General features: G+C 50.1%; 40 protein-coding genes, 2 tRNA genes and 1 pseudogene (1 of these 43 only partly in view). 14 read left to right on the top strand and 29 right to left on the bottom strand.

What is annotated here, in order from left to right:
* Both radA and serB read right to left on the bottom strand, forming a co-directional pair.
* A protein-coding gene (radA, locus tag GBAG_RS17370) for a DNA repair protein RadA (protein ID WP_034498619.1) crosses the window boundary here: on the bottom strand, window positions 1-141 show its start. It extends 1,242 nt beyond the left edge of the window; the window shows 141 of its 1,383 coding nt (coding positions 1-141); it begins with the start codon at window positions 139-141; its stop codon lies off the left edge, out of view.
* Window positions 141-1,118: a phosphoserine phosphatase gene (serB, locus tag GBAG_RS17375; protein ID WP_034498620.1), complete on the bottom strand. Its 978-nt coding sequence runs from the start codon at window positions 1,116-1,118 to the stop codon at window positions 141-143. Before serB ends, radA begins: the two co-directional genes overlap by 1 nt.
* 107 nt (window positions 1,119-1,225) lie before the next feature.
* Between serB and GBAG_RS17380 the strand changes: the two genes are divergently transcribed.
* Both GBAG_RS17380 and lplA read left to right on the top strand, forming a co-directional pair.
* A complete protein-coding gene (locus GBAG_RS17380) occupies window positions 1,226-1,894 on the top strand; it encodes a YtjB family periplasmic protein (RefSeq protein ID WP_034498622.1) in 669 nt (222 codons plus the stop codon).
* Window positions 1,894-2,910 (top strand): lipoate--protein ligase, encoded by a 1,017-nt coding sequence (gene lplA / locus GBAG_RS17385; protein WP_034498623.1) that lies wholly within the window; start codon window positions 1,894-1,896, stop codon window positions 2,908-2,910. Before GBAG_RS17380 ends, lplA begins: the two co-directional genes overlap by 1 nt.
* On the opposite strand, the gene yjjJ is transcribed toward lplA, so the two are convergent.
* The 14 genes from yjjJ to GBAG_RS17450 all read right to left on the bottom strand — a co-directional run bounded on the left by yjjJ (window position 2,907) and on the right by GBAG_RS17450 (window position 16,768).
* Window positions 2,907-4,235, bottom strand: coding sequence for a type II toxin-antitoxin system HipA family toxin YjjJ (yjjJ, locus tag GBAG_RS17390; protein ID WP_034498625.1), 1,329 nt, complete (start codon window positions 4,233-4,235; stop codon window positions 2,907-2,909). The two genes, lplA and yjjJ, sit on opposite strands and share 4 nt — an antisense overlap.
* Window positions 4,236-4,385: 150 nt before the next feature.
* A complete protein-coding gene (gene deoD / locus GBAG_RS17395) occupies window positions 4,386-5,105 on the bottom strand; it encodes a purine-nucleoside phosphorylase (protein ID WP_034459469.1) in 720 nt (239 codons plus the stop codon).
* 59 nt (window positions 5,106-5,164) lie between these two features.
* Window positions 5,165-6,388 (bottom strand): phosphopentomutase, encoded by a 1,224-nt coding sequence (gene deoB / locus GBAG_RS17400; RefSeq protein WP_034498627.1) that lies wholly within the window; start codon window positions 6,386-6,388, stop codon window positions 5,165-5,167.
* Between the two features lie 73 nt (window positions 6,389-6,461).
* On the bottom strand, window positions 6,462-7,781 hold the full coding sequence (deoA, locus tag GBAG_RS17405; RefSeq protein WP_034498630.1) for a thymidine phosphorylase: 1,320 nt from the start codon (window positions 7,779-7,781) through the stop codon (window positions 6,462-6,464).
* Window positions 7,782-7,840: 59 nt separating this feature from the next.
* Window positions 7,841-8,620 (bottom strand): deoxyribose-phosphate aldolase, encoded by a 780-nt coding sequence (gene deoC / locus GBAG_RS17410; protein WP_034498632.1) that lies wholly within the window; start codon window positions 8,618-8,620, stop codon window positions 7,841-7,843.
* 237 nt (window positions 8,621-8,857) lie between these two features.
* Window positions 8,858-10,135 carry a NupC/NupG family nucleoside CNT transporter gene (locus GBAG_RS17415; RefSeq protein ID WP_034498634.1) on the bottom strand — a complete coding sequence of 426 codons (1,278 nt, stop codon included), beginning with the start codon at window positions 10,133-10,135 and terminating at the stop codon, window positions 8,858-8,860.
* A gap of 166 nt (window positions 10,136-10,301) precedes the next feature.
* Window positions 10,302-11,081, bottom strand: a complete 780-nt coding sequence (locus tag GBAG_RS17420; RefSeq protein WP_034498636.1) for a TatD family hydrolase — start codon at window positions 11,079-11,081, stop codon at window positions 10,302-10,304.
* Window positions 11,078-12,151, bottom strand: coding sequence for a patatin-like phospholipase family protein (locus tag GBAG_RS17425; protein ID WP_034498638.1), 1,074 nt, complete (start codon window positions 12,149-12,151; stop codon window positions 11,078-11,080). The genes GBAG_RS17420 and GBAG_RS17425 overlap by 4 nt, the downstream gene beginning before the upstream one ends.
* 125 nt (window positions 12,152-12,276) lie before the next feature.
* Complete coding sequence (locus GBAG_RS22350) at window positions 12,277-12,438, bottom strand: DUF1328 domain-containing protein (protein WP_064513877.1); 162 nt, start codon at window positions 12,436-12,438, stop codon at window positions 12,277-12,279.
* 141 nt (window positions 12,439-12,579) lie between these two features.
* Window positions 12,580-13,197, bottom strand: a complete 618-nt coding sequence (gene osmY / locus GBAG_RS17430) for a molecular chaperone OsmY (RefSeq protein WP_034498640.1) — start codon at window positions 13,195-13,197, stop codon at window positions 12,580-12,582.
* 342 nt (window positions 13,198-13,539) lie between these two features.
* Entirely contained in the window at window positions 13,540-15,129 is a 1,590-nt protein-coding gene (gene prfC / locus GBAG_RS17435; protein WP_034498707.1) for a peptide chain release factor 3, read from the bottom strand.
* Window positions 15,130-15,240: 111 nt separating this feature from the next.
* Window positions 15,241-15,915: a pyrimidine 5'-nucleotidase gene (yjjG, locus tag GBAG_RS17440; RefSeq protein WP_034498642.1), complete on the bottom strand. Its 675-nt coding sequence runs from the start codon at window positions 15,913-15,915 to the stop codon at window positions 15,241-15,243.
* An 18-nt stretch (window positions 15,916-15,933) separates the two neighbouring features.
* Window positions 15,934-16,377, bottom strand: a complete 444-nt coding sequence (rimI, locus tag GBAG_RS17445) for a ribosomal protein S18-alanine N-acetyltransferase (RefSeq protein WP_034498644.1) — start codon at window positions 16,375-16,377, stop codon at window positions 15,934-15,936.
* Complete coding sequence (locus GBAG_RS17450) at window positions 16,346-16,768, bottom strand: DNA polymerase III subunit psi (RefSeq protein WP_034498646.1); 423 nt, start codon at window positions 16,766-16,768, stop codon at window positions 16,346-16,348. The genes rimI and GBAG_RS17450 overlap by 32 nt, the downstream gene beginning before the upstream one ends.
* Before the next feature lie 107 nt (window positions 16,769-16,875).
* Between GBAG_RS17450 and rsmC the strand changes: the two genes are divergently transcribed.
* The 3 genes from rsmC to GBAG_RS17465 all read left to right on the top strand — a co-directional run bounded on the left by rsmC (window position 16,876) and on the right by GBAG_RS17465 (window position 18,235).
* Window positions 16,876-17,907 (top strand): 16S rRNA (guanine(1207)-N(2))-methyltransferase RsmC, encoded by a 1,032-nt coding sequence (gene rsmC, locus GBAG_RS17455; protein WP_034498648.1) that lies wholly within the window; start codon window positions 16,876-16,878, stop codon window positions 17,905-17,907.
* 120 nt (window positions 17,908-18,027) lie between these two features.
* Window positions 18,028-18,114, top strand: a tRNA-Leu gene (locus GBAG_RS17460).
* 34 nt (window positions 18,115-18,148) lie between these two features.
* Window positions 18,149-18,235 (top strand) — tRNA-Leu (locus GBAG_RS17465).
* 52 nt (window positions 18,236-18,287) lie between these two features.
* Here the strand turns inward: GBAG_RS17465 and GBAG_RS17470 are convergent.
* A complete protein-coding gene (locus tag GBAG_RS17470) occupies window positions 18,288-18,527 on the bottom strand; it encodes a DUF1435 domain-containing protein (RefSeq protein ID WP_168419551.1) in 240 nt (79 codons plus the stop codon).
* 271 nt (window positions 18,528-18,798) lie between these two features.
* On the opposite strand from GBAG_RS17470, the gene GBAG_RS17475 reads away from it, so the two are divergent.
* Together GBAG_RS17475 and fhuF are read left to right on the top strand one after the other, a co-directional pair.
* A complete protein-coding gene (locus GBAG_RS17475; RefSeq protein ID WP_034498652.1) occupies window positions 18,799-19,863 on the top strand; it encodes a GGDEF domain-containing protein in 1,065 nt (354 codons plus the stop codon).
* A gap of 117 nt (window positions 19,864-19,980) precedes the next feature.
* The gene (gene fhuF, locus GBAG_RS17480; protein ID WP_034498656.1) at window positions 19,981-20,772 is read left to right on the top strand and encodes a siderophore-iron reductase FhuF; all 792 of its coding nucleotides are present in this window, start codon (window positions 19,981-19,983) and stop codon (window positions 20,770-20,772) included.
* 50 nt (window positions 20,773-20,822) lie between these two features.
* Here fhuF and GBAG_RS17485 read toward each other — a convergent pair whose 3' ends face one another.
* Window positions 20,823-22,169: a PTS sugar transporter subunit IIC gene (locus GBAG_RS17485; RefSeq protein ID WP_034498658.1), complete on the bottom strand. Its 1,347-nt coding sequence runs from the start codon at window positions 22,167-22,169 to the stop codon at window positions 20,823-20,825.
* A gap of 254 nt (window positions 22,170-22,423) precedes the next feature.
* Here GBAG_RS17485 and GBAG_RS17490 point away from each other — a divergent pair, with 254 nt between their 5' ends.
* Window positions 22,424-22,882 (top strand): YbaK/EbsC family protein, encoded by a 459-nt coding sequence (locus GBAG_RS17490; protein WP_034498661.1) that lies wholly within the window; start codon window positions 22,424-22,426, stop codon window positions 22,880-22,882.
* 182 nt (window positions 22,883-23,064) lie between these two features.
* Here the strand turns inward: GBAG_RS17490 and GBAG_RS17495 are convergent, their stop codons facing one another.
* The 4 genes from GBAG_RS17495 to pobA all read right to left on the bottom strand — a co-directional run bounded on the left by GBAG_RS17495 (window position 23,065) and on the right by pobA (window position 26,595).
* Window positions 23,065-23,637: a response regulator transcription factor gene (locus GBAG_RS17495; RefSeq protein WP_051873748.1), complete on the bottom strand. Its 573-nt coding sequence runs from the start codon at window positions 23,635-23,637 to the stop codon at window positions 23,065-23,067.
* 21 nt (window positions 23,638-23,658) lie between these two features.
* Window positions 23,659-24,309, bottom strand: a complete 651-nt coding sequence (locus GBAG_RS17500) for a LuxR C-terminal-related transcriptional regulator (protein WP_034498664.1) — start codon at window positions 24,307-24,309, stop codon at window positions 23,659-23,661.
* A 183-nt stretch (window positions 24,310-24,492) separates the two neighbouring features.
* Window positions 24,493-25,371 (bottom strand): helix-turn-helix domain-containing protein, encoded by an 879-nt coding sequence (locus GBAG_RS17505; RefSeq protein WP_034498666.1) that lies wholly within the window; start codon window positions 25,369-25,371, stop codon window positions 24,493-24,495.
* A 39-nt stretch (window positions 25,372-25,410) separates the two neighbouring features.
* Window positions 25,411-26,595, bottom strand: a complete 1,185-nt coding sequence (gene pobA / locus GBAG_RS17510; protein WP_034498669.1) for a 4-hydroxybenzoate 3-monooxygenase — start codon at window positions 26,593-26,595, stop codon at window positions 25,411-25,413.
* A 301-nt stretch (window positions 26,596-26,896) separates the two neighbouring features.
* Between pobA and GBAG_RS17515 the strand changes: the two genes are divergently transcribed.
* The 4 genes from GBAG_RS17515 (at window position 26,897) to GBAG_RS17530 (ending at window position 29,503) form a co-directional block, all read left to right on the top strand.
* Entirely contained in the window at window positions 26,897-27,673 is a 777-nt protein-coding gene (locus tag GBAG_RS17515) for a threonine/serine exporter family protein (protein WP_034498672.1), read from the top strand.
* Entirely contained in the window at window positions 27,664-28,137 is a 474-nt protein-coding gene (locus GBAG_RS17520; RefSeq protein ID WP_034498674.1) for a threonine/serine exporter, read from the top strand. The genes GBAG_RS17515 and GBAG_RS17520 overlap by 10 nt, the downstream gene beginning before the upstream one ends.
* Window positions 28,138-28,245: 108 nt before the next feature.
* Entirely contained in the window at window positions 28,246-28,887 is a 642-nt protein-coding gene (locus GBAG_RS17525; RefSeq protein ID WP_081908431.1) for a TetR/AcrR family transcriptional regulator, read from the top strand.
* Between the two features lie 115 nt (window positions 28,888-29,002).
* Window positions 29,003-29,503, top strand: a complete 501-nt coding sequence (locus GBAG_RS17530; RefSeq protein ID WP_034498677.1) for a YjjA family protein — start codon at window positions 29,003-29,005, stop codon at window positions 29,501-29,503.
* Window positions 29,504-29,544: 41 nt separating this feature from the next.
* Here GBAG_RS17530 and GBAG_RS17535 read toward each other — a convergent pair whose 3' ends face one another.
* The 3 genes from GBAG_RS17535 to GBAG_RS17545 all read right to left on the bottom strand — a co-directional run bounded on the left by GBAG_RS17535 (window position 29,545) and on the right by GBAG_RS17545 (window position 33,153).
* The gene (locus tag GBAG_RS17535; protein ID WP_345702279.1) at window positions 29,545-30,516 is read right to left on the bottom strand and encodes a class I SAM-dependent methyltransferase; all 972 of its coding nucleotides are present in this window, start codon (window positions 30,514-30,516) and stop codon (window positions 29,545-29,547) included.
* A gap of 118 nt (window positions 30,517-30,634) precedes the next feature.
* Window positions 30,635-31,804: a M20 aminoacylase family protein gene (locus GBAG_RS17540; protein WP_034498682.1), complete on the bottom strand. Its 1,170-nt coding sequence runs from the start codon at window positions 31,802-31,804 to the stop codon at window positions 30,635-30,637.
* Window positions 31,805-31,818: 14 nt separating this feature from the next.
* Complete coding sequence (locus GBAG_RS17545) at window positions 31,819-33,153, bottom strand: MFS transporter (RefSeq protein ID WP_051873749.1); 1,335 nt, start codon at window positions 33,151-33,153, stop codon at window positions 31,819-31,821.
* A gap of 170 nt (window positions 33,154-33,323) precedes the next feature.
* Between GBAG_RS17545 and GBAG_RS17550 the strand changes: the two genes are divergently transcribed.
* Window positions 33,324-34,259 carry a LysR family transcriptional regulator gene (locus tag GBAG_RS17550; protein WP_034498685.1) on the top strand — a complete coding sequence of 312 codons (936 nt, stop codon included), beginning with the start codon at window positions 33,324-33,326 and terminating at the stop codon, window positions 34,257-34,259.
* 48 nt (window positions 34,260-34,307) lie between these two features.
* Here GBAG_RS17550 and GBAG_RS17555 read toward each other — a convergent pair whose 3' ends face one another.
* Window positions 34,308-35,738 (bottom strand): 6-phospho-beta-glucosidase, encoded by a 1,431-nt coding sequence (locus tag GBAG_RS17555; RefSeq protein ID WP_034498687.1) that lies wholly within the window; start codon window positions 35,736-35,738, stop codon window positions 34,308-34,310.
* Window positions 35,739-35,755: 17 nt separating this feature from the next.
* On the bottom strand, window positions 35,756-37,213 hold the full coding sequence (ascF, locus tag GBAG_RS17560) for a PTS cellobiose/arbutin/salicin transporter subunit IIBC (RefSeq protein ID WP_034498690.1): 1,458 nt from the start codon (window positions 37,211-37,213) through the stop codon (window positions 35,756-35,758).
* A gap of 357 nt (window positions 37,214-37,570) precedes the next feature.
* On the opposite strand from ascF, the gene GBAG_RS17565 reads away from it, so the two are divergent.
* The gene (locus GBAG_RS17565) at window positions 37,571-38,608 is read left to right on the top strand and encodes a LacI family DNA-binding transcriptional regulator (RefSeq protein ID WP_034498692.1); all 1,038 of its coding nucleotides are present in this window, start codon (window positions 37,571-37,573) and stop codon (window positions 38,606-38,608) included.
* A 20-nt stretch (window positions 38,609-38,628) separates the two neighbouring features.
* On the opposite strand, the gene GBAG_RS17570 is transcribed toward GBAG_RS17565, so the two are convergent.
* Both GBAG_RS17570 and GBAG_RS17575 read right to left on the bottom strand, forming a co-directional pair.
* Entirely contained in the window at window positions 38,629-39,660 is a 1,032-nt protein-coding gene (locus GBAG_RS17570) for an NADP-dependent oxidoreductase (RefSeq protein ID WP_034498694.1), read from the bottom strand.
* Window positions 39,661-39,756: 96 nt separating this feature from the next.
* A pseudogene (locus GBAG_RS17575) lies at window positions 39,757-40,522 on the bottom strand (methyl-accepting chemotaxis protein); the annotation flags it as partial.

Consider the following 40,522-nt stretch of genomic DNA (forward strand, 5'->3'; position numbering starts at 1 on the left):
ACGCGCAACGGTTGGAGACGCGGCAATCCGCACCTCAGTGATGGTGTTCCAGGCATGACAGGCGCTGCATTGCCCTTGCCAGCGAGGATAATCTGCACCACATTCGTTACAGACAAATGCGCGTTTCGGAGCTTTCGCCATTAGCGTTCTTCCTGGATAAGACTGCCTGAAAGAATACAGAACACACCCATCAAATCTGCGTGACGGATAGTTATTTCAGTTTTCTCATTCACCTTTGGTTTCGCGTGATAAGCGATGCCCAGGCCAGCAGATTGAATCATCGGTAAATCATTGGCTCCATCGCCAATCGCGACAGTTTGTGCGGCAGGAATTTCATATTTATCCGCCAGACGCTTGAGCGTTTCGGCTTTGAATTGCGCATCAACAATTTGACCAATCACTTCGCCGGTTAGCTTGCCGTCACAAATTTCCAGCTCGTTCGCTACTACCGCATCAAGATGCAGTTTATCGCGCAGGTATTCTGCAAAGAAGGTGAAACCGCCGGAAGCAATCGCGACTTTCCAGCCCAGCGATTCGAGTTTGAGCACCAGCGAAGTCAGTCCCGGCATTAACGGCAGTTCATCACGCACCTGACGCAGAATCGAAGCATTGGCTCCTTTGAGGGTGCCTACGCGCTGCTTCAGACTGGCCGTAAAATCTAACTCGCCACGCATGGCGCGTTCGGTCACTTCGGCGACCATTTCACCGGTTCCCGCCAGTTTGGCGATTTCATCAATGCACTCGATTTGAATGGCGGTTGAGTCCATATCCATCACCAGCAGGCCTGGCGTGCGCAAATGCGGAATCTTACCCAGCGGCGCGACATCCAGCCCGGCGTCGTGCGCAAGTTTGGTCGCTCGCGGTGTTAATGAACCTGCCAGGCGAATAACCTGATAATCTTCAACACACCACGCAGTTACGATAACCATGGCGGCGCCAAGTTTACGCTGGTAGCGGTTCAGGCATTCTTTATCCAGGTTCCGACCATACAGAAGCCAGCCGCTACGGCCAGCACGGTAATCGAGTGGCATAACTTCATCACCACTTAGCGATAGCGGCAACCCTGGCCAAAGAGAAACATCGGTCGGTAGGTCGCACCAGGTCAGACTATTTGGCATCACAGCTCCAGAATAAAGATAAAGGCCAGAGTAAAACAACGCATGAGGCTACCCTGTCCACGCTGCTTCTGGCAACATTAAAGTAAGCAATTTATTGAAGGTGCATTATGGCTCGGGCAAAAATGAAATTCAGGCTGCATCGTGCAGTGATTGTGCTTATCTGCCTCGCACTTTTAGTCGCGCTGATGCAAGGTGCATCGTGGTTTAGCCAGGGGCATCAGCAAGCCCGAAATGTGCAACTCGAGGAGCTGGCAAGAACGCTGGCACGTCAGGTCAGCTACAACCTGACTCCGCTAATGAAATCTGAAAATCCTGATGAGAAAAAGATTTCAGCCGTGTTGAAGTTACTGACTCAGGACAGTCGCATACTGGATGCAGGTGTTTATGACAATAACGGTGATCAAATCGCCCGTGCCGGCGAAGGGATCGGCGTGCGCGACAGACTCGCGCTGGATGGCAAAAAAGCGGGCAGCTATTTTAACCAGCAAATTGTGCAACCCATTGAAGATAAAGACGGGCCAGTCGGTTATCTGCGTATTACGCTCGATACGCATACTCTCGCCACCGAAGCCAAACAGGTGGATAACACCACAAACATTCTGCGCCTGATGATGTTGCTGGCGCTGGCGATTGGCATTGTACTGACACGCACGCTGTTGCAGGGCAAACGCACCCGCTGGCAGCAATCGCCTTTCCTTCTTACCGCGAATACCGAAGTGAAGGAAGATGAAGATGAACAGAGCGCAAATAACCCTGGAAAGAAAGGATCTCTTTGATGACGACACTACGACTGCTTATTTCTGACTCTTATGATCCGTGGTTCAACCTGGCGGTTGAGGAGTGCATTTTCCGCCAGATGCCGGCCACACAACGCGTACTCTTTTTGTGGCGCAACGCAGATACGGTGGTCATTGGCCGGGCGCAAAACCCGTGGAAAGAGTGCAATACCCGCCGCATGGAAGAAGATAACGTCCGGCTGGCAAGGCGCAGCAGCGGCGGTGGCGCGGTATTCCACGATTTAGGCAACACCTGTTTTACGTTTATGGCCGGAAAGCCCGAATACGATAAAAGCATTTCTACCGCCATTGTGGTGAATGCGCTTAATTCTCTCGGGATTAATGCAATGGCTTCCGGGCGCAACGATCTGGAAGTCGCTACCGCTGATGGGGTGCGTAAAGTTTCTGGTTCGGCATATAAAGAAACGCTGGATCGCGGCTTCCATCACGGCACTTTACTGCTCAACGCGGATTTAAGCCGTCTGGCAAATTACCTGAATCCTGATGAGAAGAAACTTCAGGCCAAAGGGATTACGTCGGTTCGGGGGCGAGTGACCAATCTGAGCGATATTCTGCCTGGTATCACGCACCAACAAATTTGCGATGCCGTTCGCGAATCATTCTTTGCTCACTACGGCGAACGCGTAGAAGCGGAACATATCTCTCCAGATGCCCTGCCCGATTTGCCAAACTTTGCCGAAACGTTTGCCCGTCAAAGCAGTTGGGAATGGAATTTCGGCCAGGCTCCGGCATTTAGCCACTTACTTGACCAGCGTTTTACCTGGGGCGGCGTTGAGCTGCACTTCGACGTTGAAAAAGGGCATATCACCCGCACGCAAATATTTACCGACAGCCTGAACCCCGCCCCGCTGGAAGCGCTAGCGGCACGCTTGCAGGGTTGTCTGTATCGTAGCGATATGTTGCAGCAGCAGTGTGAAACGTTGATTGCGGATTTCCCTGAACAGGAAATGGAGCTGCGTGAACTGAGCGCGTGGATTGCGCAGACGGTGCGTTAGGCAAGGCGTTTAACGTTGGCTTCAACCGCATCCAGCTCTGAAGCCATCGCACAACTCAATTCCCGGAAACTTTCGCTAATCCCTTGATTCTGGCTTGCCTCAAGCCAGAACTGGCGAGCATAGGGCAACATTTCCAACCACACCTCCCGCGGGATTACGGGATCAATCTGCGGTTTTACCGGCTCCCTGCGCATATTCCCGGCGCTGTTCGGGGCAAAAGCCATGGGTAGCATGTCGTAGACAGGAGCCAGGCGCAGTGGCATATCAGACAGATAGAACGAAAGATTCCCTGCGTGCATATCGCTGTTAGCTATCAACCGGCCAAACGCCCAGATGCGCTGCGTCAGGCGTAGACTTGCTGGTTCAACCGACTTTTGGGCGAGTAATTTTTCCATCGTGATGGGCCAGGGCTGTGCCCCGCTGGCAAACTCACTCTGCACCGCCTCTAGTGAGACAATTCCTTTGCGGCCCTGCGCACCCATACAGTCAAAACGAATGACTTCAAGGAATGTTTGTCTTTGCGTATTGGTCAGAACTTTTGCCGTCGAGGCAGGGATACCGGCCTGTGCCAGAATGTTGAGCGCTAAAGCTTCGGCATAAAGCAAATCAGACCAGCGCTGACTATTCTCGTTTTGAAGCGGCGGGGTGAATTTAACGATGACATGCGCCGGCCCGGTCGTCGTTTGTGCATAACAGGTAAATTTAGGCTGCTCCCCCCCCGCTGACGACCCCACGATATCGCCCGCGAGTGCGCTACTCGCCAGTTCGCTATAAACCGATAATTTATCAGCATCGGCAATCACCGGCGGCAAAGGCGTATCAAACCAGCGTCGATAACTTTCCTCGCCAACCAGCCAGCCACCAAGGTTTTCCGATACTTGCTGAGACAGCGCCAGGAGAACATCTTCTTCCTGCCACAAGCGGATATCTTCCGGTAGCCCCGCCTGCTGGGCTAATTTGCGACCCCACGTTCTTCCCAAAAAACCCTGTGGGCGGAGGTCGGTCAAATACCATGGGATCCCGTCAAACCACTGCGCGGTACCATTATTTAAAATGACCAGGCAACTCCCCTGCGGCCAAATGGGATACAACTCACCGAAGCGCCATGCCTGCCCAACATCATCAATTTGCCACAACGGGAACTGCTGAATCTGACGAACAGGACGCCGCAGCGCGTAGCGAGTCGCTCTGGCGGCCCCCACTTTAATCACATTGCTCTGAGCATTGACAAGACGTGAAAACGTCGCCTGGCTGACACCCAAACGCTGCCGCAAGGAGTTTGCAGTTTGTGGCCCGTGGAGTAACAAATCAGTCAGCGTGCTCATATGAATAGATTCGTGAATAGATACTTGAATAGATTTATAGCGCTATATATTTGAAAGGTAAAGCAGGTGTGAAGAATGAGGGGGGGTCAGTGAATAGATACTATGAACAATATATGAACGATAAAGGGTGCCGAAGCACCCTTTTGAATCTTACTCTTTGTCGCCCAGTAACACAGATTCAAGAGCAATCTTGATCATGTCGTTAAAGGTAGTCTGGCGCTCTTCAGCAGTCGTCTGCTCGTGAGTACGGATATGGTCAGATACGGTGCAGATGGTCAGTGCTTTCGCACCGAATTCTGCTGCCACGCCGTAGATACCAGCGGCTTCCATTTCCACGCCCAGAATGCCGTACTTTTCCATGACGTCAAACATAGTTGGGTCTGGCGTGTAGAACAGGTCAGCGGAGAAGATGTTACCTACGCGAGCGTCAACGCCCAGCGCTTTAGCTGCATCAACGGCGTTGCGAACCATATCGAAGTCAGCGATAGCCGCGAAATCGTGGTCTTTGAAACGCAGACGGTTCACTTTAGAGTCGGTGCAAGCACCCATGCCGATGACCACATCACGTAGTTTCACATCAGCACGTACTGCGCCGCATGAACCCACACGAATGATTTTCTTCACGCCGAAATCAGTGATCAGCTCTTTGGTGTAGATGGAGCACGATGGGATGCCCATACCGTGACCCATTACAGAGATTTTGCGGCCTTTGTAAGTCCCGGTGAAGCCCAACATGCCACGCACGTTGTTCACTTCACGGACATCTTCGAGGAAAGTTTCTGCAATGTGTTTTGCGCGCAGCGGGTCGCCAGGCATCAGTACGACGTCAGCGAAATCACCCATCTCAGCATTAATATGTGGCGTTGCCATATTTTTATTCCTTGTTAAAAGAGGTTCAACGCGGGCGGTGATTCCACCACCCGTCGAAATCACAGCATGTTCTTGCCGTAGTCCATCGGAGACGTACCGAAATAGCTAGCAACCGTCTGACCGATATCGGCAAACGTTTCACGGTGGCCCAGCGAGCCAGCTTTCACTTTCGGGCCGTAAATCAGGACCGGAATGTGTTCGCGAGTATGGTCTGTGCCTTGCCAGGTTGGGTCACAACCGTGGTCAGCCGTGAGGATCAGAATGTCATCCTCTTTCAGCAGTTCCATCAGTTCTGGCAGGCGGCGGTCAAACAGTTCCAGCGCGGCTGCATAGCCTGCAACATCACGACGGTGGCCGTAAGAAGAGTCGAAATCAACGAAGTTGGTGAACACGATGGTGTCGTCGCCCGCTTCTTTCATCTCTTTGATGGTGGCATCAAACAGCGCATCCAGACCGGTCGCTTTCACTTTTTTGGTGATACCCACTTCAGCATAGATATCCGCAATTTTGCCCACGGAAACAACCTGGCCATTTTTCTCATCAACCAGTTTTTTCAACACGGTCGGCGCTGGCGGTTCAACAGCCAGATCATGACGGTTGCCAGTACGCTGGAAGTTACCTGCTTTGTCGCCGATAAACGGACGCGCGATAACACGACCAATGTTGTAGCCGCCTTCGGTCAACTCTTCACGGGCGATTTCGCACAGCTCGTAGAGTTTATCCAGGCCGTAGGTTTCTTCATGGCAGGCAATCTGGAACACGGAGTCAGCAGAGGTATAGAAAATCGGCTTGCCGGTTTTCATATGCTCTTCGCCCAACTCATCCAGAATTACCGTACCGGATGAGTGGCAGTTACCGAGGTAACCCGGCAGATTTGCACGCTTAACCAGTTTATCCAGCAGTTCTTGCGGGAAGCTGTTTTGAGTGTCCGAGAAGTAGCCCCAGTCAAACAGCACAGGAACACCGGCGATTTCCCAGTGACCAGACGGCGTATCTTTACCTGATGACAGTTCATGCGCCCAACCGTATGCCCCGATAACTTCTGCGTTACCGTCCATACCTGCCGGGATTTTACCGGTAGAACCTTCGGCGGCTTTCACCAGACCCAGACGGGTGAGGTTTGGCAAACTCAGCGGGCCTTTACGGCCTTTGTCTGCTTCGCCTTTGGCACACGCCTGCGCAATGTGCCCGAAAGTATCAGAGCCTACATCGCCAAATTTTGCTGCATCTTCTGTTGCGCCGATACCGAAAGAGTCCAGCACCATAATAAATGCACGTTTCATAATTTCTCCTGCGTCATTGCGCCTGAAACGCCCGTAAGCGTTTCAAAAAGTGATCAGATCAGTATGCCAGCATTTAGCTGATACGGCGATATACAACTGGCGTTTCTGCGGGCTGTGTATCGTTCACTTTGATTGCCGCTTTTACCGCTCGAGCGGCTTCCTGCCATTGGTTTTCGCTGGCGGCGTGAATAATGGCCAACGGGCGAGTGGTGTCAACGCTGTCGCCCAGACGAGCCATATCAGTGAAGCCCACGCTGTAATCAATGGTGTCAGATGCCTGACGACGACCACCGCCCATGGAAACCACCGCCATGCCTAAAGCACGGGTGTCCATTTCGCCCACGAAACCTGCACGATCGGCATAAACAGCTTTGCTCAGTACCGCAGTTGGCAGATATTTCGCATAGTTTTCGACGAAGTCGGCCGGGCCTTTTTGCGCCGCAACCATGCGACCAAAGACTTCAGCCGCTTTACCGTTATCAAGCACCGCTTGCAGTTTCTGACGTGCTTCGGCGTCATCTTTTGCCAGATTGCCGGAAAGCAGCATCTCCACGCACAGCGCCATGGTGACTTCATGCAGACGCGGGTTAACGTATTCACCGGTCAGGAATTGCACCGCTTCGCGAACTTCCACCGCATTACCCGCGCTGGAAGCCAGCACCTGGTTCATGTCAGTCAGCAGCGCTGTGGTTTTCACGCCTGCGCCGTTCGCCACGCCGACAATCGCTTCGGCGAGTAATTCAGAAAGCTCATACGTTGGCATAAATGCGCCGCTGCCGACTTTCACGTCCATCACCAAAGCATCCAGGCCTTCGGCAAGTTTCTTCGCCAGAATCGATGCGGTGATGAGAGGAATGGAATCTACGGTCGCGGTAATGTCACGCGTGGCGTAGAAACGTTTGTCAGCCGGTGCCAACGAATTTGTCTGGCCGATAATCGCCACACCGACATTTTTGATGATGTCGCGGAAACGGTTATCGTCCGGGAAAATATCAAAGCCTGGGATTGCTTCGAGTTTATCAAGCGTACCACCAGTGTGGCCTAAACCACGGCCAGAAATCATTGGGATGTAGCCGCCACATGCCGCCACCATTGGGCCAAGCATTAAGGACGTCACATCACCCACGCCGCCCGTTGAGTGTTTATCAACGATGGGGCCGTTCAGATTAAGGCTCTTCCAGTCCAGCACGGTTCCTGAATCTCGCATCGCCATGGTCAGTGATACGCGTTCTGGCATAGTCATGTCGTGGAAGAAAATGGTCATTGCAAGTGCTGCAATTTGCCCTTCGGAGATGGTGTTATCGCGAATACCATTAATGAAGAAACGAATTTCATCATCACTAAGCGCATGACCATCACGTTTTTTACGAATAATTTCTTGAGCGAGGAACAAGGTAACCCCCTGAGTTCATCAGGTGAAATGCGGCGGGGAAACCGCCGCAAAGGAAGAGATTAGTAGCCGCTAGCGCTTTTGCCGTCGCCGTGACCCAGAGCTTTTAACAGACTCGCGAGCAGGCTGGATGCACCAAAGCGGTAGTGACGGGAATCCGCCCAGTCAGCACCAAACAGATCGTCTGCAATTGACAGGAACAGTGCTGCATCTTCAGCAGTGCGCACGCCGCCCGCAGGTTTGAAACCAACCGTTTTCGCGACGCCCATATCACGAATCACTTCCATCATGATGCGAGCGCTTTCTGGTGTAGCGTTGACAGGCACTTTACCAGTAGAAGTTTTGATGAAATCAGCACCTGCTTTGATAGAGATTTCAGATGCTTTGCGAATCAGTGCTTCTTCTTTCAGCTCACCGGTTTCGATGATCACTTTCAGCAGAACGTTCGCCGCTGCACAAGCTTCTTTGCAGGCTTTCACCAGCTCAAAACCGACTTGCTCGTTACCGGCGATCAACGCAAGGTATGGGAACACAACGTCAACTTCATCCGCACCGTAAGCGATAGCCGCACGAGTTTCCGCCAGGGCGATTTCGATATCATCGTTGCCATGCGGGAAGTTGGTGACGGTCGCAATACGGATATCAGGCGTACCCTGTGCATTCAGAGTTTTACGCGCAATGGGAATGAAGCGCGGATAAATACAAATCGCCGCAGTATTACCCACCGCTGTTTTGGCCTGATGGCAAAGTGCGATCACTTTTTCATTGGTGTCATCGTCATTCAGGGTAGTCAGGTCCATCAATTTCAGGGCGCGTAAGCTGCTTGCAGTTAAATCGGTCATAACACTCTCCAACAAAAGATATAGAATCAGTTGCGATGTTATAATTATAACATTCACAATCCTGATGGTTTTGTGTATAGCATCACAAAAGCCAAAGATGTAATTACATGCTTTCTACAGTATATGTGATTTAACAACGTTGGATAACGTAAAAATGCCGTTCAAAAATAAAAAATGGCCGACGCAAGCGTCAGCCATTGATTTCACAGGGATGTTATAATTTTAACATCGCCGTTTTTATAGTGACAGGAAGACCCCGGCAATGGTTGCACTCATCAGGTTAGACAATGTACCTGCGGCGACCGCTTTCAGACCCAACTGCGCGATTTCATGACGACGGTTTGGCGCCATGCTTCCCAGGCCACCAATCAGAATGGCGATAGAAGAAAGGTTAGCAAAGCCACACAGTGCGAAGGAAATAATTGCTTTGGTGTGATCTGACAGAACTTGCAGGCCAGCTGCCGCAACGGTTGCATCATCTTTCAGGTATTCACCGAAGTTCAGATACGCAACAAATTCGTTGATGATAAGTTTCTGACCGATGAAGGAACCCGCGACATTCGCTTCACTCCATGGCACACCGATAACCCACGCCAGCGGTGAGAACACCCAGCCCAGAATCAATTCCATAGACAGTTGCGGGTAGTTGAACCAGCCGCCAATGCCAGAAAGCATACCGTTGAGCAGGGCAATCAACGCCACAAACGCCAACAACATTGCGCCCACGTTCAGGGCCAGTTGCATACCTGACGCCGCACCTGATGCCGCTGCATCCAGCACGTTTGCCGGGCGATCCGGATCGTTTTTCATTGATTCCAGTTCAGGCGCATCGTTTGGCGTTTCAGTTTCAGGCAGGATGATTTTAGCGAACAGCAAGCCGCCAGGTGCCGCCATGAAGGACGCGGCAATCAGGTATTCCAGTGGAACACCCATTTGCGCGTAACCTGCCAGAACGGAACCAGCAACAGATGCCAGACCACCACACATGACAGCGAACAATTCTGAACGCGTCATGGTCGCGATATAAGGACGAACCACCAGCGGAGCTTCAGTCTGCCCCACAAAGATGTTTGCAGTTGCGGACAGAGATTCGGTGCGAGAGGTTTTCAGAACCTTGCGCAGGCCGCCGCCCAGAATGCGAATAACTAACTGCATGATGCCCAGGTAATACAGCACAGCAATCAGTGAGGAGAAGAAGACGATAATTGGCAGAACGCGCAATGCGAAGACAAAGCCACCGCCGCCAAAGACTTCGAACATTTTGTCCGAAACCAGTCCACCAAACAGGAAAGAGATACCCGCGTTACCGTAACCGATAACGTTCGCCACCCCTTCGGACATGGCCAACAACACTTTACGACCAACCGGAACATAAAGAATTAAGGCACCGATACCGACTTGAATGATCCAGGCGCCAATAACAGTGCGAAGATTAATCGCTTTGCGATTACTGGAAAGTAAAACGGCGATCAGCAGCAGAACGATCATGCCGATCAAACCCATGAGTATTTGCATACAGAATCCCTGTGTATAAGTTGAAAAAGGAAAGTGATCTTAAAGCCCTTAGCGGGCGGGATTATAGCGGCAGGGAGGCCAGGAAATGGAATGGCAATCACGTATTTATAGACATTCACAGAAACGTTTGTCTTATAAAGTGAGCTGCGTCACATTTTGTTACTGACTATTTCCATTTGAATAATTCATCGCAGTTATGAACTATCGCGTTCGCGATAACTTCGGGAGGTTCTGAACGCAATGTACAAAGCGTCTGAAAAACGTCGGCAATTCGTTCCGGGCGATTAGGTTGCCCCTGCCAGCCGTTAAGCGGCATATCGGGTGCATCCGTTTCCAGCACCAGAGCGCTAAGGGGTAAGCGTGCTATAACATCGCGCGTTTTACTGGCGCGTGGGTAAGTGATCGTTCCACCCACACCAATTTTGTAACCCATCGCCACAAAACGCTCGGCCTGTTGCAGGCTGCCCGAGAACCCATGTACCACACCGGTGCGCGGTAAATTATGGCGTTTTAAATGCGCGGCAAGTTTGTCGTGCGTGCGACGAGAGTGAAGAATGACCGGCAAATCATAGCGTTTTGCCAGTTTTAGCTGTGCATCCAGCATTGCTTCTTGTTTATCAAAAAGTGGATTTTCCATATACAGATCAAGCCCAATCTCACCGATAGCGACCAGTTTAGGTGGCCGTTGTTGCAGGTGATGTTCGAGTAAGGCCAGCGACGCATCCTGGTGCTTATGAATCACAATTGGATGCAAACCCACTGCGGCATAGAGCGCCGGGTAGTTGTCTGCCAGCGCCAGCACCGTACTAAACCGATCGGCTTCGATTGCCGGAACAATGATTTTTGTTACGCCCGCTTGCGCGGCAAGTGAGATGCTGTTGGCTTCATCATCGCTAAACGGCGGGAAATCGAAATGACAATGGGTATCGTAAAAGGTCATTGTCACGCCGTATCCTCGTTGTTGAAAGTGGCGTCGTTGGCTTCTGGCGTTTCAATCACCGCTTTAGACAATGGTTCCTGAGCGACCACGGTATGCGGAATGACCACCGGCCCTGGAACCACAATACGTGGAAGGTGACGCTTAATTGGCGGCTTATCCGTGAGCAATTTCCCGACAGTTGCGAGGAAGTAACGTCCGCACAAACGCCCGATTTTATAGTCGGTATTCAGCGCCGGTAATCGGCTGCCCAATGCGGAGCTCATCAACGGTTTCGGCGGGTAAATTTCAAAAATGCGCAGCTTTCCCGGTGGCTTTTCGATGAAATTCTGTATTTCGCGATAGCTGGCTTCATGGTGATGCACCAGGTTGAGCAACGGTTGAAGGCTGCTGTCGCCAAGCCAGCGCTCCATACGTTTAAACCATTCTGGCGTGTAATACATTTGCGAAGGTACGGTACGAATCACCACCAGCGTATCAGCACCTAAACGCACCGCTTCTCTCACAGGGATCGCATCGCTGATTCCGCCATCCTGATAGCCAATGCCATCAATTTCTACGCCCGTGCGGTAAAAGCCAGGAATTGCGCTTGAGGCTTTCAGAAGATTCAGCCACGTGCCGCTGTCTGGCGAAAAATATCCCGGCGAGTAGTCATCGCTGCGGCAAGCACACATGTAGAACGCTTTGCCAGACTCAAACATTTTTTCCGCCGTGCCCATCGAGAGCGGAATTTTTGCTGCGGTCGATTCCACCAGCCAGTCGAGATCGATGAGATGCCCCCCACGCACAAAGCGCAGCGGATCAAAAAATTCGCGCGTGGTTGTAAAACGGGTGATCACTCTTCGGGCGTAACCCGGCTGGTGGCAAACGTAAGCAGAGAGATTTTGTGCACCCGCAGAGGTGCCTAAGAAGAGATCGAACGGGTTGAAGTTGGCGCGCATAAACTCATCCAGCACGCCGGCTGTAAATATCCCACGCTGCCCGCCGCCTTCACAAACAATGGCGAGTTTACCGGGACGAAACGCTTTTGACGCAAGCGGCGCAATGTTGCCGAGCGTTACGGGTATTCTTTGTCCCACCCTGCTTTCCTTAATCTAAAGGATCTTTATTATTGGTTATTTGTTAGTCGCTTAAAAACGCGAGAGCCAGTCTAAATAGACTGGCTCTCTGGTCTGTCTCTAATGGTTATAGCACGTAAATATTGCTATGGGCGTTTTCGACCCATAAACAGGCTAACCAGGAACAGAATAATACCTACCACGAAGACAATTTTTGCTGCACCTGCCGCAGTACCCGCGAGAGTACCAAAACCCAGTGCTGCTGCAATCAACGCAATGACCAGAAAAATAATGCCCCAACGAAACATAAGCTTCTCCTTAACCATATTGAACCCGAATCGCTTCTGGAAGAGTGCCAGATGCGCACTCATTGGCGATATTTGAGTAACGATGTTGCTGACCTACTTCCCCGGTGGTTATCACCGGAGAAGAAAGTTTCTCTCTTTCTATTACTTCACTTTCAGGTCGTTTTTGACGCTTTTCACGCCATCAACAGCTTTAGCGATACTCTCAGCACGTGCAGCCTGTGCATTCGATTCGACAGTACCGGATAGCTGAACAACACCTTCAGTAGTTTCCACTTTCACATGACGTGAAGGGACGATGTCGTCTGCTAAAAGTTTAGCTTTGATTTCACTGGTGGTTGCAGTATCGCCTGCATAACCGCTTACAGATTTGTCAGTGCCATTACGCACATGCAGTTTGTCGCTTACGGAAGACACGCCTTCCACACCTTTTGCAACGGTAACTGCCTGCTCAGCCTGAGCCTGGCTTTCTACAAATCCACTTAACGTCACCACTTTTTTCTCAGTTTTCACAGAGATGTCAGTGCTTTTGATATCTTCGTGATCGACAAGAGCGGCTTTCACTTTGGCAGTGATTGCGCTGTCATCCATGAAATTACCGACGTCTTTTACGGAGCTATCAATTTTTTCGCCTGCTGTGTCCGCTGTCGATTCGGTTTTGTTAAGCATCTTGTCTTCTGCTAAAGCGCTACCGCTTGCCAGCACAGAGCCAAGAACAACAGCTAACAGAGTTTTAGAAATCTTAGTCGTAGTCATAGTCATCGATTAATTCCTATAGTTTTGCTCACAATTTGAGCACAAGCCTTAACGTAACGGCTTTCCTTAAACATCAGGCCAAGTACTACGGCCCAAAAATTTTCCGTTCAGTTTTTAATAACGCCAATAAAAATTAGAGTGGAGGAACCCGCCAGAAAGCTTCGTTTACATGGCATATTCGACCAACCAATTTGTCACTGGTTTGTTAAATATAGACAACAATCACAGATTTGCATGGTGCGAATGGAGGAACGTAAGGAAAATGCAGGAAATTAAGAACAATCCGTAAGGGATTAATAAGACGGGAAAAGTAGCAGGACGCGACGGCTGCCGCGCCCTGAGAGACGATTAGTGCTCGCGAGTTTTACGGAACGTTACTTCTGGGTAACGATCTTGTGTCAGGTTCAGGTTGACCATGGTTGGAGCGATATAAGCAAGGTTATCGCCGCCATCAAGCGCCAACTGCATTTCGTTTTTCCGTTTGAATTCTTCAAACTTCTTCACGTCAGTGCTTTCAACCCAACGCGCCGTCGAAACGTTTACGGACTCGTAAATCGCTTCCACGTTGTATTCGCTTTTCAGGCGCGCCACAACGACGTCAAACTGCAGCACACCGACCGCGCCAACAATCAGATCGTTGTTAGCGATTGGGCGGAACACCTGAACCGCGCCTTCTTCAGAAAGCTGCACCAGACCTTTGAGCAACTGTTTCTGTTTCAACGGATCACGCAGACGAATACGACGGAACAGTTCCGGCGCGAAGTTCGGAATACCGGTGAACTTCATCATCTCGCCCTGGGTGAAGGTGTCGCCGATCTGGATGGTGCCGTGGTTATGCAAGCCGATGATATCGCCAGGGAAGGCTTCTTCAACGTGCGAACGGTCACCGGCCATAAAGGTCAGCGCGTCAGAAATCACCACATCTTTGCCGGTACGAACCTGGCGCAGTTTCATGCCTTTTTCGTATTTACCGGAAACCACACGCATAAACGCAACGCGGTCACGGTGTTTCGGGTCCATGTTGGCCTGAATCTTAAACACAAAACCGGTGAACTTATCTTCCGCCGCTTCCACAACACGCGTATCAGTTTTACGCGGCATTGGCGCAGGCGCCCACTCAACCAGGCCATCGAGCATATGGTCAACACCAAAGTTACCCAATGCAGTACCGAAGAAGACCGGGGTCAGTTCGCCTTCCAGGAACAACTCGCGGTCAAATTCGTGAGAAGCACCCTGAACCAGTTCCAGTTCGTCACGCAATTGCGCCGCCAGGTCTTCACCTACAGCCGCGTCCAGCTCAGGGTTATCTAACCCTTTAACAATGCGCACTTCCTGGATGGTGTGGCCTTTACCGGTCTGGTAGAGATAGGTTTCATCTTTATAAAGGTGATAAACGCCTTTGAACAACTTGCCACAACCGATTGGCCATGTGATCGGTGAACAGGCGATTTTCAGCTCACGTTCAACTTCATCCATCACTTCCATCGGGTCGCGAATATCGCGGTCGAGTTTGTTCATAAAGGTGAGGATCGGCGTATCACGCAGACGGGTAACTTCCATCAGCTTACGGGTACGATCTTCTACACCTTTCGCGGCGTCGATAACCATCAAACAGCAGTCAACCGCAGTCAGAGTACGATAAGTATCTTCGGAGAAGTCTTCGTGCCCTGGGGTATCGAGCAGGTTAACCAGGCTATCGCGATACGGGAATTGCATTACCGAGGTGGTAATCGAAATACCACGCTGCTTTTCCATTTCCATCCAGTCAGATTTTGCATGCTGGCTGGAGCCACGGCCTTTTACCGTACCTGCGGTTTGAATGGCCTGTCCAAACAACAACACTTTTTCAGTGATAGTCGTTTTACCGGCATCGGGGTGAGAAATGATCGCAAAAGTGCGGCGTTTCCCCACTTCTTGTAAAAAAGGAGACAAAGTCATAATAGAATCTTCTGTGAATTGCGCACAGGCAAAGCTGCGCGGCAAATGAACATTACCTGGCGGCTATTTTACCCATCGGGTCAGGTTTAACAATCAGCGTCGATGCATTCATCAATTACACAACAATTGCTCCAGTTCATTTAATGAGGCAACTTCCCAGGTCGGTCGGATGCCTTCCGGCAAGCTTCTTGCGTGGGCATTGAGCCAGCAGGTCGCAATTCCCGCATTCATGCCGCCTAAAATATCGGATTCTGCGGTATCGCCAACCATCAATACGCGATCGCGCGGCGGATGGCCCATTTGCTCAAAGGTATAGTCAAAAATTTTACGATCGGGTTTTGCAACACCTACTTGTTCAGAAATCACCAACAAATCGAAGTAATCCCGCAGGCCGGTACGCTCAAGTCGAATTTGCTGCAACGCCGTAAAGCCGTTGGTGATAATGCCTATTTTTACTTTATCTTTTAGGGCATTAAGTAAAGACACCGCGCCAGGCAATGGCACGCAAATCTCAGCCATCGCGTTGAGGAAAGCGGCATTTAAATCGCCTGCAGGCACCGACAATCTTTCCGACCAACCCTGAAAACGCTGATGCTGCAAATGAAGGGCGCTAATGGCACCGTTCTGATAATCGACCCACAAAGGTTTGTTAACAGCCTGGTAATCCTGGAAATCTTCAGCGGTAAACGTCACGCTATAATCAAGAAACATCCGCTGTAGGCCGCCGAAAGCGTCGAAGGTAAATAACGTTTCGTCAGCATCAAATAAAATCCAGTCCCAGTTCATCAACACACCTTTTTCAAATTAGCCTAACGGTAATGCCATGATGATGGCATCTTCGCGACCCTCTTTTGTGGGGTAGTAGTTACGGCGAATCGTCGCCTCGTTAAACCCCAGGCTCTCATAGAGTGCAATCGCTGCCGTGTTCGACGCGCGCACTTCAAGCCAGAGGGTAAACACATCTCGCTTTTCCAGTTCGCTGATTAAATGCTCCAGCAACTGGCGGCCCAAACCCTGACGTTGAAAATCAGGATCGACCGCAATATTAAACAGCGTCGCTTCATCCAGTACGACTTGCGTCACTGCAAACGCCGCCATCTTGCCATCTACGTCGAGACGTAAATTTAAATAGCGCTCACCTTCGTTACTGGCGAAGGTCTTTTCACTCCACGGGAAAGCATGGCTGCGAAGTTCAATGGCGTATGCCTGGCTCAAGTCACTGGTGGTGAGGGAAGAAATCGTTTTCATGTTCGCAAATTTGCTGCCACAGCGCCTTTCGCGCCGCGCCATTGTGATAAAGCTCGTTTAACTCGGGAGTCGCTAACTGCGCACCTGGAGTGGGGAGCGTTTCACTCACACCCAATCGCCAGCTATTACAGCGGCTGTCAGTTGGCAGCATTGCAGCTCGTTCAGGCGTCAGTTGCATAACCTGCTGTACGCTCAGATTTAAACTGCGTAAAACATCGTTTACCAACGGATCTCTGAGATCCGGAAGGTCTTCGGCAACCATCAGTAATTTGACGTTTTCATGCAGTGAGACGGCAATTTCGCCCTGTAACGCGGCCGGACGTCGCAGCTCCCATTGGGTAATGCCCAGTTGTTGTAACAACCAGTCACGTCGCAAAGGTATATGAGGCATAGCGAAACCTGTTGAGAGTGCCAATTGGGGCGCAAATATAGCAAATTCATCGAATATGCGCCATTAAAGCTCTATAATCGCCGCTCTGCTTTAATAGGAGTGTCCTGATGTCTGCGTTAACCCCGGCAAGTGAAGTGCTGCTGCGCCATAGCGATGATTTTACCGAGAGCCGCGTGCTGTTTGCCGGTGATTTACAAGACGATCTGCCGGCCCGTTTTGAAACGGCTGCAAGTCGCGTCCATACACAACAATTTCACCACTGGCAGGTTTTAAGCGCACAGATGGGCGAAGACGCGCAATATGGCCTGGTGGCTGATGCCAGCACCCTTGGCGATTGCAATACCCTGATTTATTACTGGCCGAAGAACAAGCCAGAAGCTCAGTTCCAGTTGATGAACATTTTGTCGTTAATGCCGGTTGGCAGCGACATTTTTGTGGTCGGTGAAAACCGCAGCGGCGTTCGTAGTGCTGAGCAAATGCTCGCAGAATTCAGCCCGCTCAATAAAATCGACAGCGCGCGTCGTTGCGGCTTCTATCACGGTCGTCTGGAAAAACAACCGCAATTTGATGAACATTCCTGGTGGGATGAATATCAACACAATGATATGACGATCAAAACTCTGCCAGGCGTGTTTAGCCGTGATGGCCTGGATACCGGCAGTAAACTGCTGCTTTCCACGCTCACTGCGCATACTAAAGGCAAAGTGCTGGATGTCGGTTGTGGTGCGGGTGTGCTGGCAGTAACGCTTGCCAAACATTCCCCAAAAGTCCGTCTGACTTTATGTGATGTTTCTGCTCCAGCCGTTGCTGCGAGCCGTGCAACGCTTGCTGCCAATGAAATCGAAGGCGAAGTTATTGCCAGTAACGTCTATTCCGAAGTGAATGGTCGTTTTGATATGATTATCTCTAACCCACCATTCCATGATGGCCTGCAAACCAGCCTTGATGCAGCTCACCAGCTGATTCGTGGTGCGGTTCGTCATCTGAATATGGGCGGTGAATTGCGTATCGTGGCTAACGCCTTCCTGGCGTATCCAGACGTGCTGGATGAAACGTTTGGCAACCACGAAGTTATCGCCCAGACAGGTCGTTTCAAAGTTTACCGCTCAGTTGTTATGCGTGGCGTGAAGAAGCGCTAACACTTTGTTGTGCCGCTTTTTGCAGCGATTAGAAAAGCGGCGCTAAATTAACTGTTGACGACGCGCAGAAAACATCTAGAATGCGCCTCCGTGGTTACAATACTTCGGTGTTGTGGGTATGCGAAGGTGGCGGAATTGGTAGACGCGCTAGCTTCAGGTGTTAGTGTTCTTACGGACGTGAGGGTTCAAGTCCCTCTCTTCGCACCAATGCGAAGGCGATATCTTAGATAAGACTTGATTTGCGAAGGTGGCGGAATTGGTAGACGCGCTAGCTTCAGGTGTTAGTGCTCTAACGGGCGTGAGGGTTCAAGTCCCTCTCTTCGCACCAACTCTTATCACCCTCTTCTCGCTTCACTCTTGTCATTCTCAGTTTTACTTCCCTATTTCATTGCTTCCAGATTCATCATCACAAGCGCAAGCCCACTGGCAAATGCAACGCATGATGGCAACAGCACAAAATGACGTAACCGTTTATGGTACAACATGCCCGTGGTCGCCAATAACCCCAATACAATCAGCACTCGCCACTCGCTAAACGTAAGATCAAGACACAGCAAAGCAGCGACAATCCCTCCAGGAATCAATACTCCCCACCCGCTTTCTAACCGCCGTTGTAAAATCATAGCTATTGCACCAAGTGGTAATGATAACCAATATCATATGATATAATTTCTCGTTTGTCAGCCTGGTGTATTCACCGTTTTACATTAGAAATGTTAAGCATTCCTCATCATCTGATGACATATTTTCCTTAAGGTGATAGATTGAGCAACGATGTTAAATCCATAAATAAAAAATATATAATCACATTGAATCATCACTTCGCCTATCTCTTTTTATAATATTATTCAACAACATAACGTTGAGCATGAGTGTAAGAACTATTCTGATATGACAGCAACAACCTGGCGCGCATTACTCAAAGGGAAGCATCAACTCTCGTTGCGTTTATTTTTATTACTGAACGCATTCTCTGCGGGATTTAGTATCGTATCGCCGTCAGCCAACACTCAACATTTCACCGCGCCCATCATCATGGTGCTGGTGATCAGCCTGTCGTGTCTGCTTTGGCAGTTCATTAACAAAAAGAAACTAATTAATATTAATGTGGTTTCGTTAATTATTGGGCTGCTTTGGGCCTGGCATATCTATATAAAAGTCAGTGCGATGCCTGTCGTCGATCTTAATTTCCTCATTATCGCTTTATTGGCGATATTATTTATTGGCTCGATTTCTTTTATCAATAATATCCAGGCCTTTTTCGCATCATGCTTGCCCGCAACCGCCGTCATTTTATGGCTCGACCATGGCGAAAACTGGCCACGTGTATTGTATTCAGTCGTCCTCCCCGGTATTGGCATCACGATTCAACATATCATTCAGAAACGTAATGATAATTTCACCCGTCGATTGATGGATAAATTACTCGAAGAAAAAGAAACGCTTAATGATTTGAGTATGCTCGATCCACTCACGGGTTTGTATAACCGCCGTGGGTTCCGTAACCGTCTTGATACCATCCTGGCGTTAGGCTCAGGCCAGCATTTCGTTCTGCTGTTAGATATTGATCATTTCAAAGCCTACAACGACAACTACGGCCACAGCATGGGCGACCAGGCTCTGACGCATGTTTCAGCCGCGATTCGCGATGCAGTTCGCTCACGTGATGTCGTTACGCGCTATGGAGGTGAAGAATTTATGATATTGCTGACGGATATTGATGCCGAACGCGCCATTCAAACGGCAGAGCGAATTCGCCAACGCGTGTACGATTTGAAAATCCCTCACCTGTTTAATGACGACGTCGCCACTCATGTGACCGCCAGTATTGGTATCGCAGCACTTGAGCATTCCGATATTGAAGAAGCACTCCGCCAGGCAGATACCGCACTCTATCGGGCAAAACGTCAGGGTCGTAATAGCATCCTGATTAGCGATTCACTGCTACCGGCTTAAACCAATACCGCATAACTTCCTCCCTTTTTTATTGCGCATAAAATGGCCTTGCCAAAGGCATTATCTATAGATAGGATTGGCAATCATTATCATTTGTATTAGTGGTCTTGTTTGTCGATGGCGTTTCAATCTACACAGTTTGATGATTATCTGGCGTGGCAACCGCCTTTTGCGAGCGTACAACCCACGCTTGCGGATGAGCTACGGGCATCATTCACCGCGCACAGACCCTATTTCAACGACATCATCAAACTCAACGAATCTGCGCCCGCAAACAGCCTGACTCTCCGCCAATGGTCGCAACCAGCAACCCTTGCCTCCCTTCTTGCCAGCTACAGTGATCATATTTATCGTAATCAGCCACAGCTTGCCCGTGAGGGAAAACCGCTAAAGTCACTGTGGGCGCAATGGTATCTGGGTTTACTGGTCCCGCCGTTGGTGATGGCACTCGTGACGCAGCCGCGGGCGTTGGATATCGATCCTCAGCGAATTCAGGTTGAATTCCACGAAACGGGTAGAGCCGCCACTTTCTGGTTAGATATTCAGGAAGACAAAGTTGCCACCACGCAGCCGTTAGTTCAACGCCTGGAAAAGTTGCTTGTTACCGGGCTAATGCCGGTGGTTGATGCTCTGGAAAATAGCGGCGAAATTAACGGGAAACTTATCTGGAGTAATACTGGATATTTGCTGAACTGGTTTTTTGGTGAGCTTAGAGAACTGCTGGATGAATCCACAATTGCCGAGTTACGCCACGCCTGTTTCTTTGAAAAACAGCTGAAAAACGGCCAGGACAACCCGCTCTATCGCACCGTTATCCTTCGTGAAGGTTTGTTGGTACGTCGTACTTGCTGCCAGCGCTATAAACTGCCGGATGTTCAACGCTGCGGTGATTGCACTTTAAAGTCATAAAACAAAACGGCGGGTTTCCCCACCGTTTCATCTCATTTCTCACTATCCAATTAAGCCGCCTGTTGGCTCTCTTCGCCAGACGCTTTTTGTGCTTCTTCTGCTTCTTGTTCCAGCAATTGCTTCTCGTACACTTTGAAGAACGGGAAGTAGATGATGGCAGAAACAACGGCCAGCAGAATCACCAGAATTGCTGCGCGGAAGTCCCAACCCAGTGCCCATGCAGCGCCGATAGGTGCCGGAGCAGTCCATGGTACAACTGAAATCACACGCCCGATTAAATCCATCTTCATTGCTCCCCAGGCCAGAACGGCGTTCACCATCGGTGCCAGCAGGAAGGGAATAAAGAACACTGGGTTCATAACGATTGGTGTACCGAAAATGACCGGCTCGTTAATGTTGAAACAGGTAGGAACGATACTCAGGCGGCCAATTGAGCGCAGGTGCGCTGACTTACTACGCAGGTAGCAAATCACCAGCCCCATCGTTGCACCCGAACCACCCACCACAATGAAGAACGTCCAGAACGCTTCCATAAAGATATGTGGCAGCGGTGCACCTTGTGCCAGTGCGCTCTGGTTCATACCCAGGTTGGTCAGCCAGAACATTTGCAGCATACCGGAAACGATAGCCGCACCGTGAATCCCGGCAAACCAAAGCAGGTGGCCAATCAGCACCGCCAGCAGAATCGCAGGCAATGAGTCAGCCGCAGACACCAGCGGTTTAAACACCGACATAATCGCTTGTGGAATCAGCATATCGAACTGCGACTGAATAAACAGACTCAGCGGATAAAGCGTCAGCACCACAACAAGAACCGGAATCAGGAGATCAAAAGAGTTTTTGATCATCGGTGGCACCTGGTCTGGGAGTTTGATCCCAATATTGTGCGCTTTAAGGAAACGCATCATCTCAACGCAATAAATCGCAACCAGGATCGCAGTGAAGATCCCCGTTCCGCCAAGGCTATCCATTGGCATGACGCCTTTGGTTTTCGGTGCCGCCACCAGCAAAAATGCCATCAGCGAAAGCATCGCGCACATGAACGGATCAAGGCCGTGCGACTTCACATAGTGTTTACCGAGGTTGTAAGCAATAGCCGCACAAATGTAGATAGACATAATGCCCATCGTCATATCAAACGGCGTCAGAATTTGCCCTTCAAACTGTTTTGCCATGTCCAGCCACGCACGCGCAAAACCCCAGGTGGTGGTTGGCGAGAATGGAGGATAAGCAAAGACCAGCAGGAACGAACCGACAATCATAAATGGCATCGCAGAGATAAACCCATCACGGATCGCCATCACGTGGCGTTGTGAGGAGATTCGCCCAGCGACAGGGCTAACGTAGTTTTCTACAAAGCGAAATATCAAATTAAAGGCTGCATGATTCGTAGACATAGGCTGCTCTTATTATTGGATACAGGAAGGTGACCGTTTCAGTATTCATCGCTATTTCATGCACTGCAACCGGTTACTGAAACCGGTTGCAGTGATTGTGAAGAAGATCGAGAAATCACTGAATCTTTGGCTTCTTTAGGCATTTCACATCACAACATCACCCTTTCACTCAGTATTCAGAGGGCGAATTTCACTGGTTTACATATAGCACAGACTTATGCCAAATTATTTGCTGGCTAAAATGGGAGAAAAGCATGAGCCTGCAGTCCGTCCGGCAATTTTTTGCCGAAAACGCCCCTGATATCGACATCATAGAACTGAACCAAAGCACGGCAACGGTGGCCCTGGCTGCAGCGGCTCATAATGTTGAACCGGGTCAAATTGCTAAAACATTGTCGTTGAAAATAAAAGATCAGGTCGTGCTGGTTGTCGCGAAAGGTGATGCACGTCTGGATAATAAGAAACTCAAAACCGTATTTGGTGCCAAAGCTCGCATGTTAAGCAGCGACGAAGTGGTTATCTGGACAGGCCACCCCGTAGGCGGCGTTTGCCCGTTTGGTCTGGAGAATCCTTTAACGGTTTATTGTGATATTTCACTGAAACAGTACGAAGAGGTTTTACCCGCGGCTGGGGCGACTCATAGCGCGGTACGGATTTCCCCAACTCGCATGGCAGAACTCACCGCCGCACATTGGGTCGATGTTTGCCAATAAACAGAAAACTGAGGATAGGCTAACTCTCCTCAGTCATACCTGACAAACTTCACATTACCGGGTTGCGCGGCGACAAATTCAGCTCTTGCATACCCTGTTCACTGATCATCCAGGCAAACATTTCAGCATCACTTTTCAATGACAGGCGGCGCAGCGCACTGCTTTTTTGCGCACTGATGGTTTTATAATTTTTTTTCGAGCAGAGTCGCAATTTGCGTCAATTGCCAACCTTTGCTGATTAGCCGTAACACACGACGCTCAGAAAAAGTAAGATTCGTACTGACCACTTCCGCACAGGTTGATTGCGCCGCTTTCTCTTGCAATAACAGCCTGCTAATTCTTTCGACTTCGCCGCCGCTATTAAAGACATGCTCAATAAAACTGCTCATCGGCTCATGCAAAGAAAGTAATGACGTTCTGGAAGTCAGCAGGCGTTCAATGGCGATATTTGTCAAATGGGCGGGCAAGGTGATAATCCAGTGAACCTGTCGATACTGATTTTTCAGTGAATTAAGGAGTTCACATTCATTGAAAACTTCTTGGAGCGAACTGTCCAACTCTAGTACCACGACATCAATCTGGAGCAATACTTCGGGTGTAAGCTGTGAGTAGTCAGACAGTAAAACCAGCGATGACTTCGGCGCCTTCTCTGCCATAATCACCTGCAAACCCTCACACATTAATGGCCGCTTACTTACAATAGCCGCGCGACAGAATGGATTACGCAAAAAAATCCTTGTTTTGCTTTCTTGCATTTTTATCTCCTTATAAAACCGCTATTTTCCTGACAACGCACAACCTAAAACGTGAAGATCTTTCTCGCAGTTTAGTCCCAGTTTTTCCATGGCATGCCTTTTGTGCGCACTCACCGTTCTGATATCGCGCCCTAAGTTATGCGCCACCTGGCTAACATTATGTCCAAGGAATAATTGCCCGATAACCTGAACTTCGCACACCGTTAACTCAGTGGTAATTCTTTCTTCCAGGATACTTTTAACGATCAGGCTACACAGCATTGATTTTGAATTAAAAGATTTACTGACCAGATCGGAGAAAGTCGCGGTTGGCTCATATTGGGAAATAATGACTTTCACCCCCAAAGCGGCAATATAATTCAGTACACTGACTTTATGATTACGAGTGTAAGCAATGATATTCGCTGAAGGTTGTACCGTTCGGCACCAGTTAATAAATTTTATCTCTTCGGCAAGTTGGCTGGTTGATTCACTGATATTTAAAAGGACCATGACGTCAGGTATTTTTAAAATCCCCGAGTAAGCTTCATCCAGTCGTTTGATAACCTTAACTAATCCATTTATTTTTAACTGAGTCTGTAGCGTATTGACGATTCCTGCTGCGGTTAATACACAAGGCATCACAACGATTATGGGGCTGGAAATATTATTTACAGTGATATTATTTTGCATATCATTCCTTTGACCAATATATAATAAACTATAAAAAAGGAAGGATAAGACTTCTCAGTCAACATTTAAAACAGAAAGAAATATTTATGATGAAATATTATTTCCGTTAGTGACATTATTTACAAATTGCTTTTTATTTTAAATTAGCCATAGTTAATAGCGTATTAATTTTCATTAAATATATTACATTTCATGAATGGGATGATTGCGAAAATCTTTTGGTGTCGTCCCGGTATAGCGGCGGAAAAAACGAGAAAAATAAGTCGCATCACTGAATCCAAGATATTCCGAGATCTGGCTTATCGTCATGCTGGTATAAAGCAAACTACGCCTGGCTTCAAGCAACACGCGCTGATGCAGAACGTTAAGGGCGCTACAGCCATAAAACTCATGGCACAAGTTGTTCAGATGAACGCTCGATAAACCCACCACCGTTGCATAATGCGTTACCGATAATTGCTCTCGATAGTGGCGTTCCACTAATTGATTAAACTGATGAATAACAGAACGCTTTCGTTCAACACGCGAACTACCACTCGGCGCAGGAGCGCACTGCCGATTAAGCCAGACCAACAGCGCACCGATCAGCGAATGAAGCATCATATCTCGTGCCTCGCCCTGTCCTTGATACTCGTTCTGTAACGTGCTGAACAACGTATTAATTTGCCTGCGCGAATCCTTCACCGGGACGCAAGCGGCTTGCGCTAATACTTGCAATGGTCGGCCGAATTGCTGTTCAAACTGGGCGATCAAAGGCGCTGAAAACGAAAGAATATAACCCTGAGCACCGGGTGAAAATTTAAAACCATGTACGCACAATGCAGGCACCACTTGCAGACAGGCATGAGCTACATGATGCTTTTCGCCTTCAATATCTATCTCTACCTGCCCTTTATGCAGATATAGCAACTGAACCAAATCGGCATGCTGATGAATACGAATATGCCATTCATAAAGACTGCTGCGACTGTGAATAGACTCACAATGCAGCAAATCCGCCGCAGGCCAAATGCGGCTTTCACCATAAAGTTTAAAGACCGGAATACCGGTGTTCAGACTCATACCATCCTCTTGTCCAATGTTGCGTCGAACAAGTGTAGTTTATTCAACGGATTCGAAAGCAAGCCCAACATAGTTTTCTGCAATCGTCGTCAGCCCGGCGCGTGATTTCAGGTAATACTCCCGGTCTGCCTGCTGCATCTTGCGATCAAACGCGTTCATGCCTGCAAAATCATGCAGCAGATTGGTCATAAACCAGCTAAAACGTTCGCCTTTCCAGACCCGGCGGAGCGCCATTGGTGAGTAAGTTTCCAGCAGGTCAGTTCGCCCTTCGTGATAAACCTTTTTCAAAATCCGGTACAGATAATTAACATCAGACGCCGCCAGATTCAGCCCTTTTGCACCAGTTGGTGGTACGATATGCGCAGCATCTCCCACCAGGAACAGGTTGCCATACTGCATCGGCTCGACCACATAACTGCGCAGCGGCGCAATACTCTTCTCAAGTGAGTGACCAGTCACTAACTTTTCTGCCAACTCTTGTGGCAAACGCTGTTTTAGCTCGTCCCAGAAGCGCTCATCGGGCCACGCTTCCACGTTATCGCTCAGCGGAACCTGCAAATAGTAGCGGCTTCTGGTTAGTGAGCGCTGACTACACAAAACAAACCCGCGCTCATGGTGAGCGTAAATCAACTCATGATTCACAGGAGGTGTGTCAGATAACAGGCCTAACCAGCCAAAGGGATAAACACGCTCGTACTCTTGCGTGACTTGTGCAGGAATGGCTTTGCGTGAAACGCCGTGAAACCCATCGCAACCCGCAATATAGTCACAATCAATACGGTAAGTTTCGCCCTGCTTTTCAAAAGTGACGTATGGGGAATCACTTTTAACATCAAACAATTGTACATTGCTGACGCCATACATTGAGACGGCATCCGTTGCCCGCCGCGCATCCATTAAATCTTGCGTGACTTCAGTCTGGCCGTACACCATAACCGTCTTTCCGCCCGTCAATTCTTTGAGCGGAACAGGGATTCGCTGACCATCAACCAAAAATTCAACGCCTTCATGAACTAACCCTTCAGCATCCATTCGCTCACTGACGCCCGCCTCCCGCAATAAATCCACAGTCCCGCTTTCCAGAACTCCCGCCCGGATACGCCCTAAAACATGTTCGGGGGTTTGTCTTTCGAGCACGATATTGCTGATTCCTGCATTGTGCAGCAATTGCCCTAACAACAAACCCGACGGGCCAGCACCAATAATGACGACTTGAGTTTTCATAGAATACGCTCTCTGCCCTACGGTTATATGAATGTTTCTTTTATGTTTCATAAATGCGCATTCATGCATTTTTATCGTCATCAGAGGGAAAAAGAAGGCCAAAATCGGACTGAAACGTGCACTTTTCGAAACTCACACTAAGAGTGTGGGCGAGTTCATATTTCGCCGAAATAGTGTGCGAAATAGGTTATCTGGATAAATGTTGATCTGGCCCGCCTGAGTACGGGGGGTGGCCTATGTTAATAATGGGAGATGTTAAAATTTGAGCGGCGTCACCGCTTTCATCTATTAAAGGACAGGCATGTCGACAGAAGTAAACTTACAGCGCGATGTCACCCGGCTCTGTATTCAGTGCGGTCTTTTCTTGCTGCAACACGGTGCGGAAAGCGCACTGGTTGAAGAACTTTCCAGCCGTCTGGGCATCGCTTTGGGGATGGATAGCGTTGAAAGCTCCATTTCAGCGAACGCCATTGTTCTGAGTACTATCAAAGATAATCAGTGCCTCACGACCACGCGCAAAAACATCGACCGCGGCATCAACATGCACGTGGTGACGGAGGTGCAGCACATTGTGATCATGGCCGAACACAAGCTATTGGATTGCAAAGATGTTTTAAAACGCTTCGAGCACATTAAACCACTGCGTTACCCACGTTGGTTGGTGGTGTTGATGGTCGGCCTTTCCTGCGGCTGTTTCTGCAAGCTCAATAAGGGCGGTTGGGATGGCGCGTTTATCGCGTTTCTGGCAGGTTCAGTGGCGATGTATGTCCGGCTGATACTCACCGCACGCCATTTACATCCACAGATTAACTTCTGTATTACGGCTTTTGTCGCCACGTCGATTTCAGGCTTGCTGATTGCCAAAGGGCCATTTGCCACCACGTCTAATATTGCGATGGCAGCTAGCGTGTTGCTGCTGGTGCCGGGTTTCCCGCTGATAAACTCTGTCGCCGATATGTTTAAAGGCCACGTCAATACCGGACTTGCCAGGTGGGCAATGGCCAGTTTACTCACGCTTGCCACCTGCATTGGTGTGGTGATGGCGATGTCGTTATGGGGGCTGAAAGGATGGGAATAATCGACTTTTTGCTGGCGCTATTACAAGACATGGCGCTGGCGGCCATCCCCGCCGTGGGTTTTGCGTTAGTGTTTAATGTTCCGCAACGCGCACTGCCGTATTGCGCTCTGCTCGGAGCGATTGGTCACGGCTCCAGAATGGCGATGATGACTGCTGGTCTGAACATTGAGTGGAGCACATTTATTGCTTCGCTGCTGGTCGGGAGCATCGGCATTCAGTGGTCGCGCTGGTACCTGGCGCACCCCAAAGTCTTTACCGTAGCCGCCGTGATCCCGATGTTTCCGGGAATTTCAGCCTACACCGCCATGATTTCAGCCGTAAAACTCAGCCACTTTGGTTACACCGAAGACCTCATGATTCAGCTGCTTACCAACTTCCTGAAAGCGTCATTTATTGTGGGGGCGTTATCGATTGGCTTATCTATTCCGGGGCTTTGGCTTTACCGTAAACGCCCGCGAGTGTGATGTGTTTCAGGGCTTCGCTAACTCATCAGTGCTTTGCCCGCGCAAACTTGTTTTAATGTCATCTGGCCTGGGCGGTACCAGCGGCCTGATGACATTAAGGAGCCTTGCGTGGAAACCCACGAAATTTATCTTCCTGAGCGTTTTGATGACGCCAGTTTGAAAGAAAAGATTTTCTTCAGCGCCATTAGTTTGTTCGCTGAATTTGGCCTTAACGGCGCACGCATGGAGCAAATAGCAGAAAAGGCCAACACCACAAAACGCATGGTGGTTTATCACTTCAAGAGCAAAGAACTGCTTTATGTTCAGGTGCTTGAATATGTCTACACCCAAATCCGTAGCTGTGAGCGCCAGCTAAATCTTTCCCATCAACCGCCGGTTGAAGCCATGGTGGAACTGGTGGAATGGACATTTGATTTCCACGCCACTCATCCGGATTTCATTCGTATTATTTGCATGGAAAACATGCAGCGCGGGCGCTTTGTGAAAGAGTCAGCCTACCTACGTGAAATAAACCGCAGCGCCCTGGAATTACTCGAAGATGTGTTAACCCGCGGCCAGGAAAAACAACTGTTTAATAAACTCGTGACGGCCAAAGACGTACACCGACTGATCAGTAGTTTTAGCTTCTACCATGTCGCGAACAGCTACACATTCTCGAACTTCTTTGAAGATGGTTCAGAGCCGGTTGATAGCACCGCGCATTACCGTGAAATGGCGGTAAAAGTCGTCTTGCGCTACATCGGGCCATAAAACCCATGCAATCTGGAAGCTTTAAGAACTCTCCTGGCTCTGATGAGCTTAGAGAAAGCGCTATACTCGACGAAAATTCTCCTGCAATGCAGGTTATCGAAAAGAGTATAAACAGATGAAAGCAAGCAATAAGGTTTTATGCGCTCTGGCGCTGGCAACATCCGTATTTGCCGGTCAGGCGATGGCAGCAAGCTGGCAGGATCAGCTCTCCAGCGCGGCAAATGAGTTAAGCAAATCTACCAGCGCCAGCAATACCGGCACCACTGGCAACTCTGTCGCCTCACTGACCAGCCTGCTCGGCGGCGGGACTAACGCCCTGAGTGCTGACACCATGACCAACGCAGCCGGTATCTTGCAGTACTGCATGAAGAACAAGCTGGTTTCCGCCACCAATACCGACAACGTGAAGAACCAGCTTCTCGATAAGCTAGGCTTAGACAGCGGCACCAAAGAAAGCCAGCCACAAGATTACACTCAAGGTTTGATGGGGCTGCTCAATACCGGTAAAGACCAGCAGGTGAATCTGAATACCATCGGCAATTCATCCCTGGCTGAAAAAGTGAAAACTCAGGCGTGTGATTTTGTGCTGAAACAAGGCATGAATTACCTGTCTTAATAAGATGGCCTGCTCATTCCTGAATAAAAGTCTGAGCAGGTTTATTGCTTCACATTGATTTCCAGCACCGCATAAACCCCATCGCTCGGTAATGTCACCGTGACATTTTGCAGACTGATTCCCGCCGCCAGAACAATATCCCTTAGCTCGAAAAGCGTTCGCGGATATATCGTCGTCCAGCCCACGCAACGCAGCGCGAAATCAATTTGCGGACTGGTTTTAAGCATATTTGAAACGATCAATACGCCGCCTGGTTTGACCAAACGTAGCGCGTGGCGAATAAAATGCACCGCTTCGGATTCCGAGAAATATTCAAATATCCCCAAGCCATCAACCAGCTCCGCAGACTGTTCACCCAACTCCTGAACCAGTTTGTCGCTGACCACCATCCGGTCAAATAAATTGCGCATCAGTAACTGAAAATGATGCCCTTCCACCAGCCCATATTGTGTCGCAAGGCCTCGGGCAAATTTCAGCGATTGCCGGTCGTGATCAATCAGCAACAAAGTGAATTTTTGCGCCCTGAGTTTTGCCCCGCGCAGCGTCTTTAAAACCGGTACCGCCGCGCCACAGGCCAGGCTCACCCAATTTCCTGAGACACTATTATTAAGATGAATATCCGCAATACTCGCCATCACTTTAGCGCGTGAGCGAATCCCTCGCGCATCATTGGCATGGATAAACCAGGGTCGGCTGTGGATATCCATTTCCCCGCCGCTTATCAGGCGCTCCGCCAGCGGATGCTGTACAGCCCAAAGTGCCAGCGCGGTAGGAACCAACTGGCAACGCCATTCTTCGAGGGCAGGACGATGATGGAAAGCGAGTTCCGAGAGTTTATTGCGACAGCGTATGCGCCGCTTTCCCTCGCTATCTAAGAAGATCTCCGGCGCTTCAAGCGTCGGATCGTTGACTAACTGCAGGTTAATATCATCGATCTGTTCTGAAACCTGATCCTTCATCGGCCAGTCATCACTTATGTCGCTGTAAGTGATATTTTTTACGGCGAGATCCACAGGCACAGCTCCTGGGATCACTGAGAGAAAAGGTTGCCAGGACATGTATAACCTCTGCTGACGTTTTCTTTCAGTCTAGAAAACCCAGGGTTATTCACCGTCAGCAGAAAGTTGTAATTTACGAGCGTAAGAATGACTCAGTCAGCTTGACCCAGTAGGTCGCGCCGCTGGAAATACAGGCATCGTTAAACTGATATAAAGGATGGTGAACCGAGTAGTCATTGTTGCCGGTCGCCGTACCCAACCACAAGTAGCAGCCAGGAACTTCTTCGAGCATGAACGAGAAATCTTCGCTGCCCATCGCACTTTTCACCGTCGCAGGATCCGCGACTTTATCAGCACCAAAAACGTCGCGGGCAATCTGCATAGCAAACTCAGTTTGCTGGGGATCATTCACCGTCACCGGGTAACCGAAATCCACCGCAATCGACGCCTTCACGCCAAAACTTTCCGCCTGAGCATGAACCAGCTGCTGAATGCGTAGTTTCACTGCATCACGCACCTCAGATTTAAAGGTACGCATATTGAGCTTCAGCACCGCGCTGTGCGGGATAATGTTATGCGTGGTGCCGCTTTGCAGGCTCCCGACCGTCACCACCGCTGAATCTTGCGGATCGACATTGCGCGAGACAATAGTTTGGAGCGCCATCACGATCGACGCCCCCGCCACCGTTGGATCAATACAGTGCTCCGGCATCGAGCCGTGGCCGCCCTTGCCTTCAAGCGTGATCGTCATGCTGTCTGACGAGGCCATCAACGCGCCAGGTTTAGTGGCAATTTCACCCGCGGGTAACAGTGGGAAGTTGTGCAAGCCAAATACCGCATCGCATGGGAACAGCTTGAATAAGCCGTCATCCATCATTCTCTTAGCGCCGCCGATAGACTCCTCTGACGGCTGGAAAATCAAATGCAGCGTCCCGCTGAATAGGCGATGTTCTGCCAGATAACGTGCCGCCGACAATAAAATCGCGCAGTGTCCGTCATGGCCGCAGGCATGCATTTTCCCCTCATTCACACTCGCCCATGGCAGCCCGGTTTGCTCCTGCATCGGCAGCGCATCCATATCGGCACGGATCCCCAGGCGCTTACCGCCACTGCCGACTTTTAATGTCCCTACCACGCCTGTTCCGCCCAGGCCACGATGCACTTCGTAACCCCAGTCCGTCAGCAATTGGGCGATGCGATCGCTGGTGCGGAACTCTTCAAAACCTAATTCCGGGTGTTGGTGAAAATCGCGGCGAATCGCGATCATTTCTGCTTCGTTATCAAGAATTTCTTTAATAAGCATAGGGTTATTCCTTTTTATTCATCACAGAAAGTTTTGCGTTCATGCCAGGCAAGTAATGCCGCGAAAGTCACAACGGCGCAGAACATCAAATACCAGGCGGGAGCCATCGGTTGCCCGGTGACTTTTAGCAACCAGGTCACGATTAACTGAGCGAAGCCGCCAAACAACGTAACGCCGATGGCATAAACCAACGCCATACCGGAGGCGCGAACCGCTTTTGGGAAGGCTTCGAGGATCAACAAGAAAAAGGCGGCCGAACTGATATTGGCGAGGATCTGATCGAGTGCTATCAGCGCCAGCGTCACGCCCAGTGGTGCGCCGTGCAAAATCGTAGCGAAGATTGGCCAAATCAGGATGAACGATCCCAGCGCACATCCAATCAGGATCGGTTTACGTTTAGGGAGTTTATCCGCCAGTTTGCCGCCAAAAAACGGCACTAATAATGTCAGTGCCGCTGCCGTCAAACTCACCCACCATGAGGTGCTGGCGGGCATATGCAGCGTGTTAACCATGTAAGCAGGCATGTAATAAATGATGATGTAAAACGTGGTGGTACCTTTCATTACCAGCAAAATGCCAAGCAACAAGGCGCGGCGATGCTCACGCCATAACGTCAACGCCGGATTTTCTGTCACGACATTGGCTGTCACCGAGTGGGTTTCAGCAAGCTGGCGGCGGATATACAAACCAATCGGCATAATCGCCAGGCCGACAATAAACGGGATACGCCAACCCCAGTCGTAAAGCTGTTGTTCGCTCAGGACGTGGCTTAAGCCCGCGCCCATTGCGGCACCAAACAGTGCCGCTCCCCCCTGGCTAGTCATCTGCCAACTCACCCGCGAGCCACGGCTGGACTTATGCCCCGCTTCCATTAGCCAGGAAGTTGCCGCCCCCACTTCACCGCCCGCAGAAAAGCCCTGCAACATGCGCCCCGCGACCAACACAACCGGGGCGAGGATCCCAACCTGGTGATAGGTCGGCGCAAACGCCACCATCATCACGCCTAAAGACATCAGGCCGAGGATTAGCGTCATCGCGGCTTTGCGTCCGTGCTTGTCTGCGTAGTTACCGAGCACCAGGCTACCCAGCGGGCGCATGACAAACCCGACACCAAATGTCGCCACCGCCAGTAGCAAAGAGGTGTAATCGTCGGAGCTTGGGAAAAACAGATGACCAATGATCACCGAGAAAAAGCTGTAAACCGCAAAGTCGTAAATCTCGAGGCCATTGCCAAGAGTGACGGCCACCAACGACTTAAAGTTGGCGCGCTCCGGGACCAACGGCGCATCATACGGAAGCGAGGATGAGACTCCTCCATCCACCTGGGCATAGCTGACACGCTGTTTCATGCTCACGTCCTTTTTTGTTACTCAGATGTAAACAAACTGGGGTTGATTTAACTATCTGCATAAAAAAAGAACATTACAATCATAAAAATTAGTTATGCCTTTGGTTATCTTATTTGTATTGTGAGAGAGCAAATTTTGCACCACGGCGATGATTCAGGCGGGACGGAAAATTGAAAATCAAACTAAATCAGTTAGATATTTTGTTGGAAGTTGCAGCGCAAGGCAGCATTGGTAAAGCGGCGAAGGCGTTACACCTCACACAACCCGCCATTTCTAAAACCATTCAGGAAATGGAAGCGGAAATCGGCATGCCGATTCTGCAACGCTCATCACGCGGCGTAACGTTAAATGAGTATGGGCAGGTTTTGCTGCGCCATGCCCGAGATATTGACCGCTCTTTGCACCAGGCACGTGATGAAATCGACAATCTGCTCGGCAAAGCGATGCGCCAGTTACGGGTGGGATTCACCTCTGCCGCCTCTTACGGGCCATTCACCAACACGCTGATTCAATTCCAGGCTCGTTACCCGGGAGTGAAACTCATCGTGATGGAAGGCCGCCCGCAGCAAATTCACGATGCGCTGGAAAACCAACGGCTGGATATCGCGGTGATTACGACGGCCAATCACACCTCGCAAAACAGTATGTATTACGAGTCGCTGTACGCCCTGAGCAACACGGTGATCGCCGGAAATCAGCATCCCGTCACGCACACTACGTCGCTGAAAAACTTGATGGATTACCCGTGGCTGGATTGGGATGAACCGGGTGAACATTCCATTCTTGGGCAAGTATTTCGCCGCTACAACCTGCCGCTGCCGCAAAATATCATCCACTGCTCATCGCCATGGATAATGGCACGCATGATGGAACAAACCCACGCGGTGAGCATGTGGACGTCAGTGCGACTGCGTTTTCCAGGCTACAGCCCAAACCTGCGCCCGCTGGTCTTGCGCGAAGTTTTACCGGCCAGCAGTATCGGCATTTTATGCCCGAATATTGCGCGCCTTTCCACGGCTGGAAATACCTTTATGGAGATGCTGCGAATTAACACACGTGACTGGTTACAAGATAGCGATGCGCTGGAGATGGTGGTGCGGGTTTAAACGTCTTATTGCGGCCAGGCTTCAAAGCCAGGCCGCATAACTCACAAGTTAGCTTAAATCAGCGCCATTGCTGGCAATCACTTTCTTATACCAGTAAAACGATTTTTTGCGTGTGCGGACCAGAGTACCGTTGCCCTGATCGTCACGATCTACATAGACGAAACCATAGCGCTTGCTCATTTCACCGGTGGATGCCGCGACTAAATCTATGCAGCCCCACGAGGTGTAACCCATAACCGGAATGCCGTCGTCGATGGCGTCGGCCATGGCTTTGATGTGCTCGCGCAAGTAGCTAATACGATAGTCATCGTTGATTTCGCCCTGCTCGTTAACCACATCTTTCGCACCGAGGCCGTTTTCCACCAGGAACAGCGGTTTCTGGTAGCGGTCGTACATCATGTTCATGGTGATTCGCAGACCCAGCGGGTCGATTCCCCAACCCCATTCGCTCGCCTGAATGTGCGGGTTTTTCAGGGATTTCACGATATTTGCCGCATTACTGTTGCTATCGTTCATATCAGCCGACGCACAACGCGAGGCGTAATAGCTGAACGAAACAAAATCGACGGTATTTTTGAGAATTTCATCATCGCCCGGCTCGATTTCTAGCGTAATGCCTTTCTCGCGGAACACGCGTTTGGTGTAAGACGGGTATGCGCCGCGCGCCTGAACATCAATAAAGAACAGGTTCTCACGGTCTTTTTCCAGCGCTGCCCAGACATCTTCAGGCTTGCAGGAGTATGGGTAGAAATTCCCGCCCGCCAGCATGCAACCCACCTGATTCTCCGGATTCACTTCGTGGGCAATTTTCGTCGCCAGCGCACTCGCCAGCAGTTCGTGGTGCGTTGCCTGGTATTTAACTTGTTCTTTATTATCACCTTCTTCGAACACCAGACCTGCGCCAGAATACGGGCTATGCAGCAGAATGTTGATTTCGTTGAAGGTCAGCCAGTATTTCACCAGCCCGTCGAACGCTTCAAAACAGGTGCGCGCATAGCGGGTGAAAAACTCCACCATTTTGCGGTTACGCCAGGAGCCGTACTCTTTCACCAGATGCATCGGCACATCAAAATGGCACAACGTCACCAGCGGTTCGATACCGTACTTTTTGCACTCGGCAAACATGTCGCGGTAAAACGCGATGCCTTCCGCGTTTGGCGTTAATTCATCGCCATTAGGGTAAATACGGCTCCAGGCAATCGAGGTGCGAAATACGGTAAAGCCCATTTCCGCCATCAGCGCGATGTCTTCTTTGTAGCGATGATAGAAATCAATGCCGACGTGGCTTGGGTAATATTCGTCATCGCGCAAACTAAAGCGCTTCTCGATACCCAGTTTTACCGATAAACGGTCTTTGCCATGCGGGATCGTATCGACGGTGGTCAGCCCTTTGCCGCCGTCAAGATAAGCACCCTCGGCTTGGTTCGCCGCAATCGCACCGCCCCATAAAAAATCCTTCGGAAATAGAGATTCGTTCATGAGATTCCTCTTCTTAATTAGTTAGCGCTTGCAGATGCAACAACGGCGTTTGGCTGTACCTGTTCTTTCTCGTTACTTTGCTCTTGTTCAACCGGGATATCTTCAAAGCCCAGTAACAACGTCAAGAAGAAAGAAAGCACCACAGCCAGGATCATCACGCCAAACACCCATACAATGCTCATCGGATTTGCCGGGTCAAAAAACTGTACGCTGGTGAATAATCCCGGTGACGCCATCGAATGACTCGCCAGCCCACCGATTCCGGCCACCGCACCACAAACAAAGCCACTGATTAATGCCGCAATTAATGGGCGTTTCAGACGCACTGCCACACCGTAAAGTGCTGGTTCGGAAATACCCGCCACAATCGCCGAAGCCGCAGCGGCCAGCGCAGTCTGGCGCAGTTCAGGGTTTTTCGTTTTCCACGCCACTGCCAAAGATGAACCGCCAAGTGACAGGTTGGCACCAATTTCAGAAGGCATAACCATCCCTTCTTTGCCCGTTTCGGCAATGGTTTGAATAATAGATGGTGTGAATACACGGTGCATGCCCGTCATCACCAGCAGTGGCCACAGCGCACCCATAATCGCCACCGACAACCAACCTAAATAGTGGTGAATGGTATAAACCAGGGAAGAAATACCGGTACCAATCCAGATACCCAGCGGGCCAATCAGCATGATGGCTATCGGGGCGGAGATCAGCACAATCAGCATCGGTTTGAGGAAGTTTTTCGTCACCGCAGGCGTGATACGGTCAACCCAACGTTCGATGTACGACAGAATCCAGGTCATGCACAACGCAGGAATAACGGTGTAGGTGTATTTTACCGCCGTGACCGTCATGCCCATAAATTCAACATGTTGGCCCTGGGCCGCTTTCGCCATCAGGTCAACAAAGTTCGGGTGAACCAGCACGCCAGCAATGGCAATCGCCAGTGACATATTGGTTTTGAATTTTATCGCGGCAGAGGCCGCAACCATGATTGGCAGGAAGAAGAACGCGCCATCGCCAATCACGTTCAGAATAATCAGCGTGGACGAGCCTTTGTCGAATACGCCGGTCATATCCAGAATCATGGCCAGCAGTTTTACCATCGAGCCGCCGATAATCGCCGGAATCAACGGCGACATGGTGCCAATCAGCGCATCCAGAATCCCGGCACCAATCCGTTTCAGGGTGATTTTATTTTTGCCATTTGCCGGAACCGCTGGCTGCATACCTTCTGGCAACAGTTTCAGCACTTCAGCATAGGCCTGAGAAACGGTATTACCGATGATCACTTGGCACTGGTTTTCGCTGCGAACAACACCCAGCACGCCATTGATAGCTTTCAGTTTCGCGGTATCCACGATGCTGTCGTCATTTAAAACAAACCGCAAACGCGTCATGCAGTGTGTGACTGCGCCAACGTTTCCTGCGCCACCAATTGCGTCCACTATCGACTGAGAGACTGCCGCGTAATTCTTAGCCATGAGTTACCACTCTTTCTTATTTAAATTCATGCAGTTGCAAATGTCATTACCGGTAATATCACGCCAGGCTGTAGGGTTCTGAGAAATAGGTAACCGGTTCCACATTAGATTGACCAGGCAAAACAAACAGATCAAACACTAATTTTTCATATTGTTAATTTTGTGATTACGATCGCCATAATCGGCCTTTTAAGGCCACTAACACCGCTTTCATACCCTAAATAATTCGAGTTGCTTCGAGGGGGCGAGGTCACGCAGCCAACAAAGAAGCGGCTTGAAGTATGACGGGTATAGGGCAGTATTTTGTCGCTGCGGAATGTGTAAAATGGGCGCAATCATCAAAGCCAGGAAGCTCCCATGTCGACAATGCTAGAAGTGGCAAAAAAAGCCGGTGTCTCAAAAGCCACCGTTTCACGCGTTTTATCCGGCAAGGGATACGTGAGCGACGCCACCAAAGAGCAGGTTTATAAAGCCATTGAGGAAGCAGGATACCGGCCAAATTTACTGGCTCGTAATCTGGCGTCTAATAAATCGGAATGTATCGGGCTGGTCGTGACGAACACGTTATATAACGGCAGCTATTTCAGTGAAATACTTTCTCAGGCCGCCAAGAAATTAGAAGACAACGGTCGCCAGCTTATTCTGGTGGACGGCAAACACAGTGCGCAGGAAGAACGCGAAGCCATTCAATTTTTGCTCGATTTACGTTGTGATGCGGTGATTATTTATCCTCGCTTTTTATCCATTGATGAAATGGATGAAATTATCGATCAATATAAACAGCCCATCATGGTAGTGAATCGAAAATTAAGAAAACACCAAAGCCACTGTATTTGTTGTGACCATAAAGGTTCCAGCTATCTGGCCACCAAACATCTTATTGAGCGCGGTCATCGTGATATTGCTTTTATTACCGGATCGATGGATTCCCCTACCGCGATCGAGCGTTTAGCCGGATATAAAGAAGCGTTAAATCAATATGATATTGGCATTAACGACAACTTAATTGTGCAAGGGAAATGGACGCCTGGCAGCGGAGTCTCAGCGGTAGAATCGCTGTATCAACGGCAAGATAAGATCAGCGCGATCGTCGCCAGTAATGATGAAATGGCGATCGGTGCCATGAAGAAATTAAACGATCTGGGAATTTCGGTTCCCGGTGAAATATCAATTATCGGCTTCGATAATATCCCTACCGCACCTTATCTCTCCCCGGCGTTATCCAGTGTTAAAGATCCCGTCAGCGAAATGATCAGCGAAGTGATCAACCGTTTAATTTCAATGCTGGATGGCGGGTATTTGTCCAAAGAGAATATATTTACATCGGATTTATTAGTGCGGAATTCGGTAATAGATGGGCCATATAAAAGTAAAAAATGGGTGGATAAGCATTAGCCTCATCCACCCTTTTCACCTTATTCGGCGACTTTCACAATCACCTTGCCAAAGTTCTTGCCGCTTAACAAGCCGCGGAATGCTTCAACGCTATTCTCCAGACCGTCGACAATATCTTCACGGAACTGAATTTTACCTTCCGCCAGCCATTGGCTCATCTGCTTAAAGAATTGCGGGTAACTGTCGCTGTAATCCTGAGAAATAATAAAGCCTTGAACACGCAAACGTTTTTTCAGAATGGTGCCCATCAACAGCGGCAAACGATCCTGCTCAAAAGCGCTGTTAGCGCCGTTGTACTGGCTGATGACGCCACATACCGGAACCCGCGCTTTGGTGTTCAACAGCGGCAGAACGGCATCAAACACGGCCCCGCCGACGTTTTCAAAATAGACATCAATGCCTTTGTTACAGGCTTTTTTCAGCTGTTCGGCAAAATCTGGCGCTTTGTGGTCAATACAGGCGTCAAACTTCAGCGTTTCTGTGACGTAACGGCACTTCTCAGCACCACCTGCAATCCCGACGACTTTTGCACCGAGCAATTTCGCCACTTGCCCCACCACTGACCCGACCGCACCGCTGGCCGCCGCAACAACCACGGTTTCTCCGGCTTTCGGTTGCCCGATATCGGTCAGCCCCATGTATCCGGTAAAACCAGGCATGCCGAGCAAACCGAGCGCATACGACGGGTGCTGCATATTCGGGTCGAGTTTCTGCACGTCGCTGCCATCAGACACCGCGTAATCCTGCCAACCGGTGTAGGCCAACACCAGCTCACCCGCTTTATAGTCCGCGTGTTCAGATTTTTCGACACGGCAGACGGTGCCTGCACCAATGACATCGCCAATGGCCAGCGGCGCGGAATAAGACTCGGCATCATCCATACGCCCGCGCATATACGGGTCGAGGGATAAATAGAGTGTGCGCAGCAGCAACTGACCTGCGGCAGGTTGTGGAACAGGCGCTTCTTCCAGGCGAAGATCCTGATCGGTTGGCATACCTTGCGGGCGCTGCGCCAGGACAAAGCGGCGGTTAATTTGGGACGACTGCGTCATAACGCTCTCCATTGATAGGGTCGTGAGTAAAAATTCAATTAGTCCCAGACTAGCTAATAATCCTCCGACATGGGGTGAAAAATGTGCCATTTAACATCAATGCAAAACCGTCACCGCATCTTCGAGGCGCGTCGCCCGGTGCTTCACCATCGCCGACACTTCCGCACTTTCTTCGACCAGCGCCGCATTTTTCTGTGTGATAGCGTCCAGTTCTGCGACCGCTCGCGTTAAATCAGACAATCCTTCGGCTTGCTCAGAAGTGGCAAGGCTGATCTGCCCCAAAAGCTGCGTCACATTGCGCACCTGCTCGACAATATCATTCATGGTGCGCCCCGCTTCGTGAACCTGAATGGTGCCGGACTGCACTTTGCTGGCGCTGGCATCAATCAGTTTGCGGATATCGTTGGCCGCCGTCGCGCTGCGTTGTGCCAGGTTTCGCACTTCACCGGCAACCACGGCAAAACCTTTACCCTGCTCTCCGGCACGCGCGGCTTCCACCGCCGCGTTCAGCGCCAGAATATTTGTCTGGAACGCAATATCATTGATAAGACTGGTAATGGAGCCAATACGCTGGGTGCTGTCGGCAATGTCATCCATGGTCGTCACCACGGTTTCCATCGCTTTCCCGCCGTGCGCTGCGGCCTGGCTCGCAGAACTGGAAAGTTTATCGGCGGCTGCAGCAGTTTCTGAATTGTTCTGCACCGATACCGCCATCTGACTCATGGTCGTGACGGTTTGCTGCACATTTTCCACGGACTGGCGCGTGCGTTCATTCAATTCCACGTTCCCCTGCGCCAGCGCTTCACTCCCGCTACGCACGTTTTCAACCTGGTGCTGACATCATGAATCAGCCAGCGGCACA

This window comes from Buttiauxella agrestis ATCC 33320 (assembly GCF_000735355.1).
In the GTDB taxonomy this organism is placed as follows: Bacteria; Pseudomonadota; Gammaproteobacteria; order Enterobacterales; family Enterobacteriaceae; genus Buttiauxella; species Buttiauxella agrestis.

Excerpts from the sequence above, each read along its gene's own strand:
- GBAG_RS22350 (WP_064513877.1), bottom strand. The coding sequence starts at position 12,438 with ATGTTTCGTTGGGGCATTATTTTTCTGGTCATTGCGTTGATTGCAGCA.
- GBAG_RS17515 (WP_034498672.1), top strand. The coding sequence starts at position 26,897 with ATGTCGACAGAAGTAAACTTACAGCGCGATGTCACCCGGCTCTGTATT.
- GBAG_RS17555 (WP_034498687.1), bottom strand. The coding sequence starts at position 35,738 with ATGAACGAATCTCTATTTCCGAAGGATTTTTTATGGGGCGGTGCGATT.
- GBAG_RS17495 (WP_051873748.1), bottom strand. The coding sequence starts at position 23,637 with ATGCAAGAAAGCAAAACAAGGATTTTTTTGCGTAATCCATTCTGTCGC.
- GBAG_RS17415 (WP_034498634.1), bottom strand. The coding sequence starts at position 10,135 with ATGCAAATACTCATGGGTTTGATCGGCATGATCGTTCTGCTGCTGATC.
- osmY (WP_034498640.1), bottom strand. The coding sequence starts at position 13,197 with ATGACTATGACTACGACTAAGATTTCTAAAACTCTGTTAGCTGTTGTT.
- pobA (WP_034498669.1), bottom strand. The coding sequence starts at position 26,595 with ATGAAAACTCAAGTCGTCATTATTGGTGCTGGCCCGTCGGGTTTGTTG.
- lplA (WP_034498623.1), top strand. The coding sequence starts at position 1,894 with ATGACGACACTACGACTGCTTATTTCTGACTCTTATGATCCGTGGTTC.
- GBAG_RS17520 (WP_034498674.1), top strand. The coding sequence starts at position 27,664 with ATGGGAATAATCGACTTTTTGCTGGCGCTATTACAAGACATGGCGCTG.
- ascF (WP_034498690.1), bottom strand. The coding sequence starts at position 37,213 with ATGGCTAAGAATTACGCGGCAGTCTCTCAGTCGATAGTGGACGCAATT.
- fhuF (WP_034498656.1), top strand. The coding sequence starts at position 19,981 with ATGGCGTTTCAATCTACACAGTTTGATGATTATCTGGCGTGGCAACCG.
- prfC (WP_034498707.1), bottom strand. The coding sequence starts at position 15,129 with ATGACTTTGTCTCCTTTTTTACAAGAAGTGGGGAAACGCCGCACTTTT.
- GBAG_RS17570 (WP_034498694.1), bottom strand. The coding sequence starts at position 39,660 with ATGACGCAGTCGTCCCAAATTAACCGCCGCTTTGTCCTGGCGCAGCGC.
- serB (WP_034498620.1), bottom strand. The coding sequence starts at position 1,118 with ATGCCAAATAGTCTGACCTGGTGCGACCTACCGACCGATGTTTCTCTT.
- GBAG_RS17565 (WP_034498692.1), top strand. The coding sequence starts at position 37,571 with ATGTCGACAATGCTAGAAGTGGCAAAAAAAGCCGGTGTCTCAAAAGCC.
- GBAG_RS17530 (WP_034498677.1), top strand. The coding sequence starts at position 29,003 with ATGAAAGCAAGCAATAAGGTTTTATGCGCTCTGGCGCTGGCAACATCC.
- deoC (WP_034498632.1), bottom strand. The coding sequence starts at position 8,620 with ATGACCGATTTAACTGCAAGCAGCTTACGCGCCCTGAAATTGATGGAC.
- deoD (WP_034459469.1), bottom strand. The coding sequence starts at position 5,105 with ATGGCAACGCCACATATTAATGCTGAGATGGGTGATTTCGCTGACGTC.
- yjjG (WP_034498642.1), bottom strand. The coding sequence starts at position 15,915 with ATGAACTGGGACTGGATTTTATTTGATGCTGACGAAACGTTATTTACC.
- GBAG_RS17485 (WP_034498658.1), bottom strand. The coding sequence starts at position 22,169 with ATGTCTACGAATCATGCAGCCTTTAATTTGATATTTCGCTTTGTAGAA.
- GBAG_RS17450 (WP_034498646.1), bottom strand. The coding sequence starts at position 16,768 with ATGCCTCATATACCTTTGCGACGTGACTGGTTGTTACAACAACTGGGC.
- GBAG_RS17500 (WP_034498664.1), bottom strand. The coding sequence starts at position 24,309 with ATGCAAAATAATATCACTGTAAATAATATTTCCAGCCCCATAATCGTT.
- rsmC (WP_034498648.1), top strand. The coding sequence starts at position 16,876 with ATGTCTGCGTTAACCCCGGCAAGTGAAGTGCTGCTGCGCCATAGCGAT.
- deoB (WP_034498627.1), bottom strand. The coding sequence starts at position 6,388 with ATGAAACGTGCATTTATTATGGTGCTGGACTCTTTCGGTATCGGCGCA.
- GBAG_RS17540 (WP_034498682.1), bottom strand. The coding sequence starts at position 31,804 with ATGCTTATTAAAGAAATTCTTGATAACGAAGCAGAAATGATCGCGATT.
- yjjJ (WP_034498625.1), bottom strand. The coding sequence starts at position 4,235 with ATGAGCACGCTGACTGATTTGTTACTCCACGGGCCACAAACTGCAAAC.
- GBAG_RS17475 (WP_034498652.1), top strand. The coding sequence starts at position 18,799 with ATGACAGCAACAACCTGGCGCGCATTACTCAAAGGGAAGCATCAACTC.
- GBAG_RS17490 (WP_034498661.1), top strand. The coding sequence starts at position 22,424 with ATGAGCCTGCAGTCCGTCCGGCAATTTTTTGCCGAAAACGCCCCTGAT.
- GBAG_RS17545 (WP_051873749.1), bottom strand. The coding sequence starts at position 33,153 with ATGAAACAGCGTGTCAGCTATGCCCAGGTGGATGGAGGAGTCTCATCC.
- GBAG_RS17505 (WP_034498666.1), bottom strand. The coding sequence starts at position 25,371 with ATGAGTCTGAACACCGGTATTCCGGTCTTTAAACTTTATGGTGAAAGC.
- rimI (WP_034498644.1), bottom strand. The coding sequence starts at position 16,377 with ATGAAAACGATTTCTTCCCTCACCACCAGTGACTTGAGCCAGGCATAC.
- GBAG_RS17380 (WP_034498622.1), top strand. The coding sequence starts at position 1,226 with ATGGCTCGGGCAAAAATGAAATTCAGGCTGCATCGTGCAGTGATTGTG.